At 60.9% G+C, this 56,416-nt stretch carries 54 protein-coding genes, 1 tRNA gene and 1 riboswitch (1 of these 56 cut by a window edge); of the genes, 19 read left to right on the top strand and 36 right to left on the bottom strand.

Annotation, left to right across the window (positions count from 1 at the left end; translation table 11 throughout):
- Nucleotides 1-409, bottom strand: the 5' portion of a protein-coding gene (locus ACE3PP_RS12605; protein WP_374382776.1) for a MarR family winged helix-turn-helix transcriptional regulator. Its footprint begins 113 nt before the window's first position; the window shows 409 of its 522 coding nt (coding positions 1-409); its start codon is at nt 407-409; its stop codon lies off the left edge, out of view.
- 142 nt (nt 410-551) lie between these two features.
- A complete protein-coding gene (locus tag ACE3PP_RS12600) occupies nt 552-1,259 on the bottom strand; it encodes an HAD family hydrolase (RefSeq protein ID WP_374382774.1) in 708 nt (235 codons plus the stop codon).
- A 115-nt stretch (nt 1,260-1,374) separates the two neighbouring features.
- A riboswitch (cobalamin riboswitch) is annotated at nt 1,375-1,600 on the top strand.
- Nucleotides 1,601-1,710: 110 nt separating this feature from the next.
- Between ACE3PP_RS12600 and ACE3PP_RS12595 the strand changes: the two genes are divergently transcribed.
- The 4 genes from ACE3PP_RS12595 to ACE3PP_RS12580 are packed head-to-tail and all read left to right on the top strand — an operon-like array spanning nt 1,711 to nt 4,271.
- Nucleotides 1,711-2,382, top strand: coding sequence for an energy-coupling factor ABC transporter permease (locus ACE3PP_RS12595; protein WP_374382772.1), 672 nt, complete (start codon nt 1,711-1,713; stop codon nt 2,380-2,382).
- Entirely contained in the window at nt 2,382-2,690 is a 309-nt protein-coding gene (locus tag ACE3PP_RS12590; RefSeq protein WP_374382770.1) for an energy-coupling factor ABC transporter substrate-binding protein, read from the top strand. Before ACE3PP_RS12595 ends, ACE3PP_RS12590 begins: the two co-directional genes overlap by 1 nt.
- Complete coding sequence (locus ACE3PP_RS12585; protein WP_374382768.1) at nt 2,677-3,420, top strand: energy-coupling factor transporter transmembrane protein EcfT; 744 nt, start codon at nt 2,677-2,679, stop codon at nt 3,418-3,420. Before ACE3PP_RS12590 ends, ACE3PP_RS12585 begins: the two co-directional genes overlap by 14 nt.
- Nucleotides 3,420-4,271 carry an energy-coupling factor ABC transporter ATP-binding protein gene (locus tag ACE3PP_RS12580; RefSeq protein ID WP_374382766.1) on the top strand — a complete coding sequence of 284 codons (852 nt, stop codon included), beginning with the start codon at nt 3,420-3,422 and terminating at the stop codon, nt 4,269-4,271. The genes ACE3PP_RS12585 and ACE3PP_RS12580 overlap by 1 nt, the downstream gene beginning before the upstream one ends.
- A gap of 4 nt (nt 4,272-4,275) precedes the next feature.
- Here the strand turns inward: ACE3PP_RS12580 and ACE3PP_RS12575 are convergent, their stop codons facing one another.
- The 14 genes from ACE3PP_RS12575 to ccsA form a co-directional block, all read right to left on the bottom strand.
- Nucleotides 4,276-4,758 (bottom strand): heme-degrading domain-containing protein, encoded by a 483-nt coding sequence (locus tag ACE3PP_RS12575; protein ID WP_374382764.1) that lies wholly within the window; start codon nt 4,756-4,758, stop codon nt 4,276-4,278.
- Nucleotides 4,759-4,773: 15 nt separating this feature from the next.
- Nucleotides 4,774-5,640 (bottom strand): NAD(P)-dependent oxidoreductase, encoded by an 867-nt coding sequence (locus ACE3PP_RS12570; protein ID WP_374382762.1) that lies wholly within the window; start codon nt 5,638-5,640, stop codon nt 4,774-4,776.
- A 23-nt stretch (nt 5,641-5,663) separates the two neighbouring features.
- On the bottom strand, nt 5,664-6,488 hold the full coding sequence (locus ACE3PP_RS12565) for an inositol monophosphatase (RefSeq protein ID WP_374382760.1): 825 nt from the start codon (nt 6,486-6,488) through the stop codon (nt 5,664-5,666).
- A complete protein-coding gene (locus ACE3PP_RS12560) occupies nt 6,485-6,742 on the bottom strand; it encodes a hypothetical protein (RefSeq protein WP_374382758.1) in 258 nt (85 codons plus the stop codon). Before ACE3PP_RS12560 ends, ACE3PP_RS12565 begins: the two co-directional genes overlap by 4 nt.
- Nucleotides 6,739-8,034: a GTPase HflX gene (gene hflX, locus ACE3PP_RS12555; protein ID WP_374382786.1), complete on the bottom strand. Its 1,296-nt coding sequence runs from the start codon at nt 8,032-8,034 to the stop codon at nt 6,739-6,741. The genes ACE3PP_RS12560 and hflX overlap by 4 nt, the downstream gene beginning before the upstream one ends.
- 99 nt (nt 8,035-8,133) lie before the next feature.
- The gene (gene hfq, locus ACE3PP_RS12550) at nt 8,134-8,385 is read right to left on the bottom strand and encodes an RNA chaperone Hfq (protein WP_320502709.1); all 252 of its coding nucleotides are present in this window, start codon (nt 8,383-8,385) and stop codon (nt 8,134-8,136) included.
- A gap of 166 nt (nt 8,386-8,551) precedes the next feature.
- Nucleotides 8,552-9,202: an HAD family hydrolase gene (locus ACE3PP_RS12545; RefSeq protein WP_374382756.1), complete on the bottom strand. Its 651-nt coding sequence runs from the start codon at nt 9,200-9,202 to the stop codon at nt 8,552-8,554.
- Nucleotides 9,199-10,062 carry a D-amino-acid transaminase gene (locus ACE3PP_RS12540; protein ID WP_374382754.1) on the bottom strand — a complete coding sequence of 288 codons (864 nt, stop codon included), beginning with the start codon at nt 10,060-10,062 and terminating at the stop codon, nt 9,199-9,201. The genes ACE3PP_RS12545 and ACE3PP_RS12540 overlap by 4 nt, the downstream gene beginning before the upstream one ends.
- Before the next feature lie 28 nt (nt 10,063-10,090).
- Nucleotides 10,091-11,500, bottom strand: a complete 1,410-nt coding sequence (locus ACE3PP_RS12535) for a sigma-54-dependent transcriptional regulator (protein WP_374382753.1) — start codon at nt 11,498-11,500, stop codon at nt 10,091-10,093.
- 30 nt (nt 11,501-11,530) lie between these two features.
- The gene (locus ACE3PP_RS12530) at nt 11,531-13,720 is read right to left on the bottom strand and encodes an ATP-binding protein (RefSeq protein WP_374382751.1); all 2,190 of its coding nucleotides are present in this window, start codon (nt 13,718-13,720) and stop codon (nt 11,531-11,533) included.
- 116 nt (nt 13,721-13,836) lie between these two features.
- A complete protein-coding gene (ntrC, locus tag ACE3PP_RS12525) occupies nt 13,837-15,279 on the bottom strand; it encodes a nitrogen regulation protein NR(I) (protein ID WP_374382749.1) in 1,443 nt (480 codons plus the stop codon).
- Nucleotides 15,280-15,283: 4 nt separating this feature from the next.
- Nucleotides 15,284-16,429 (bottom strand): nitrogen regulation protein NR(II), encoded by a 1,146-nt coding sequence (locus tag ACE3PP_RS12520; RefSeq protein WP_374382747.1) that lies wholly within the window; start codon nt 16,427-16,429, stop codon nt 15,284-15,286.
- Nucleotides 16,426-17,415 (bottom strand): tRNA dihydrouridine synthase DusB, encoded by a 990-nt coding sequence (gene dusB, locus ACE3PP_RS12515; protein WP_374382745.1) that lies wholly within the window; start codon nt 17,413-17,415, stop codon nt 16,426-16,428. The genes ACE3PP_RS12520 and dusB overlap by 4 nt, the downstream gene beginning before the upstream one ends.
- A gap of 104 nt (nt 17,416-17,519) precedes the next feature.
- Nucleotides 17,520-18,320, bottom strand: coding sequence for a cytochrome c biogenesis protein CcsA (gene ccsA, locus ACE3PP_RS12510; protein WP_374382743.1), 801 nt, complete (start codon nt 18,318-18,320; stop codon nt 17,520-17,522).
- A gap of 64 nt (nt 18,321-18,384) precedes the next feature.
- Between ccsA and ACE3PP_RS12505 the strand changes: the two genes are divergently transcribed.
- Together ACE3PP_RS12505 and ACE3PP_RS12500 are read left to right on the top strand one after the other, a co-directional pair.
- Nucleotides 18,385-19,581 (top strand): bifunctional 2-C-methyl-D-erythritol 4-phosphate cytidylyltransferase/2-C-methyl-D-erythritol 2,4-cyclodiphosphate synthase, encoded by a 1,197-nt coding sequence (locus tag ACE3PP_RS12505; protein WP_374382741.1) that lies wholly within the window; start codon nt 18,385-18,387, stop codon nt 19,579-19,581.
- Nucleotides 19,582-19,590: 9 nt separating this feature from the next.
- Nucleotides 19,591-20,064 carry a CinA family protein gene (locus ACE3PP_RS12500; RefSeq protein WP_374382739.1) on the top strand — a complete coding sequence of 158 codons (474 nt, stop codon included), beginning with the start codon at nt 19,591-19,593 and terminating at the stop codon, nt 20,062-20,064.
- A gap of 781 nt (nt 20,065-20,845) precedes the next feature.
- On the opposite strand, the gene ACE3PP_RS12495 is transcribed toward ACE3PP_RS12500, so the two are convergent.
- Nucleotides 20,846-21,247, bottom strand: a complete 402-nt coding sequence (locus tag ACE3PP_RS12495; RefSeq protein ID WP_374382737.1) for a Rid family hydrolase — start codon at nt 21,245-21,247, stop codon at nt 20,846-20,848.
- 157 nt (nt 21,248-21,404) lie between these two features.
- On the opposite strand from ACE3PP_RS12495, the gene gfa reads away from it, so the two are divergent.
- The 3 genes from gfa to ACE3PP_RS12480 are packed head-to-tail and all read left to right on the top strand — an operon-like array spanning nt 21,405 to nt 24,230.
- Complete coding sequence (gfa, locus tag ACE3PP_RS12490; RefSeq protein ID WP_374382735.1) at nt 21,405-21,974, top strand: S-(hydroxymethyl)glutathione synthase; 570 nt, start codon at nt 21,405-21,407, stop codon at nt 21,972-21,974.
- A gap of 58 nt (nt 21,975-22,032) precedes the next feature.
- On the top strand, nt 22,033-23,235 hold the full coding sequence (locus ACE3PP_RS12485; protein WP_374382734.1) for a patatin-like phospholipase family protein: 1,203 nt from the start codon (nt 22,033-22,035) through the stop codon (nt 23,233-23,235).
- Nucleotides 23,235-24,230, top strand: coding sequence for a DUF4105 domain-containing protein (locus ACE3PP_RS12480; protein WP_374382784.1), 996 nt, complete (start codon nt 23,235-23,237; stop codon nt 24,228-24,230). The genes ACE3PP_RS12485 and ACE3PP_RS12480 overlap by 1 nt, the downstream gene beginning before the upstream one ends.
- Here the strand turns inward: ACE3PP_RS12480 and ACE3PP_RS12475 are convergent.
- From ACE3PP_RS12475 to ACE3PP_RS12425, 11 genes are all read right to left on the bottom strand, one after another.
- The gene (locus tag ACE3PP_RS12475; RefSeq protein WP_374382732.1) at nt 24,227-25,036 is read right to left on the bottom strand and encodes an MBL fold metallo-hydrolase; all 810 of its coding nucleotides are present in this window, start codon (nt 25,034-25,036) and stop codon (nt 24,227-24,229) included. The genes ACE3PP_RS12480 and ACE3PP_RS12475 overlap by 4 nt on opposite strands.
- Nucleotides 25,033-25,818: a TatD family hydrolase gene (locus ACE3PP_RS12470; protein WP_374382730.1), complete on the bottom strand. Its 786-nt coding sequence runs from the start codon at nt 25,816-25,818 to the stop codon at nt 25,033-25,035. Before ACE3PP_RS12470 ends, ACE3PP_RS12475 begins: the two co-directional genes overlap by 4 nt.
- On the bottom strand, nt 25,815-27,368 hold the full coding sequence (gene metG, locus ACE3PP_RS12465; protein WP_374382728.1) for a methionine--tRNA ligase: 1,554 nt from the start codon (nt 27,366-27,368) through the stop codon (nt 25,815-25,817). The genes ACE3PP_RS12470 and metG overlap by 4 nt, the downstream gene beginning before the upstream one ends.
- 110 nt (nt 27,369-27,478) lie before the next feature.
- Nucleotides 27,479-28,612 carry a DNA polymerase III subunit delta' gene (locus ACE3PP_RS12460; RefSeq protein WP_374382727.1) on the bottom strand — a complete coding sequence of 378 codons (1,134 nt, stop codon included), beginning with the start codon at nt 28,610-28,612 and terminating at the stop codon, nt 27,479-27,481.
- A 4-nt stretch (nt 28,613-28,616) separates the two neighbouring features.
- Nucleotides 28,617-29,246: a dTMP kinase gene (gene tmk, locus ACE3PP_RS12455; protein WP_374382725.1), complete on the bottom strand. Its 630-nt coding sequence runs from the start codon at nt 29,244-29,246 to the stop codon at nt 28,617-28,619.
- A gap of 7 nt (nt 29,247-29,253) precedes the next feature.
- Nucleotides 29,254-30,399: a D-alanyl-D-alanine carboxypeptidase family protein gene (locus ACE3PP_RS12450; RefSeq protein ID WP_374382723.1), complete on the bottom strand. Its 1,146-nt coding sequence runs from the start codon at nt 30,397-30,399 to the stop codon at nt 29,254-29,256.
- 91 nt (nt 30,400-30,490) lie between these two features.
- Nucleotides 30,491-31,447, bottom strand: a complete 957-nt coding sequence (locus ACE3PP_RS12445; RefSeq protein WP_374382721.1) for a septal ring lytic transglycosylase RlpA family protein — start codon at nt 31,445-31,447, stop codon at nt 30,491-30,493.
- 256 nt (nt 31,448-31,703) lie between these two features.
- Nucleotides 31,704-33,275 carry a GMC family oxidoreductase gene (locus ACE3PP_RS12440; RefSeq protein WP_374382719.1) on the bottom strand — a complete coding sequence of 524 codons (1,572 nt, stop codon included), beginning with the start codon at nt 33,273-33,275 and terminating at the stop codon, nt 31,704-31,706.
- Nucleotides 33,276-33,292: 17 nt separating this feature from the next.
- Nucleotides 33,293-33,814, bottom strand: coding sequence for a hypothetical protein (locus tag ACE3PP_RS12435; RefSeq protein ID WP_374382717.1), 522 nt, complete (start codon nt 33,812-33,814; stop codon nt 33,293-33,295).
- An 86-nt stretch (nt 33,815-33,900) separates the two neighbouring features.
- Complete coding sequence (locus tag ACE3PP_RS12430) at nt 33,901-34,296, bottom strand: VOC family protein (protein ID WP_374382715.1); 396 nt, start codon at nt 34,294-34,296, stop codon at nt 33,901-33,903.
- A gap of 160 nt (nt 34,297-34,456) precedes the next feature.
- Nucleotides 34,457-34,813, bottom strand: coding sequence for a ribbon-helix-helix domain-containing protein (locus ACE3PP_RS12425; RefSeq protein WP_374382713.1), 357 nt, complete (start codon nt 34,811-34,813; stop codon nt 34,457-34,459).
- A gap of 259 nt (nt 34,814-35,072) precedes the next feature.
- Between ACE3PP_RS12425 and ACE3PP_RS12420 the strand changes: the two genes are divergently transcribed.
- Nucleotides 35,073-35,162, top strand: a tRNA-Ser gene (locus ACE3PP_RS12420).
- 167 nt (nt 35,163-35,329) lie between these two features.
- Here ACE3PP_RS12420 and ACE3PP_RS12415 read toward each other — a convergent pair.
- The 4 genes from ACE3PP_RS12415 to ACE3PP_RS12400 all read right to left on the bottom strand — a co-directional run bounded on the left by ACE3PP_RS12415 (nt 35,330) and on the right by ACE3PP_RS12400 (nt 40,374).
- Complete coding sequence (locus tag ACE3PP_RS12415) at nt 35,330-36,250, bottom strand: hypothetical protein (protein ID WP_374382711.1); 921 nt, start codon at nt 36,248-36,250, stop codon at nt 35,330-35,332.
- A gap of 237 nt (nt 36,251-36,487) precedes the next feature.
- A complete protein-coding gene (locus ACE3PP_RS12410) occupies nt 36,488-38,440 on the bottom strand; it encodes a methyl-accepting chemotaxis protein (protein ID WP_374382709.1) in 1,953 nt (650 codons plus the stop codon).
- Between the two features lie 498 nt (nt 38,441-38,938).
- On the bottom strand, nt 38,939-39,433 hold the full coding sequence (locus ACE3PP_RS12405; RefSeq protein ID WP_374382707.1) for a GNAT family N-acetyltransferase: 495 nt from the start codon (nt 39,431-39,433) through the stop codon (nt 38,939-38,941).
- Nucleotides 39,434-39,441: 8 nt separating this feature from the next.
- A complete protein-coding gene (locus ACE3PP_RS12400) occupies nt 39,442-40,374 on the bottom strand; it encodes an OmpA family protein (protein ID WP_374382782.1) in 933 nt (310 codons plus the stop codon).
- Between the two features lie 274 nt (nt 40,375-40,648).
- Between ACE3PP_RS12400 and ACE3PP_RS12395 the strand changes: the two genes are divergently transcribed.
- The 3 genes from ACE3PP_RS12395 to ACE3PP_RS12385 all read left to right on the top strand — a co-directional run bounded on the left by ACE3PP_RS12395 (nt 40,649) and on the right by ACE3PP_RS12385 (nt 42,539).
- A complete protein-coding gene (locus tag ACE3PP_RS12395) occupies nt 40,649-41,113 on the top strand; it encodes a hypothetical protein (protein ID WP_374382705.1) in 465 nt (154 codons plus the stop codon).
- Nucleotides 41,114-41,237: 124 nt separating this feature from the next.
- Nucleotides 41,238-41,732 (top strand): bacteriohemerythrin, encoded by a 495-nt coding sequence (locus ACE3PP_RS12390; RefSeq protein WP_374382703.1) that lies wholly within the window; start codon nt 41,238-41,240, stop codon nt 41,730-41,732.
- Between the two features lie 192 nt (nt 41,733-41,924).
- On the top strand, nt 41,925-42,539 hold the full coding sequence (locus ACE3PP_RS12385; RefSeq protein ID WP_374382701.1) for a PAS domain-containing protein: 615 nt from the start codon (nt 41,925-41,927) through the stop codon (nt 42,537-42,539).
- A gap of 9 nt (nt 42,540-42,548) precedes the next feature.
- Here the strand turns inward: ACE3PP_RS12385 and ACE3PP_RS12380 are convergent, their stop codons facing one another.
- A complete protein-coding gene (locus ACE3PP_RS12380; RefSeq protein ID WP_374382700.1) occupies nt 42,549-43,097 on the bottom strand; it encodes a PAS domain-containing protein in 549 nt (182 codons plus the stop codon).
- Between the two features lie 123 nt (nt 43,098-43,220).
- Nucleotides 43,221-44,102 (bottom strand): sulfite oxidase heme-binding subunit YedZ, encoded by an 882-nt coding sequence (locus ACE3PP_RS12375; protein ID WP_374382698.1) that lies wholly within the window; start codon nt 44,100-44,102, stop codon nt 43,221-43,223.
- Nucleotides 44,103-44,253: 151 nt separating this feature from the next.
- On the opposite strand from ACE3PP_RS12375, the gene ACE3PP_RS12370 reads away from it, so the two are divergent.
- The 5 genes from ACE3PP_RS12370 (at nt 44,254) to ACE3PP_RS12350 (ending at nt 51,150) form a co-directional block, all read left to right on the top strand.
- Nucleotides 44,254-45,402 carry an aminotransferase gene (locus ACE3PP_RS12370; RefSeq protein WP_374382697.1) on the top strand — a complete coding sequence of 383 codons (1,149 nt, stop codon included), beginning with the start codon at nt 44,254-44,256 and terminating at the stop codon, nt 45,400-45,402.
- 11 nt (nt 45,403-45,413) lie between these two features.
- On the top strand, nt 45,414-45,716 hold the full coding sequence (locus tag ACE3PP_RS12365; RefSeq protein ID WP_374382695.1) for a hypothetical protein: 303 nt from the start codon (nt 45,414-45,416) through the stop codon (nt 45,714-45,716).
- Between the two features lie 7 nt (nt 45,717-45,723).
- Nucleotides 45,724-47,943, top strand: a complete 2,220-nt coding sequence (locus tag ACE3PP_RS12360) for a N,N-dimethylformamidase beta subunit family domain-containing protein (RefSeq protein WP_374382693.1) — start codon at nt 45,724-45,726, stop codon at nt 47,941-47,943.
- A gap of 183 nt (nt 47,944-48,126) precedes the next feature.
- Nucleotides 48,127-48,774, top strand: a complete 648-nt coding sequence (locus ACE3PP_RS12355; RefSeq protein ID WP_374382691.1) for a DsbA family oxidoreductase — start codon at nt 48,127-48,129, stop codon at nt 48,772-48,774.
- Between the two features lie 324 nt (nt 48,775-49,098).
- On the top strand, nt 49,099-51,150 hold the full coding sequence (locus ACE3PP_RS12350) for a hypothetical protein (RefSeq protein ID WP_374382689.1): 2,052 nt from the start codon (nt 49,099-49,101) through the stop codon (nt 51,148-51,150).
- A 111-nt stretch (nt 51,151-51,261) separates the two neighbouring features.
- On the opposite strand, the gene mfd is transcribed toward ACE3PP_RS12350, so the two are convergent.
- Both mfd and ACE3PP_RS12340 read right to left on the bottom strand, forming a co-directional pair.
- Nucleotides 51,262-54,741, bottom strand: coding sequence for a transcription-repair coupling factor (gene mfd / locus ACE3PP_RS12345; protein ID WP_374382687.1), 3,480 nt, complete (start codon nt 54,739-54,741; stop codon nt 51,262-51,264).
- Nucleotides 54,741-55,028 carry a succinate dehydrogenase assembly factor 2 gene (locus ACE3PP_RS12340; protein WP_374382685.1) on the bottom strand — a complete coding sequence of 96 codons (288 nt, stop codon included), beginning with the start codon at nt 55,026-55,028 and terminating at the stop codon, nt 54,741-54,743. The genes mfd and ACE3PP_RS12340 overlap by 1 nt, the downstream gene beginning before the upstream one ends.
- Nucleotides 55,029-55,105: 77 nt before the next feature.
- Between ACE3PP_RS12340 and ACE3PP_RS12335 the strand changes: the two genes are divergently transcribed.
- Nucleotides 55,106-56,416, top strand: a 1,311-nt coding sequence (locus ACE3PP_RS12335) for an ATP-dependent DNA helicase RecG (protein ID WP_374382683.1), incomplete at its 3' end; no start/stop codon positions are given.

Genomic DNA, 56,416 nt, shown 5'->3' with positions numbered 1-56,416 from the left:
GCAGCATCTTTTCAACGAGACCTGTGAACGTGGCCCGTTCGTCGGCCGACAGCGCGTCGAGCGGTTCGCGCAGGACTTTTTCCCGGCCCAACAACATGGCACGCACCATGCGTTGGCCCTCGGCGGTCAGGGCCAAAGGCCGGGCCCGGCGATCGGCACCCTGCTGACGCTCGACCCGCCCCTCTTCCACCAAGCGGTTGATCATCCGGACGGCGCCAGGCTGGGACAGCCGGACGATCCGCGCGAGCCGGTCGACCGTGATGCCTGGATTCTGCTCGATGACGATGAGCGCCGCCCAATCGCTGTCGCAGATATCAGTTAGGGCACCCAGTTCCTTGCTCATGGCGTCCGTCATCATCAATGACAGGGCACCCAGCAAGTTGGCAGTACGGGAATCGGCCTTGTTCATCGGTGGCATCCTCAACATGGCTCGTCATGAGTCATTTATATGCATGACGCATGCATTCGTCAAGCGAATAAAAAACCAATATATTGATTTCTATTGTCATATATTTATCAATATGTTCTTTAACATACTTCATGTAATGCCTTCATATTTCCTCAATTTCCATAAGCAAAGCATGAAGCTGACTGAGATCATTCACCACGCGGAACCGCGGCGAAACCGTCGGTGCCTCGTGATGCTCCAGTGCCCAGGTCAGGGCATGGGGGACATGGACGCCCCAGCTGCCGGCCGCGATGGCTGGAACCACATCCGACTTCAGCGAATTGCCCACCATCATCGCCCGCTCCGCCCCGTGGCCGTGGCGAGCAAAGGCCTGCGCATAGGTCGCCGCGGTCTTTTCAGAGACAATCTCGACGCCGTTGAAGAAGTCCCCAAGCCCAGATTGAGCAAGCTTGCGCTCCTGGTCGAACAGATCCCCCTTGGTGATGAGAACCAGCCGATAGTCGCCGGAAAGGCGCTCCAGCGTGTCCCTGACATAGGGCAACGTCTCGACGGGATGGGTGAGCATCTCGCGGCCCGCCGCGAGGATTTCGGCAATGGCCGTCGTTGGCACCTTGCCGCCGGTGAGGGTCAGGGCCGTTTCGACCATCGACAGGGTAAAGCCCTTTATGCCGTAGCCATAGAATTGAAGGTTGCGCCGCTCAACCTCCAGCAGGTGGCTGGAGATGGCCTCTGGGCTTGCATGGTCGGCCAAAAGGGCAGCAAAGCGTTGCTCGGTCAGGCGGAAGAACTGCTCGTTCTGCCACAGCGTATCGTCGGCATCGAAACCGATCGTGGTGAGATTGCGCCCCATAGCCCCCTGCTCCCACTTGCCTCCCCCGTTTAGGCCAGCCACACCGCCAACCGCAACGACAATCGGGCGCACCCCAAAGCCCCTCCAGACGAATTGACGCCGCCCGCTCAGACGCTATATTTCGCCCGCCGACGGTTCCCCGACGGATGGAGTCCAGGGGAATAATAGGGAACACGGTGCGGACGACCCAAAAGGGGCCAATGCCGTGACTGCCCCCGCAACTGTAAGCGGATAGCGAAGCCCGGCTCTTCTTCAGAGCCAGCACCACTGGGAAACCGGGAAGGTGGGCCAATCGCAGCAACCCGCGAGCCAGGAAACCTGCCTTCGGCCGTGTCAGTGTCTGTTTCCGCGGGCGGGGTGCCCCAATGGAAATTGTCCACCGGAATTCGGTGGCCGGCCTCCATTCGAACAGCATCGACGCGTGTTCTGTCGATTTGAATCGGAGGGATTCATGCACATTATGGAAGGTTTTCTGCCGGCGACGCATTGCATCGCCTGGGGGGTTGCTTCGGCCCCGTTCCTGGCAGCGGGTGCCATCAAGATCCGACGCGTGGTCCGCACGCACCCGGAAATCAAGCTTCTGCTCGCCGCATCCGGCGCTTATGTCTTCATCCTGTCGGCGCTGAAACTGCCCTCGGTCACGGGGAGCTGCTCGCACCCGACCGGGACGGGCCTGGCCGCATCCCTGTTCGGGCCGAGCGTCACAGCAATCCTCGGTGCCATCGTTCTCCTCTTCCAGGCGTTGCTATTGGCGCATGGTGGCCTGACGACCCTGGGTGCCAACATCTTCTCGATGGGCATCGTCGGGCCAATGGTCGCCTATTGGCTGTTTCGCAGCCTGAAATCGGCAGGGGCCAGTCCAGCCATTGCCGTCTTCTTCGCGGCTGCGCTCGGCGATCTCTCGACGTATGTCACGACCGCGTTCCAGCTCGCCCTCGCCTTTCCAGACCCGGCTGGCGGCGTCCTGCGGTCAGCAGAGAAGTTCCTGGGCATTTTCGCGATCACGCAAGTGCCGCTGGCCATCAGCGAGGGCCTGCTCACCGTCGTCGTCATGAATTTGCTCGGCAAGTACTCCAGCAGCGAGTTGAAGCTGCTCGGCTCGCTTGGTCGGAGGGTCGCCTGATGTTGAAGCGCAATCTTCTCCTCATCGCGGCCGTCATTGCCCTGGCCATCCTGCCGCTGGCAATGCACGGCACCAGCGCGACATTCTCCGGTTCCGACGGACAGGCGGAAACAGCGATCGGTGAGATCGCTCCTGGCTACACGGCCTGGGCGCAGCCCATCTGGGAACCGCCGAGCGGTGAAATTGAAAGCCTGCTCTTTGCCTTGCAGGCCGCCATCGGCGCCGGGCTGCTCGGCTACTATTTCGGCCGCAAGCGCGGTCTCAGCGAAGCCAAAGGCGAGGTTGGCCGGCACAATGTATCTCATTGACCGGTACGCACAGACCAACCGGTTCCGTCGCATTCCTGCTGTCGAGAAGCTGGCATTGGCGCTGGGGGCGATGATTGTCGCCCTCAGCACCGACAGTCATGCCGCCTTGTCGGTCATTCTGTTGAGCGCGATCAGTGTCATTCTGCCGGTCATCGGCGTGCGCAGCATCGACCTGGTGCGGGCCGCCAGCGTGCCGATGGGCTTCATCCTGGTATCGACCGCTGCCCAGGCGACGAGCTTAAATCCAGCAGCCCCCTTCCCTTACCTCTCTTGGACGGAGGCCACATTCCTGCCAGCCATTCTGGTCGCCTTGCGCAGCATCTCCTGCGTGTTCGTTCTTCTTGCCCTCGCCTTCTCGACACCGCTCAACGATATCATCCGGCTGCTGAGACGCTCGGCAATCGGCCGCGATATCGGTGATATTGCCCTCGCCATGTGGCAGTTCATCTGGATCACCTTGCACAGCCTCGAGACTGGTATTGCGGCACAAACCAACCGGCTCGGTTTCATCGGCTATCGCCGGTCACTGCGTTCCATGGGTCAATTGCTCGCGGCTCTGTTGCCGCGCAGCCTGGCCCGGGCCCGGCGCCTGGAAATCGGCCTGTCTGCGCGCGGCTTCGACGGTGAATTGAGGTTCCTCACCCCGACCGCGCCGGTCTCTCCCGCTCGCTGCCTCACCTACGGGGTCGTGCTGATGGGCATTTGGACGCTGGGGCGGGTTCTCGTCTGATGCTCGGCGCCAGCAACATCGATTACACCTATCCTGGCGGCATCAGCGCACTGCGCAATGCGAGCCTTGCGATCGAGGCCGGGGAGAAATTGGCGATCCTTGGCCCCAATGGCGCCGGCAAAAGCACGCTGCTGCAGGTCCTGAACGGCACGCTGCGCCCGGACAAAGGGACAGTTCGGCTGCATGGAACAGAAATGCGCCACGACAAGGCGACGCTGAAGGCTTGGCGGCAGGCGGTGGGCCTCGTCCTCCAAGACCCAGACGACCAGCTCTTTGCGGCCACGGTTTTTGAGGATGTCTCGTTCGGCCCGCTCAATCTCGGCCTCGGCGAAACAGAAGCCAGGACCCGCGTCGACGAAGCCCTGGCGACGATGGATCTGGCCGACTTGGCCGATCGACCGACGCATATGCTGAGCTTCGGTCAACGCAAGCGCGTCGTGCTGGCCGGTATCGTCGCGATGCGACCGCGCATCCTGCTGCTCGATGAACCAAGTGCCGGGCTGGACCCGCTGGGCGTTACGCATCTGATGTCGGCACTGGAACGTATCGCTGCCGCCGGCACCACGATCGTCCTTACCACCCACGACGTCGATCTTGCCTATGCCTGGGCAAGCCGCATTGCCCTTTTCGGCGACCGGCATGTCGTCGCAACCGGCGCACCGGACATCATCTTCGCCGATGACGCGATGATAGAGACGCTGCATCTGCGTCGACCGATCGTGTGGGAGATGGCGCGGCACTTGCGGGACCGTGGTCTCATCGACCCGGCGCTCCCTGCCCCACGCAGCCAGTCCGAACTGATCGCGCAGCTGGATGGCGGGCAGACCGTGCTGCACCGCGCGACGTCTTGAGCGTCTAGCGACGGCCTTCCAGGAATTTCGACAAGGCGGCGACCACGAGCGCATGATCCTCGGCCTGCGGCAAGCCGGAGACAGTCACAGTACCGACATGGCCGGTGCCAACGATGATGATCGGAAAGCCGCCACCCTGTGGGGCATAGCGCATCGGGTCGAGATAGTAGCGTTCAGTGAAGACAACGCCCTTTGCCAGACAAGACCGGCCCATATAGTAGGAGGAGTGGCCGAAGCGCATGACGGTTGCGATCTTCCGCTTGATCCATTCATCATTGTCGGCCGAAGAGCCCGGCATGGCGACATGAAAGAGCTGCTGGCCAGAGCGTGTGATGTCGATGACCACGGGCAGGGATTTCTCCCGCGCCATCTCGACCATCAACAGGCCGAGCGCCAGGGCCGTTTCATTGCCGAACTCAGTGAAGACCAGACGCTTTTCCTGCTCTAGCAGTTCAGCGAGAAATTCGGGGCCCGTATCCTGTTCCATGTCGTTTCCTGCCGCTTAAGGTTCGGCAAGCGGTTGCATCAGTGACGACGTATCCCACCGGCCGCCGCCGCGCTTCTGGACGCGGGCATAGAATTGATCAACCAATGCTGTCACGGGCAATTGGGCGCCATTGCGCTTCGCCTCGTTGAGGCAGATGCCGAGATCCTTGCGCATCCAATCGACAGCGAAGCCGAAATCAAATTTGCCTTCGAGCATGGTGCGGCCGCGGTTTTCCATCTGCCACGATTGCGCGGCGCCCTTGGAAATAACATCGAGCAGCTTGTTGCCGTCGAGCCCCGCCTTCTGAGCGAAATGCATACCTTCGGCAAGCGCCTGGACGAGACCTGCGATGCAGATCTGATTGACCATCTTGGCGAGTTGCCCGGAACCCGCCGGTCCCATCAGCTCGCACGCACGCGCATATGAGTCGATCACCGGACGGGCGCGGTCAAAATCCTTTTGCGCACCGCCGACCATGACGGTGAGCTTGCCGTTTTCCGCACCGGCCTGGCCACCGGAAACGGGTGCGTCGAGAAACCCGAGCCCAGCCTCGCGGGCAGCAGCGTCAATCTCGCGCGCCACCTCGGCCGATGCCGTCGTATGATCGACGAAGAGTGCCCCCATGCTCATACCGGCGAAGGCACCGTCATCGCCGAAGACAATTGAACGCAGATCGTCATCGTTGCCGATGCAGGCAAAGACAATCTCTGCACCATTGGCAGCGGCTGCTGGGGTTGGCGCAGAAGTGCCACCATGCGTTTCCACCCATTTCGCCGCTTTGGCGCTCGACCGGTTGTAGACCGTGACGTCATGCCCATTGCGCTTCAAATGACCCGCCATGGGAAAACCCATCACACCGAGGCCGAGAAAAGTGACTTTCATCTAACTGTCTCCCGAATCTTCTTTTATGCGTCGCCGAACAGCGTTTCGTGAACGTTGCGCCATGTGGCATGGCTGGTGGCGGAGAGAATGCCGGCGGCGGCCAGTGCCTGGCTCGGGCGATAGGTTTCATCGCCCTTGATATAGGCGATATGCCCACCGAGTTCGCGGATGATCATGGCACCGGGCGCGTGATCCCAGGGCATGATGCCGCTGAAGAAAGTGAAATCGATCTCGCCCTTGGCCATTCGCACATAGTCGATGCCGGCCGCGCGCGCGCTCTTCACCTGGTGGAGGCGGTCGCGCCGCTTGTCGACCTGGGCTGCAATGCCAGGGGCACCGCGCACGCCATAAGCCAGAATACCCTTGGGCGTCTCGGTCGGTGCGAAGGGTACAATCCGGCGGTCATCGATGGTGACGCCGCCGCCCTTTTCAGCAATGGTCATCTCGCCGGTTACCGGATGATAAATCCAGCTGGCAAGGATATCGTCCGCCTGGATGAGTGCCAGCATGGAGACAAAGCCCTCGCGGCCGGCCGCGAAATTGCCGGTGCCGTCGATCGGGTCGACGACCCAGACGGGTGCCGCACCAGCCAATGCCTGCATCACCGCCGGGTCCTTGGCGGTTGCTTCCTCGCCCACCACAACCGAACCCGGCAGCAGATCGAGCAACAGTGGCGTCAGTGCGATTTCGGCCGACTCATCGGCGATGGTCACGAAGTCGCCCGGCGATTTCTGTCGCGTGTCGCCCTCTTTCAGATTGCGGAAACGCGGTAAAATCTCGACCGACGCCACCTCACGGATGAGATCGGCGACTTTGACCGGATCTACATGCGGCAACGATGCGCTCACTTGCGGCCCTCGATCCATTCGCGGATATCGTTGTCACTGTGCAGATAGGCTTCACCCGATTGCACGTCGAGCGACGCGGTGAGGCGCAGCAGGTGCCACATGTCCGGGTCCACAGCTTCCGGGTCTTCGCTTTCGATATTCTCCTGGACCTCGGCAGCCCACTCGGCCGCGGCCAGGCGGCTGCTGGTTCCATCCAGCACCGCCTCGAGGACATTGACGACTTCCTGACGCGTCGGAACCGGCACTGCGCTCATCGACGCTCTCCTTCTTGCTTTACTGATCCACTGAATTGCCGCTCGAAACGCTGGATATCCTCCGGCGCCAGGCGGACCGTCATTTCGGTACACGTCTCGCCATCGGTGCGTTCCATGACTTCGCCATGCGCATAGAGCCACGCCATCGCGGCGCCGTCTTCGTGCCGCAAGCGATATTCGGCCACTTGCCGTTGAGCCGACAGGCGCTGGTCGACGGCGGCAAGGAGTTCGTCAAGGCCAGCACCGGTGATCGCCGAAATCGGCTTCAGCCGCGGATCGCGCGCAGCCTGGGCCGACAAGGTTTCGCGGGCCGGTTCGTCCAGCAGGTCGGTCTTGTTGAGCACTTCGAACATCGTGTCGCTGACTTCGTGGCTGATGCCCAAACCGGCCAGCACCGCCTCGACATCCGCCTTTTGCCCATCCGTCTCGGGATGCGCCACGTCGCGCACGTGAAGGATGATGTCCGCCTCCAGCACTTCTTCGAGTGTTGCGCGAAAGGCCGCAACGAGCTCCGTCGGCAGGTCCGAGATGAAACCCACCGTGTCGGACAGAATGATCTCCCGCCCAGACGGCAGATGGACGCGCCGCATGGTGGGATCGAGTGTTGCGAAAAGAAGATCGGCTGCCATCACGGTCGCGCGCGTCAGACGGTTGAAGAGCGTCGACTTGCCTGCGTTAGTATAGCCGACAAGGGCCACGACCGGGTACGGGACGCGCTTTCTCGCTTGGCGATGGAGGGCGCGGGTCCGCTTCACATCCTCCAGATCCTTCTTGATCCTGACGATGCGCTCGTCGATCAAGCGACGGTCCATTTCGATCTGGCTTTCGCCAGGACCACCGATGAAGCCGAAGCCGCCGCGCTGGCGCTCAAGGTGGGTCCATGACCGCACCAGGCGTGAGCGCTGGTAAGAAAGCGCCGCGAGTTCGACCTGCATCTGGCCTTCCCGCGTGCGGGCGCGTTCGCCGAAGATTTCAAGGATGAGGCCCGTGCGGTCGATGACCTTCACCTTCCACTCGGTTTCGAGATTGCGCTGCTGGACCGGTGTCAGGGCAGCATCAAAAACGATGAGGCCTACCTCTTCCGCATCGACGATAGCCTTCAGGCGCTCGACATTGCCCATGCCGAGCAAGGTGTTGGGCTTGGGATCGCCGACGCGTACGACCTCCGCCGCCACGACATTGAGGTCGATGGCGCGGGCGAGACCGCAGGCTTCTTCGAGACGCGTTTCCGGCGACCGGCCGCCGCTATATTGCGCACGGGGGCCGGTCTTGAAGGCCGGATGAATGACCAAGGCGCGGTCGCCGTGGCGGATTCCGTCGACGTCGGTGTGTGCGCCGCCGGTCTGATCAATTGTTGCAGTCAAATTCCAACTTTCGCGGCTTTCGCCCGATCAAGCCTCGTCGCCCTCTTTCTGGGGCTCGAACAGCTGGATGGGGGTACCCGGCATGATGGTCGAGATCGCGTGCTTGTAGACCAGCTGCACATGAGAGTCGCGGCGCAGCAGCACTGAGAAATTGTCGAACCATGTGACGATGCCCTGGAGCTTGACGCCATTGACCAGGAAGATCGTGACCGGGATCTTGTTCTTGCGGATATTGTTGAGGAAGACGTCCTGGACGCTTTGTGATTTTTCGTTTGCCATCGTCCTATCCTTTTCTCGTTGGGCCCGTTTCGAGCCGTTTCATTGTTGGTTGCCTGCCGATGTCCGGGCAACATCGCCCGGCCCATGACCCTGACCAGTCCAATTGGTTAACACAGAACTTGACAGAATGAAATCTCTGTCGACAGAAATTGCGCGAGAATCACTCTCAGAGCGCAGCCAAGGTGGCTTTCAGGTCCGCAAGCCCAGGAAAATAGTGCTGTGGCGCCGCTTCACCGAACTCCCCGGCCAGTGGCGGCTGGGGCCGAACAAGAACCGGTATGCAGCCGTTTGTATGGCCGCAGATCAAATCGATATCGGTGTCGCCGATGAACCAGACATGGCGCCCTGGCTGCAATCCGCCTGGATCCAGGGCCAGTTGCACGTGCTCGCGGGCGGGTTTGTCCCGGGCTGAATCGCCGGCACCGGCGAGGGCCGCGAAATACTTGTCCCAACCCAGATGCGCCGCCTCTTTGCGCAGATACGGTCCGCGCTTGTTGCTGACGACGCCCATATAGAAACCGGCCGCCGCCGCCCAGGCGACGAGATCGCCGGCCCCCGGCAGCGGTTTCAGTTCGAGAAGGTGCAGCTTCTCGAAAGCACCGTAGAAGACCTTCTCCGCCTCCTTCCAGCGCTCACCGAAGAGCCCGGGGAAAGAATCCCGCAAGCTGGCGCGGATGCGGGTCTCGGCCTCGGTACGCGACCAACGCGGATGCCCCATCGCCTCCAGCGTCTCATTCATGGCGGCATGGATGACCGCCCATGAATCGACCAGCGTATTGTCCCAATCGAAAAGGAGCGCAACCGGTCGAGCGGTCATTTCGCGGCTCCGATCTGGCGCGCGACATTCTCCAGATAGATGGCCCGCAGCTTCTCCGAAATCGGACCCGGCTTCCCGTTGCCGATGTTCTGCCCGTCGATGCTGGTGACCGGCAGCAGGAAGGCCGAGGACGAAGTCAGGAAGGCCTCGTCAGCCTCCAGCGCTTCCTTGAGGGTAAACCCGCGCTCGACCAAGGTGACGCCGGTTTTCTGTACCAGCTCCAGCAACGACAGGCGTGTGATCCCGCCCAGAATGTCGTGGCTTTTCGGATAGGTGATCACCGCACCGTTCTTGACGATCCAGGCATTGGTGGACGAGCCCTCGGTGACCGTCCCGTCCGGCCCGACCAGCCAGGCCTCGAACGCCTTCGCCTCGGTCGCCGCCTGCTTGGCCAGGATGTTCGGCAGCAGCGACAAGGATTTGATATCGCGGCGGGTCCACCGGATATCGGGCTGGCTGGAAACGGCAACGCCATCCCGCAGCATCGCTTCGCTTGGTGGATTCATACGCTTGGTCGTCACCACCAGGGCGCTTTTTACCTTGGCCGGGAATTTGTGGTCGCGCGGTGCAACACCCCGCGTCACCTGGAAATAGACGATCCCGCGACGCAGACCGTTACGCCGCACCAACTCCCGCAGGATGAGCTTCAGAACATTGCGGCTGACGGGCCAGGCGATGCGCAATTCGCCCAGGGAATAACCGAGACGATCGAGATGCGGCTCCTCATCGATGAGCACGCCGTCAATGACCGGCACGACCTCATAGACACCGTCGGCGAATTGATAGCCCCGATCCTCGACATGCACCATCGCCTGGGCATGCGGCACATAACGGCCGTTCACATAGGCTAACCGGCCCATTTTTCAGAAATCCCCCAATTGCGGTCGATCAGGCCCCTTCCGGCTTAAGTCCGTCGGGCCTTTCATTCGTGTTGATTCCGAGAGAGCGCAGCTTGCGATGCAGCGCCGAGCGCTCCATGCCAACGAAATGCGCCGTTCGCGAGATATTGCCACCGAACCGCGCCACCTGACTTTCCAAATAGCGACGTTCGAAGATCTCCCGCGCCTCACGCAGGGGCAGCGACATGACTTCTGTGCCCTCACCGAGGGAGCTTGGCGCGATTGAAACCGAACCGATATCCGGCGGTAACATATCGGCCCGGATCGGCTCATCAGCAGCCCCACCGCTCATGATGAGCAACCAATCGATGACATTTCGCAGCTGGCGGACATTGCCCGGCCATTCATAGGCCTGCAGAACGGCAACGGCGTCTTCGGCGAGGCGCCGCGCTGGCAATCCGGTCTGTTCGGAAGCGCGCGCCATGAAGAATTCCAGCAGATCACCGATGTCGTCGCGGCGTTCTTTCAGCGGAGGCAGACGCATTGGCACGACATTCAGGCGATAGAACAGATCCTGGCGAAAACGGCCGGCATTCATTTCAGCCTGCAAATCACGGGCAGTCGAGGCGATGACACGAACGTCGACCTCGACGCGTGTCTTGCCGCCGACGCGTTCAAAGGTCTGCTCCTGCAGAACGCGCAAGATCTTGCCCTGCGTCTCCAGCGGCATATCCGCCACTTCATCGAGCAGCAGCGTCCCACCATGCGCCTGTTCGAGAAAGCCGATTTTGACCGATCCGCCCTCCCCATCCCGCTCAACGCCGAAAAGCTCGCTCTCCAACCGGTCCGGGTGCATCGTGGCACAGTTGAGCACTACAAAGGGGCCGCTGGCGCGTTTCGAGCGGCGATGGAGCAAGCGGGCCGCGACCTCCTTGCCGCTGCCTGGCGGGCCGGAAAACAGTACCCGACTGCCGGTCGGGGCGACGCGTTCAATGGCCATGCGCAGTTGCAATATCGCCTGGGACGACCCGATCAGCTCACCTTCGCCACCTGCGCGGTGTTTCAGTTCCTCGACTTCGCGCCGGAGACGCGCAGCTTCCAAGGCTCGCTCAATCGTCAGAAGCAGGCGATCGGATTTGAATGGCTTTTCGATGAAATCATAAGCACCGTTCTTGATGGCCGTGACCGCCGTCTCGATATTGCCGTGGCCACTGATCATGATGACCGGGATATCGGGAAACTCGACCTTCAGCACCTCAAGCAGACCCATGCCGTCGAGGGTCGAGTTGTTCAGCCAAATATCAAGGATGATCAGGTTGGGTCGACGGTTCCGCAACTGGGCAAGTGCCGCATCGCTGTCTGCTGCCTCGCGGGTCTGAAAGCCCTCATCGCCGAGAATGCCACTGATCAGCAGGCGAATGTCCGCTTCGTCATCGACGATCAGAATGTCGCGCGCCATACGTCACTGTCCCATTCTATTCACGCTTGCTCACCGGCTGGCAATCTGAAGTCCCGGCGCCGTGCCGGACGGCGTTGGGTCACCTGATTGACGCGCGGCATCGAGTGGAAAGGTCAAGGTTACGATCGCTCCGCCACCAGGTCGGTCCGTCATCGACAGCCGCCCCCCGTGGTCTTCCATGATCTTCTTGACGATCGCCAGCCCGAGACCGGTACCCTTGCTGCGGGTCGTCACATAAGGTTCAGTGAGTCGCTCGCGACCTTCCTTCGGCAGGCCCTTGCCATTGTCGGCCACGCTGAGAAGAAGCGCTTCGTCCTCGCGCCTTATCCATAAATGGATATGCCCCGGCGTCAAGAGTTCTTCGCTCTGCCGGGACCGCCCCTCATCAAGCCTTCCTTCGATGGCATCTGCGGCATTCTGCAACAGGTTGGTCAAGGCGCGGTTGAACTGACTCGAGTCGCATTGAATCGTGACAGGTACCTCGGGAATATCCAGCGTATAGCTGATGGCCGGGTGCGCGCTTTGTTGAAGAAACAGGAGCTCCTTGGCAAGCGCCACGGGACTTTCGGTATTAAGGACCGGTGCCGGCATCCGCGCGAAGGCGGAGAATTCGTCGACCATGCGACCGATATCGCCAACCTGCCGAATGATCGTGTCGGTACAGACTGTAAACGTATCTGGGTCTTCGGAAATCTGCTTCAGGTAGCGACGCTTGAGCCGCTCCGCGGAAAGCTGGATCGGGGTCAGCGGATTCTTGATTTCGTGGGCGATGCGTCTTGCAATGTCTGACCAGGCGGCTTTCCGCTGTGCCGACAACAACTCGGTCACGTCGTCGAAAGTAATGACGAAACGCATATGGTCGCCTTCGCTCCGCTCGGAAACGACGCGGACGTGAAACGTGCTGGTTGAACCATTTCGGCTGAGCGAGATTTGCCCATCGGCCGTACCAGTGGCACGGGACTGGGCCTGCGCCAGCAATTCGGCCATTTCGGGAACCAGTTGCTCAATCGGCCGGCCGATACCCTGATCCAGCTCCTGCCCCAAAAGCAGCGCTGCCGAGCGGTTGGCAAAATCGACGATGCCCGTCTCGGTGACGCCGATAACCCCTGCCGAGACGCCGGAGAGGATGAGACCGGTGAGCCTCGACCGGTCGTTGAGATCGCGGTTTGCAGCGATAAGGGCTGCCTGCTGGCTCTGCAACTGCGACACCATGACGTTGAATGTCCGGCTTAGGACCGCGATTTCGTCATTGCGCGCACCGACCTTGACCCGCGCCGACAGGTCGCCGTCACCGACCTTTTGCGCCGCACTAGCCAATCGAGACAAAGGTTTGACAAGTTTGCTCGCCGAAACAATGGCGTACCATACTGCCCCCAGCAGCATAAGAAGGGCGAGCACGGCATAGATGAGACCGATTGTTATCTGCAACGTCGAGCGATCGCGTTCCAGATACCGATAGAGACGCACCGCGTCTTCGTTCCCGCGCACGGCCGTCAGCACCCGATCGTCAATCAGGCGGCCCGTATAGAGGTAGAAGCCTGCCAATGGATCGAGCAGCACCAGCGCTCGCACGCGGTCGCCGGTCGGCATCAACATGATAGCGGTCTGACCGGCATCCGCCTTTTCGAAGGCGTCATCCGGAATATTCAGGCTGAATTCCATCGTCAGACTGAAGCTCGACCGCGCGACGACCTTCAAACGACGATCGATCACGATCCCTTCGCTAAGACCACGAAGATTTAGCTGTCTATCCAAAATAGCCTGAAAGTAAGGAGCGTTGCCGATATCAGCCAGACCATTGAATTGCAGTTCCGACGCAATGGCGGACGTATCGTCGCCAATGCGCTGCTGGGATTCGAGGAGATAGGAATGCGCCACATTGAGCGAGCTTTCGACCGCATCCTTAATCCGGTCGGAAAACCAGGAATTGAGACCATAGTTAAGGAACACCACGGAAAAGATTGAAACGACGATCGCAGGCAGAACAGCGATGAGCGCGAACATCACCACCATGCGCGCATGCAATTTCGCGCCGGCCAAGCCTTTGCGCCGTCCGATCCAGAGCAGTACTGCGCGCCGGGCGATAATTGTGGCAAGCGCCAGAGCAACGACCAAGTCGCCGGTCAGCAGCCAAGTGATGGTTCTGACCGGTTCTTCGGTGTCCCAAACGTCCGTGAGAGCGAAATAGGTGAGCAAGCCGAGGATGGCGCCCACCATCATCAACGAAATCGCCAGCAACCGCTCAAAGCCAATGTCCAATAGCCAGCGTGTCAGCGCCCCACGATGCACCGCGCTGTCAGCTGTCGCCCCGGACCCTTGCTCGGGCGAAGACAAGATTAGCGACTCCCCCGCATGGGCTGGAGTTCCAACTCTTTCAGCTTCTTGCGTAACGTATTTCTGTTAAGGCCGAGAAGGTCTGCCGCACGAATTTGATTGCCACGGGTTGCCTCCATCGAAATGGACAGTAGCGGACGTTCGATTTCATGGAGAATTCGATCATAGAGCCCCCGTGCGGGCAAAGCCCCTTCATGGGCATCGAAATAGGCGCGCAGATGCCGCTCAACCGATTGTCCCAATGTTTCGTCGTTGGCACGGGCGCCGACATTCGAAGCCTGCTCCTGCGCCTTCAACTGCTCGGCGACGATACGTCCGTCGATCGTCGGTTCGCTATAGAGAACAGCAATGCGGCGCATCAGATTCTCAAGCTCACGCACGTTGCCGGGCCAGCGATGGCGCTTCAACGCATTCTGAGCATCGAGATCCAGGGTCTTCAGCGGCAACCCCTCCAGAGCAATCTGCTCCAGGAAATGACGCGCCAGATCCGGAATATCCTCAACCCGTTCACGCAGTGGCGGCAGCGTGATGGGCACCACATTCAGACGGTAATAGAGATCTTCTCGGAAACGACCTTGCAGAATGAGCTGGCGGAGATCGCGGTGCGTTGCCGCCACGATACGTACATCGGCCTTGATTGGCGTCCGGCCGCCAACAGGTGTGAATTCACCGGATTGCAGTACGCGTAAAAGCCGTGTCTGCGCCTCCAGCGGCATGTCGCCGATTTCATCCAGAAACAACGTCCCACCCGACGCCGCCTCGAACTTGCCGATACCGCGCTGAATGGCGCCGGTAAAGGCCCCCTTCTCATGGCCGAACAGTTCGCTTTCGATGAGTTCCCTCGGAATGGCAGCCATGTTGACTGCCACGAAGGGGCGTTCGCGCCGGCGCCCGAAATCATGCAGGGCACGCGCGACAAGCTCCTTGCCGGTGCCGGATTCCCCGTGGATCAACGCCGTCATGTCAGTGCCGACCAACCGCGCGACGACACGATAGATTTCCTGCATCGCCGCCGAGCGACCGATGATCGGCAGCTTGTCTTCCTTAACGGCTGTTGGCGCCGTGCTGGCGCCTTCATTGCGCGGTCGCGTCAAAGCACGGTCGACGGCAGCAGTCAGGGCGCCGAGGTCGAATGGCTTCGGCAGATATTCGAATGCGCCTCTCTCCGTCGCTTTGATGGCAGTCAGAATGGTGTTCTGTGCGCTCATCACAATGATCGGAATATCCGGCCGTTCGGCCTTGATCCGCGGCACCAAGTCAAGGCCGTCGCCATCCGGCATCATCACGTCGGTGATGATGACATCGCCTTCCCCACCCTTGACCCATTGCCACAGGGTAGCCGCATTGGCTGCGGTTTTGACTTGATGGCCGCGCTCGGCAAGGGCTTGACTCAAGACCATGCGAATGGCGCGGTCGTCGTCGGCTACGAGAACGGTCTTGCTCATGGGATCATGCGTCTCCACGGCCATCGGCAATCGGCAGAATGACTGAAAAAGTGGTGCGGCCAGGCTGGCTGTCGCAATCGATCATGCCACCGTGATCATTGACGATCTTCGCCACCAAAGCGAGGCCGAGCCCCTTCCCTCCCGCCTTGCCACTGACGAAAGGCTCGAACAATTGCGCCTTCAGCGCCTCCGGTACACCGGAGCCGTTATCCTGGATCGTCACCACCAACCCCAAACGGCGTCTAGACGCCGAACCAGGCTCGCTGACCGTAAGACCCGGCCTGTAGCGCGTTCCAAGAACGATCTGCGCCCCCCTTGCGGGGGCTGCTTCGGCAGCGTTCTTGAAAAGATTGAGGAAGACCTGGATCAGTTGGTCGCGGTTGCCAAGAACCGCCGGCAGGGATGGGTCATATTCCTCCCGGAAAGCGACGTCGCGGGCAAATCCCGCCTGCGCCAATCGCCGCACATGCTCCAGGACTTCATGAATGTTGACCGGCTGCATGGCCGACGGGCGAGAATCGGTAAAGACTTCAAGACCGTTCACCATTCCGACGATCCGGTCCGTCTCTTCGCAGATAAGCTGTGTCAGCTGCCGGTCGGAAGGCTGTACTTTGGATTCCAACAATTGCGCAGCGCCGCGGATGCCGGACAACGGATTCTTGACCTCGTGCGCCAGCATTCCCGCAATCGCCTTGGCAGAACGTGCCGCATCCTTGCTCACGGCCTGCTGGGCCAAACGCCATTCCAACCCACGATCCTGGATCAACAGCGCCACGTGACCGACTGGATGGCTCAGCATCGCGACATCGACGGCGGCGTGCTCGATCGTCAGCCGCGGTCCGGAGAGCGACATGTCGGACTCGCCGACGGCGCTGGCCCCGGCACGTGCAGCATCAATGAGCGCAAAGAGTGGTGAATCGGCGGCAATGTGATCGTGGAGCGGCTTGGCAATGAGCTGCGCGCGGCTGATGCCCAACAGCGATTCCGCAGCAGCATTGACGGTGCTGACCCGGTTGTCGGCATCAAGCCCGACGATCGCCAGCGGCACCGCTTCAAGGAGCGTCAGTGCATCGGGCATCAAAGGCAGATTGCGCGTTCCCGGCGCCAGCGCCAGTTTCGGGATGGCGACAGCGGGATTGGGCCGGCTCATGCGGCCGCCTGCTGATCGAGCTGGGGTTCGTAAAACTCGCGGATAGCGGCCTTGGCCCCTTCCGGCGTGTCGATCGTGTTGATACGGACGCGGAATTCGGCCGAACCGGCCAGCCCTTTCGAATACCAGGCGACATGCTTGCGAGCGATCTTCAACCCGGTATCGCGGCCGTAATGTTCGATCATCGCTTCGTAATGGCCGAGGAGAAGCTGATACTGACGCCACAGCGGCGGGTCCGGCAGGATTTCGCCGTCGCGCAAATAGCGGATAACCTGATTGGGAAACCAGGGCCGGCCATAGGCACCACGCCCGATCATGACACCGTCGGCACCACTGAGATCGAGTGCCTCACGCGCCTTTTCAATCGTCGTAATATCACCGTTGACGATGACGGGCAGCGACACGGCCTGCTTCACATTTCGAATGAACGCCCAATCCGCCTCACCGGCATACATCTGGCAGCGCGTGCGACCGTGCACGGTGATCATCTTGATGCCGCTCGCCTCGGCGATGCGCGCCAGGCTCGGCGCATTGAGATTGGTGGAATCCCAGCCCATCCGCATCTTCAGCGTAACCGGCAATTTCACCGCCCTGACGGTTGCCTCCAGGATTTTTCCCGCATGGACCTCATCTCGCATCAAGGCCGAACCGGCATGACCGTTGACGACTTTCTTCACCGGACAGCCGAAATTGATGTCGATGATGGCAGCACCCCGATCCTCGTTGAGCTTCGCCGCCTCGCCCATGACCGTGGGTTCACATCCGGCGAGCTGCACCGACATCGGCGCCTCTTCCGCACAATTGGTCACCATCTTCATGGTCTGCCGGGTCTGCCGGATCATCGCCTCGCTGGCGATCATCTCGGAAACCACAAGCCCCGCCCCCTCCTGCTTCACCAAGCGGCGGAACGGCATGTCGGTCACGCCGGACATGGGCGCGAGGATCACGGGATCCTTAATTTCGATCGGACCAATATGAATGCTCATTTTTCGGGCAGCCAAACTCAATGCCTATTTCTTAGGCGATTTCTACCCGTCTCCCTCGCAAATGCAACAAGAAAGGCCCCAAAGGATCAAAAATCGACCTGGAATCAGCCGATCAGCACATCCTTGACGAATTTCACGCCCGGATAGCCCAGCGTAAGGAGCAAATACCCAGCAAGGACCCAACGGGCCGCTCGGCGGCCGCGCAACCCAGTCACCCTGTGTGCGACCAGCAGGATCACAAGGACGACGAACGCAAGAATCGATAACAGGACCTTGTGGGTTAGGGCAGGCCAGGCGCCGGTCTCCATAAAGGTATTCGCAAAGCCGCTGGCGAGTGCGGCCGCCATGAAGATTGCCGCCCACAGCAACAGTTTGATCTGCAACTCCTCGGCAACCAGCAAGGGCGGCAGCGCCACCTCAGCCCAGCTCGCCGACTGGCGCTTTTTCAACACCCGTTCCTGGAGAAGTACGGCAAGACCCGAGATCGCGCCCAACGTCAGCACCGCATAGCTCGCCACCGCCAGAACGACATGGGCGCGAAACCAGCCGGCCGAGGCGATGACCGGCGTTGGTTCGCTGAAGGACGCAAAAAGGAGCGCCAGCAGCGCCAACAGCAGCAAATAAGGGAGTAGCAGGGCCGCCAACTTATAGGCCTCGGTATTTACCAGACTGAGGGCCGCAAAGGCGATCAGAGACACAGCACAGCTGGCCCACAGATTGGCCGAAAGGCCGGCTTCCCAGCCATTGCTGATAGTCTGCGCAAAAATGCCCGAGGCGCCCGCGATGGCGGCGGCCAGAAACAGCCAGAACTGGAGGTTTCGCTGCAGCTTTGCGGTAATGGCAAGGACGGCCAGTGGAAACAGGGTCAGCAGGCCGGCGATCTGCAAATTCAATGGGCTCGACATGGCGCGCATTATGGTGACGCGCCGCCCCCTTGGCAAACCAGATCGGATAGCCTAGAGAGCCATCATGTCAAAGCCTGAAAATCCCCGAAATCCCAAGGTGATTGCCCTCGTCGTCGCTGCTGGCAGCGGCAGCCGCATGGGCAAGGACCTGCCCAAGCAATACCTGCCTCTCGGTGGCCGCACCGTGCTCCGGCATTGCCTCGAAACCTTTGGCCGGCACCCATCGATTGCAGCTGTGCGCGTCGTCATCAATGGCGCCCTGCGCGATCTCTATGATGCCGCCGTCCATGGCCTGGATCTGCTGCCGCCGGTCAATGGCGGCGCGCGCCGTCAGGATTCGGTCAGGCTGGGGCTTGAAAGCCTTGCGGCCGAACGGCCGGATCTGGTCCTGATCCACGACGCGGCGCGCCCCTTCATCGACGCTGGAACGATCGATCGGACTATATCTACGCTGGCGCATCATGATGGTGCCTTGGTCGCAGTTCCGGTGGTCGACACTTTGAAACGCGGCCAAAATGAGGGCGACACGGTTTTCAGCGGTGCCACCGTCGACCGCACCGGCTTGTGGCGCGCACAGACACCTCAAGGCTTCCACTTTGAAAAATTGCTGGCTGCGCATCGCCGCGCTGCCGACGGCCCGGAAATGACGGACGATGCTGCCGTCGCCGAAGCCGCCGGCATGCGGGTTGCGCTAGTCCTGGGACATGAAGACAATTTCAAGATCACGGCGCCGGCCGATCTGGAACGTGCGGAGCGAATGATGAGCGAACAGATGGAATACCGGACCGGCAATGGCTTCGACGTGCATCGCCTCATTCCGGGTGATGGCGTCATCATGTGCGGGGTGACGATCCCCTATCATCAGAAGCTCGAGGGCCATTCCGACGCAGATGTCGGCATGCATGCGCTGACAGATGCCATCCTGGGCGCCATCGGTGCCGGCGATATCGGCCAGCACTTTCCGCCATCTGATCCGCAATGGCGGGGCGCCGCCTCGTGGAAATTCCTGGACCATGCTGCCAAGCTGGTCGCGGGCAAGGGTGGACGCATCGCCCATTGCGACATCACGCTCATCTGCGAAAAGCCTAAGGTCGGTCCCCATCGCGCCGCGATGCAGGCGAGGCTTGCCGAAATACTCAACGTCGCGCCCGACCGGGTCAGTGTGAAGGCCACCACCACCGAGCAATTGGGTTTCACGGGGCGCGGCGAAGGGATCGCCGCCCAGGCGACAGCAACGGTCGCCCTTCCTCTCGGGCGATGAGGGTACGCGATGGATGTCGCCAGCCTCCTCGACCTCTATCGCCAGCAAGGCCTCAGGATCGCGACGGCGGAAAGCTGTACGGGTGGGCTGGTCGCCGGGACTCTGACGGCTGTTGCCGGTTCGTCTGACGTCTTCGAACGCGGTTGGGTCACTTACTCAAACCAAGCCAAAAGCGAGTGCCTCGGGGTGCCGCCGGAACTCATCGTTGAGAAAGGTGCCGTCAGCCGCGAGGTCGCCGAAGCCATGGCGCGTGGCGCGTTGAGGCACTCGGAGGCGGATGTCGCGATCTCCATCACCGGCATAGCCGGTCCGGGCGGCGGGTCGACCGAGAAGCCCGTGGGCCTCGTCTTCATCGGCCTCGCGCGCAAGGATGGCTGGTCGCAGGTTGAGCGCTGTGTCTTTCCAGGCAACAGGGATTCGGTACGGGCCCATTCCGTGTCCCGTGCGCTCGCGCATCTGGCGACTGCCCTGACCGCCACTTGACCCGGCTCCTCGGCATCGATTTCAGCGGCGCCCAGGATGCCGGCCGGAAGATCTGGGTCGCTTCCGCGCACCGCACCGATGGCGCTGTGACGATCGAGGATTGCCGGCCGGCAGTCGATCTGCCGGGCGGTAGCAGACAGCCGGAAGCGGCCATCGCCGCCCTCGCGCGCCTGATTGTCGCCGAACCCGATACGATCGCCGGGTGCGATTTTCCGTTCGGCCTGCCCCTCCCCCTAGTTCATGAAGAAAGCTGGCGCGATTTCGCCCTTGGCTTTCGCCGACGTTTCGTCGATCCGCAGCATTTCCATGATTTGTGTCACGCCGAAACGAACGGCATTGAACTGAAGCGCCGTACAGATCAGGAAGATCGCACACCGTTCAATTCCTTCAACTTGCGCCTCTTCCGTCAGACCTGGTGGGGCATCGGCCACTTGCTGGCACCGCTTGTCGCCGGCGACGCGGCCCGCGTCTGGCCGCAGATGGAACCAGCCCCCGGCAAGCCGCTGATTGTCGAGGTTTGTGCCGCCTGCACTCTTATCAAGCTGGATGTCTATCCTTCCTACAAGGGCCCGACGAAGGCTCACCGCGCGGCGCGGCGCCGGATCCTCGACTACCTGATCGCGCATGCGTTCCTGTCGCCGCCCAAGCGCCGGCTGCTCAGCCTCCTGCTGGACAATCAGGGCGGTGACGCGCTCGACGCCGTCATTGGCGCCATTACGGTCAATCGCTGTCACTTCGATCATCCGCGCGACCGGGTCGACCGCCTCGAAGGCCGCGTCTATTACGATCTCGGCCCGTCATCCACCCAGGCCACACAATCGAGCTCGATCCTGGCCCCCAAGGCAAGCCCGGCGACGGCGACGCCTGTCCGCGCCGGTCGATGCGCGCCGAAGAAATCGGCGTAGACGGCATTGAAAGCCTGAAAGTCGTTGATGTCGGCAAAATAGACCGTGCATTTAACGACCTGCTCAAGGCGCGACCCAGCAGCGAGCAGCGCCTCGCGCAGATACGTTAGTGCCTGACGCGCTTCCGGGACCAAACCACCCGGCACCAATTCCAGCTTCCCTGGCAGATGACCTATCTGGCCGGAGACATGGACCATGTTGCCGACCCGTGCCGCCGAACTGAAGGGCAACACCGCCGGTAATGAATCCAGGCGATAGGTCTCCAATCTTGTATTCATTGCTGTAGCCTCCCTCAACGACGCTTGGCTGCCAGACTGGCGACACCGCAGTGCAAAAGATACCTGCAGATCGTTCGGCGCCCTCGACCAATCGTCCGCAACATGCATAGAATTCACCAATTCTCATAGAATGCGCAAAGCACTTAGGGAGGAAAAAATGGCCATATCGATCCATCCATCCGTCGACAACGGTTTCAAGCCGGCCAAGCCCGGCTTCGGTGGCGGCAAACTGCACTGCAAATGTGCGACCGATAAAGTGGAAGTCACCATCGCCAGCCAATCGGCCCACAATCATGTCTGCGGCTGCACCAAATGCTGGAAGCCGTCGGGCGCCCTCTTCAGCCAAATAGCCGTGGTGCCGCGCGACAAGCTCAGCGTCACCAAGCATGCCGAGAAGCTGAAGATCGTTGACCCGAATGCGCCCCTGCAGCGCTACGCCTGCACCGGCTGCGGCGTCCACATGTATTCCCGCATCGAGAACAAGAACCATCCCCTCTATGGGCTGGACTTCATCCACACCGAACTCTCAGACGAGGATGGCTGGTCGCCGCCGGAATTTGCCGCTTTCGTCTCCTCCATCATCGAGAGTGGCGCGGATCCCGCCAACATGTCTGCCGTGCGCACGCGGCTGCGGGAGCTGAAGCTTGAACCCTATGACTGCCTGTCGCCGCCGATCATGGATCTCATCGCGACGCATACGGCCCGGCAGAAAGGTATTCTGAAGTAAAATCACCGGTGTCGCTGAAGGGGCCGCGACACCGATATCAGGTGACATGGGGGCGTGAATGACTTGGATCGTTCGACTAGCGACAGCATCATTGCTGGCGGTAACGCTGGCTGCCTGCTCGGCCATACCCCGTCAGGCTGAACCGCCAGGGTCCGCTGGTCGCGCCAGTTTCTCCGGCTTCGACACCATCCGCTATTTGCCCTTCACCGACCCGGCAGGAACCCGGGAGCTGGTCGCAACCGCGTTCGTCAATGAGTCAGCGGAATGCTATGACACGTTGCCTGACGGGACGCGCAGGTACAATTACCTCGCCGTCTCAGGTGGCGGGTCCGACGGCGCATTCGGGGCGGGTCTCCTCAACGGCTGGACCAAGTCAGGAGAAAGGCCCACCTTCAAGTTCGTTACCGGTGTCAGTACGGGGGCGCTCATCGCTCCCTTTGCCTTCCTCGGGCCGAAATATGATGACGTCTTGAAGAAGTCCTATACGACGGTCGGTGCCGATCACATTTTCATCGCGCACTCCCTGCTGTCGATATTGTGGTCGGAATCGCTCACCGACACCGGCCCTTTGCGCGAAATGGTGGCTTCCTATATCGACGACAAAGTCCTCGCCGACATTGCGATCGAACACGCTAAGGGCCGGCGCCTGCTGGTCGCCACCACCAATCTGGATGCCGAGCAACCCGTCATTTGGGATCTCGGCGCCATCGCCTCCAGCAAGAGCAAGGACAAGCTCAAGCTGTTTCGCGAAATCCTGGTCGCGTCGGCTGCGATTCCCGCCGTATTCCCACCCGTGATGCTCGACGTTGAGGTCGATGGCAAGAAATACGATGAAATGCATGTCGATGGCGGCGTCTTCTTTCAATCCTTCTCGATGGCATCTGCAGCCAACCTCCCCGAGGTTATTGCCGCCGCGCATCCGGATTTTGCCGGCAAGGTGAACCAGAGACTCTTCATCATTCGAAATGGCCGCGTGACGCCAGATCCGAAGCAAGTACCCCGCGGCCTCGGCGGCATTGCCGTCCGCGCCATTGGATCAATGTTCAAAGTCTCCGGCATCAATGATCTGTGGCGCCTCTATCTCAGCACCATCCACGACAATATCGAATTTCGCTATGTCTCCATCCCCATCGAATACAAGGGCACCACGGAAGAGCAATTCAACGAGGCCGAGATGATCAATCAGTACAAGTTCGGCGAGAACATGGGCCGCACGGGTATCCCCTGGCAGCAGACACCACCCGGCTACTCCCCCAAGTGATGGGAGTCCGCCTTGCTGCGACCATCGTGCGCTGCCTGTTCTGGATTCTCCTGGCGGGGCTTTCGGCTTGGTGCATCGCTGCCCTGGCAATAGACGGCCCAGGCGCTTGGCGCTGGTTGCTGCTCGGTCTTTATCTTCTCGCCTTGTTCTGCATCCTGTGGCGGGGCCGTGCATGGGCGCGCCGCCTCCTTTCCATTGCCTTGTGCGGAATCGTCTTGATTTGGTGGCTTTCGCTCCGTCCATCCGACGCAAGAATTTGGCAGAAGGACGTTGACCGCACGGCCTGGGCGGACATCGCAGGAGACGCGATCACCCTCCACAACGTCCGGAACTTCGATTATCACAGCGAATTCGATTACACACCTCGATGGGAAGAGCGCTCTTACCTCTTGTCGGATATCACCGGGCTCGATGTGTCGATCACGTACTGGGGGTCGCCCTGGATCGCGCACCCGATCCTCAGTTTCGCCTTTCGCAATGGCGACCGCCTCGCCTTCTCCGTCGAGACACGCAAGGAGCTAGGTGAGGAATATTCAGCCCTACGCGGTTTCTTCCGGCGGTACGAACTGATCTATATCGTCGCCGACGAGCGTGATGTCATTCGGCTGCGGACGAACTACCGCCAGGGGGAAGAAGTCTATCTTTATCACACGACGGCAAGTGCCGCCGATGCCCGCGCTATCTTCCTCGACTATCTCGGCAGCCTCAACCAGTTGCATGAACGACCGCGATTCTACAATGCGCTGACATCCAACTGCACCAGCAACATTCGCATCCACACGGCCGCTGCTGCCGGTCCCACGTTGCCGCCTTGGGATTGGCGCCTGTTGCTCAACGGCAAATCGGACGAATTTGCCTATGAGCATGGGAGACTGGCCGGAGATCTTCCGTTCGATGCCTTGAAGGCAGCAGCGCATATCAACGATGCCGCTCGTGCAGCCGATCAGGCGGCAGATTTCTCGCAGCGCATACGCACCGGCAGGCCCGGCTTCTAGTCGCCGCGGTCGACCGCAAAGTCGGGAATCTCGACCGAAAGACCATCATAGGCCGGCTCGACGCCATCTGGGCATTTCGCCTTGATGACATCGTAGTCAACCATATGGTTCATATGGGTGAGGATGGTCCGCTTCGGTTTCAGGAGATCGACCCAACTCATCGCCTTGTCGAAATTGGCATGCGTCAAGTGCGGTTCGAAGCGCAGGCAATCGACGATGAAAAGATCGAGGCCTTCCAGCTGATCGAGACTCTCGTCCGGCAACTCCACACAATCCGTCGAATAGGCCATGTTGCCGATGCGATAGCCGGTCGACTTGCTGCCGAAACCATGATCCTGCTCATAGGCGCGAATTTCAATGCCGCCGATTGAGAAGGGCTTGTCGGATATGAGATGGGATTCGATGAACGGCTTGTAGAGGTGCCCGGATCCCTTCGTATGCTGCTTGAAGGCATAGTCAAAGCGATGCCGCAGCGTAGCCAGCGTTTCGGCCGAGCCATAGACCGGCACACGGAAGTCGATAGATTTGTCCTTACTGCGCACGAACCGCAGGTCGTCGATCCCTTGCGTGTGGTCGGCATGATCGTGGGTATAGAGCACGGCATCGAGGTGGTGGATACCGGTGCCCAGGACCTGCTCGCGGAAATCAGGACTGGTATCGCAGATGATGTTGAGATGCTGCTGCTGCACCAGGATCGAGACGCGACGGCGCCGGTTCTTCGGGTTGTCGGGATTGCATTCGCCCCAACCAGGCCCGATCAGCGGCACACCGCCCGACCCGCCGCAACCCAGGATCGTGACTTTCATACCGCCGCCTTTGCAAACAGACGGTCGAAATTGGCGGTGGTCGTTTCGGCGAGATTTTCGAGCGACACTCCCAGATAGTCCGCGACAAAGCTTGCGGTGTGCCGCACGAAGGCCGGCTCGTTCCGTTTCCCGCGCATGGGGATCGGCGCCAAATAGGGGGAATCCGTTTCGACCAGCAACCGGTCGTGCGGGATGGTCTTGGCGACATCGCGCAGCGCCTGGGCGCTCTTGAAGGTGACGATACCGGACAGTGAGATATAGAAGCCCATCTCAAGCGCGGCATCGGCCAGATATTGCGTTGACGTAAAGCAATGAATGACGCCGGTCAGGCCACCCTTCGCGGCACCCGCCTGCAGCAGGCGAACCGTATCTTCGTCGGCGTCTCGGCTATGCACGACGATCGGCAAGCCGCTCAACCGGGATGCTTCGATATGGCTCGCGAAGACATCCTGCTGCCGCTCACGCGGGCTCTTGTCATAAAAATAGTCGAGGCCCGCTTCGCCAATGCCGACCACCTTGGGGTGCCGGGCGAGCTCCGCCAAGCGCGCGGCGTCAACATCCGGCTCGTTTTCCGCTTCGTGTGGGTGAATCCCGACCGTGCAGCGGATATTGTCGTGGGCGCTGGCGATGGCCAGGACCTGATTGAACTTGCTGACGCGCGTGCAGATGGTCAGCATCCGCTCGACGCCGCTTTCGCTGGCGCGCGTCAAGACGGAGTCAAAATCGCCACCGAAATCCTCGAAATCGAGATGGCAGTGGCTGTCGACCAACCGCACACTCACGATTTGGCCTCTTCCGCCTCGACAAAGCGCGGGAAGATGGCCGTCGGAGCCGGCAGGCTCGTACCGCCCTTGATGCGTACCTTACCGCCGAGCTGCGAGAAATCGCGCTCGCCCGCCGGAATGCCAAGGATATCGAGCAGCTTGCCGCAGGAGGTCGGCATGACCGGCTGCGACAGGATGGCCACCTGACGCAGCACTTCCGCCGTAACCCACAGAACCGTGCCGAAACGTTCCGGATTCGATTTGCGCAACGCCCAGGGTTCGTTGCCGGCGAAATAGCGATTGGCTTCGGCGACCACGGACCAGGTCGAGGTCAGGATCTGATGCAGGGCATAATCGCCCATGCTCTCGCGCGCCTTGCCGATGAGGGCATCGACCTGGGCCAGCATCGCCTTGTCGTCATCGTTCAGGGCACCGGCCTCCGGCAGCTTGCCGTCGAGGTTTTTGGCGATCATCGACAGCGAGCGTTGGGCCAGGTTGCCGAGGTCGTTGGCGAGATCGGCATTCATGCGCTGCACGATCGCTTCCGGACTGTAGCTGCCGTCCTGCCCGAACGGCACCTCGCGCAGGAAGAAATAGCGCATCGCGTCGATGCCATAGACATTTGCGAGATTGAACGGGTCGATCACGTTGCCGACCGACTTCGACATCTTCTCGCCCTTGTTGAAGAGGAAGCCGTGGCAATAGACGCGCTTGGGCAGCGGCAGGCCCGCCGACATCAGGAACGCCGGCCAATAGACGGTGTGGAAGCGTACGATGTCCTTGCCGATGATATGTACGTCGGCCGGCCAAAAACCGGCGCGCGGATGCGACGCATCCGGCCAGCCGGTCGCCGTCACATAGTTCGTCAGCGCGTCCACCCACACATACATGATGTGCTTCGGGTTGCCCGGAACCGGAATGCCCCAGCTGAAGGTGGTGCGGCTGACCGACAGATCCTTGAGCCCGCCCTTGACGAAGCTCATCACCTCGTTCCGGCGCGCATCCGGTCCGATGAAATTGGGGACGCGTTCGTAAAGCTCAATGAGCTTTTCCTGGTATTTCGACAGGCGGAAGAAATAGCTCTCCTCTTCGACCCATTCGACCGGCGTGCCGGTCGGCGCCAGCCGCTTGCCGTCGGCATTCTGCGTCAGTTCGCTCTCATCATAGAAAGCCTCGTCGCGAACCGAATACCAGCCGGCATATTTGTCGAGATAGATGTCGCCGGCCGCTTCCATGCGCTCCCACAGGGCGGCGCAAGTCTTGTAATGCCGCTCTTCCGAGGTGCGAATGTAATCGTCGTTCGAGGAATTGAGCGCCGGCCCCATGTCGCGAAAGCGCGCCGTGTTGCGATCGGCCAGTTCCTTGGCGGTGATCCCTTCGCGCTCAGCCGTCTGCTGCATCTTCAGGCCGTGCTCGTCCGACCCGGTCAGAAAGAAGACGTCGCGGCCATCCAGGCGCATGAAGCGGGCGATCGCGTCCGTGGCGATCAACTCGTAGCCGTGGCCGATATGCGGCGCACCGTTGGGATAGGCAATGGCCGTGGTGATATAGAATTTCTCTTTCGACATTCTTCAACTTCCAAATAACCGGTACAGCCGCCTGCCCCCACGGCCAGCCCTTGAAAGGACATGGTGGGAACCGGTTTCCTGCTGCCGGCGAACGCGTGGAAACGGGGCTTTCAGCCTTTGGTCGAAGCCAGGACCAGCCAGGCCGTCGCCCAGGCCTGCTTGCGGTCCAGGTTGGCGCTGGCAACCCTGGCAAACAGCCGGGTCACCTTTTCCCATGATTGCAGCCAGTGATCAAGGCTGGCGGCCCCGATGAGGCGCTGCATGAGGCCTCGTTCGCCCGGGAAAACCTCAATCATTTGAATATCTTGGACAGCGGACCAGCGGATGAAGCGCGTCAGCCACCAATCCAGCAGGGTGACGGCGATTTCGAATTGCCCCTCGCCCGCCTTGCCCGCCAGCTTGTCACCGACCCGGTGGAGGACATTGGTGTCGTAGTTGGGCCAAGCGGCCAGAAGCTGCGCCACGGACTGAAAGAGATCGAGGCCCGTGCTGTCGCTGCCGAACTCGAGCGCCCTTCCCAGCGACCCTTCCGACAGGGCCGAGCAAAGCGCCATCTCGCCACTGCCGAGGTCGATCCCGTGCCGCTTCAACTCGCCCCTGATGACCGTTTCGCTCAAGGGTTCCAATGCCAGCTTGCGGCAGCGCGAGCGGATGGTGGGCAGCAGCCGACCCGGCGCGTGGGAGATAAGGAGAATGACCGTGCGCGGTCTCGGTTCCTCGAGGATCTTCAACAAGGCGTTGGCAGCATTGCGGTTGAGCTCGTCGGCACTGTCCACCACCAGGACGCGCCAATGTGACTCGCCCGGCGTCATGTGCAGGAACTCGATGGCGCCGCGCACCTCGTCGATCGTGATCTCGGCGCGGAGCTTGCCGGTCTTTTCATTGACGCTCCGCCTGAGGACGCGGAGATCGGAATGCGAGAGTTCACGCACCCGCCGGAAAATCGGATGATCGGTCGGAATATCGAGGCTGGTCAAAGCCGCAGCCGGCGCCGCTTCAGGCTCCTCGCCAAAAAGCCCCATGCCGGCGGGTTCTTCGGCTTGCGCCGGCAGCCCGTGGCTCAACAGGAAACGCGCCATGCGGAAGGCCAAGGTCGCCTTGCCGATGCCACGCGGACCGGTGATCAGCCAGGCATGCGGCATGCGCCCGGATTCATAAGCGCGCAGGAACGATGCTTCAGCCGCATCGTGGCCGATAAGATGTGCTGTCGCCTCCGGTGGCGGAAATCGCTGCTCGTCGCTCATGAGATCAGAGGCTGACGCCGAAACGCGCTTCGATCAAGCCTGCGATCTCAGCCGCGATTTCCTCGCGCGAGCGCGCGGCATCGATGATGCGACAGCGGTCGGGCTCGGCCGCCGCCAGCTGCCGGAACCCCGCACCCAGGCGCCGATGGAAATCGACGCCCATCCGCTCGTAACGCTGCTCGGTCTCGGCCCGCGCCAGGCCTTTCTCAACCGGCATGTCCATGACAAGGGTAAGGCCGGGTTCGGTTGGCCCCACAATGTGACGGCGCAAAGTCCACAGCCAGTCAAGATCGAGGCCTTGCCCGTAACCCTGATAGGCCAGCGTACTGTCGGCAAAACGGTCGCACAGTACCCATTTCCCAGCCATTAGGGCTGGCCGGATGACATGGGCCAGATGCTCGGCCCGCGCCGCGAAATGGAGCAGGGCCTCTGTCTCCGCTTGCCAGCGTCCGGCACCGCCCTCGACCAGCAGAGTGCGAATTTCTTCTGCACCCTTCGTACCGCCGGGTTCGCGCGTCACCTCGACTGCATGGCCTGCCGCGCGCAGTCGATCGGCCAGGAGCCGTATCTGGGTCGACTTGCCTGCCCCCTCGCCGCCTTCGAATGTGACGAAGCGCAACGGGCCGGTCGCCATTGCCGGATCAGTTCCCGCCGAAGACGAAATGCTGCAGGGCCTCGGCAATACGGCCGCCGAAGCCGAGATCGGCGACGTCCTTGGCTGCCACCAGTTTGGCCTTGGCCTGCGGCATTCCGGGGATGTCGATCACCAGTTCGCCGATTTCCTGGCCCTGCTTGATCGGCGCCTGGATCGGCCCCTGATAGACGGCCTTGGCCACGATCTTCTGCCGTTCGGAACGCGGCAGCGTCACCAGCAGGTCGGATTCGACGGTAAAGGGCACGGTCTTCTCCGCCCCCATCCATACCTCGGCCTCACCAAGCGCTGTTCCCGGCGAGGCGATGGTGTAATTGCCATACTCGCGGAACGCCCAATCGAGCAGGCCGCCGGCTTCATCCGCACGCTCCTGCATGCCATTGAGACCGTGCACGACCATGATGATGCGGCGCCCGTCACGGACCGCCGAGGCGGTGAGGCCAAAGCCCGCTTCTTCCGTGTGGCCGGTCTTCAGGCCATCGACGCCGGAACCCTTGCGATAGAGCAGCGGATTGCGGTTGCCCTGCTTGATCCCGTGCCAGGTGAATTCGTGCTCGGAGAAGAACTTATAATATTCGGGGAAATCGTCGATCAGGTGCCGCGCCAACGTCGCCAGATCCTTGGCGGTCATCAGATGGTTGGGGTCGGGCAGACCCGAGGCATTGACGAAATTGCTGTCGGTCAAGCCGATTTCCTTGGCCTTCTTGTTCATGCGCTCGGCAAAGGCCTCTTCCGATCCGGCCAGGCCCTCGGCCACCACCACGCAGGCGTCGTTGCCCGACTGGATGATGATGCCGCGGATCAGATCCTCGACGGCGATCGCCGAATTGATTTCGACGAACATCTTGGAGCCCTGCGTCGACCAGGCCTTTTCGCTGACGTGGAAAGTGTCGGTCAGCTTGACGTCGCCGCGCTTCAGCGCGTCGAACAGCATGTAGACCGTCATCAGCTTGCTCATCGACGCGGGATGCAGCCGCTCAGTCCCCATCTTGTCAAAGAGGACGGCGCCGGTCTGGTAATCGACGATATAGGCGTGCTGCGCGTTGGTGACGAGCGGCTCGGCCTGGGCCGCCGGCTGCACGGCAAAGAGCGCCAGGCTCGCGGCAACTAGACCCGCCCACAAGGATTTCAGCATATTCCCGACCTCAGAATGGCAATAAGACTCGGCCCAACCGGGCGCTTTAGCGCGGCAAATTGATCCCAGCCCCGAATGGCGTCAAGCAACATCAATTGACGGCGATACGGGCATCCGGATGCCCGGTCTCGATCAGCTTCTGCAGCAGGGCATCCGCTTCCTCGACCGAGCCCAGCGGCCCGAGCTGCACGCGGTAGAAACGCTGCTGGTTCAGCATGAACTGGGTAATACGGGTGGGGCGGCCCAGGCTGGTCAGCTTCATCTGCAGCTGCTGGGCATTGGCCTGACGCAGGAAGGCGCCGGCCTGGATGAAGATATTGCTGGGCTTCACCGGCATGATCGAAACCTGCCCCGTCGGCTGCGGCACCTGGACCGAGCCGATGGCCGAATTCTTCGGCGCCGGGGCGGCCGGCTGTACCGGGGCCGCACTTCCGCCGCCAACGGGGGGCAGCGCCTGCGATGTCACGGCGCCGGCAGGTGCGGCCTGCGGAGTCGGGCTGAACGTGTCGCTGCCGCCGCCCTGGGACGAGGCCTTGGCGGCGATCAGCATGCTCTCTTCCTTCATGACCTGAACGCGCACCTTGGCGGTGCCGTTCTGCTCAAAGCCCAAGAGCTGCGCGCCGCGGCGCGACATGTCGATGATGCGGTTGTTGACGAAGGGGCCGCGGTCATTGACCCGCACGACGATCGACCGGCCGTTTTCCAGGTTGGTGACACGCACCAGGGACGGCATCGGCAGGGTCTTGTGCGCCGCCGTCAGGGCGTTCTCGTCATAGGTTTCGCCGTTGGCCGTCGCCTTCTCGTGGAAGCCCGGCCCATACCAGGAAGCGATCCCCGTCTCGTCATAAGCGTAATCGGCCTGCGGATAGTACCAGACGCCCTTCACCTGATAGGGCTTGCCGACCTTGTAGGGGCCGCTGACGTCGGGCTCCTGCCGGGTGACGACCTTGGTCGTCTCGACGGCGAGGTTGGTCTCGGCGCAAGCGGCGACCAGGGTCAACAGCGACGCTGCCGCCAGCACGCGAAAGAAACCACGAAACCCCTGCATGTGGACCGCCTGGACCCCTGAATCATCAAGATATGGTGGAAATTCGGGGTCTTAACCTATCTGGCCGGCCGTCAATAGGCAAGCGCGGCGGCGGTCTGAGCGACCTAAAAGATTAGGCGCCGAGTCGCACCTGGGTCGCCCTGGATGCGGTCGCAAAAATGTACCGGCAGCTGCGGGAATTACGCAGCTGCCGGTGCCTGGGAAGTTGCAAGTTCGACAGGATAGTCCGTCAGTCCGGGGTCGAAATCCCACCCCGTCAGATATGCTTCTTCTTCATCTCGGCGGCGATGAACTCGGCCTGCCGGATCGCCAGGGCGACGATGGTCAGCGTCGGGTTCTCCGCACCGCCGCTCGTGAACTGGCTGCCGTCCGACACGAACAGGTTCTTGATGTCGTGGGTCTGGCCGTGCTTGTTGACGACACCGTCCCGCGCCTTCTTGCTCATCCGGTTGGTGCCGAGATTGTGCGTCGACGGATAAGGCGGCGTATGGAACGTGCGCTTGGCACCCACCGCCTCATAGAGCGCGCTGCCCTTGCCATAGGCATAGTCGCGCATCGCCTTGTCATTGGCATGGTCGTCGAAATGGACGTTCGGGATCGGCAGGCCGAACTGGTCCTTCTCCGTGGCATGCAGCGTCACCCGGTTCGTCTCCTGCGGCATGTCCTCGCCCACCAGCCACATGCCGGCCATGTGATCATAGCCTTCCATGGCGCTGGCAAAGCCCTTGCCCCATCCGCCGGGATCGAGGAAGGCCGCCATGAACGGGAGCCCCAGCGACAGGGTCTCCATCTCATAGCCACCGACGAAGCCGCGCTTGGTATCGAGGCGTGATTCATCGCGGATGATGCCGGCCATGGTCGTGCCGCGATACATGTGCACCGGCTTCTCGAAGATGCCGTAGACCGAACCGGTCATGTGGCGCATGTAGTTCCGCCCCACCTGGCCGGAGGAGTTCGCAAGCCCGTCCGGGAACATCGACGAGGCCGAATTGAGCAGCAGCCGCGGGCTTTCGATCGAGTTGCCGGCGACGCAGACAATGCGCGCCTTCTGCACCTGCTGCTTGCCGTCGGCATCGACATAGAGCACGCCGCTCGCCAGACCCTTCTTGTCGTGCTGGATCTGCAGCACCTGCGAGTTGGGGCGCACTTCCAGATGCCCCGTATCCTCGCCCTTCGGGATCTCGGTATAGAGCGTCGACCATTTGGCGCCGGACTTGCACCCTTGGAAGCAGAACCCGATCTGCTGGCACGAACCGCGATTGTCTCGGGGCTCGGAGTTGATCGCCATGTTCCCGGTATGGAACTCCTTGTAGCCCATCTTCTTGGCGCCGGCCGCCAGCACCTTGTAATTGTTGTTACCGGGCAGGCGCGGGATACCGTTGGTGCCGGTGACACCCATCTTGTCCTCGGCCCGGGCGTAGAAGGGTTCCATCTCCTTCAAGGTGATCGGCCAGTTCAGCAGGTTGGCGCCCTTGATCTCGCCATAGATTTCCCGCGTCCGGAATTCATGCTCCTGGAAGCGCAGCGACGCGCCGGCCCAGTGCACGGTCGAGCCGCCGACGGACTTCACGATCCAGGCCGGCAGGTTCGGGAAGTCCTTGGCGACGCGCCAGCTGCCCGATGTCGTGCGCTTGTCGAGCCACGAGATGTTGACGAAGCTCTCCCACTCATTGTTGACGAAGTCTTCCATCTCGCGCCGGCCACCCGCTTCCAGGATGACGACGTTGATGCCCTTCTGCGCGAGTTCGTTGCCAAGCGTTCCGCCGCCGGCACCCGAGCCGACGATGACGACGACGCTGGAATCGTTGAGATCGAATTTGGCTACCATTTTCTGTCCCTCCCCTCTCAGATCTCATCCGGCCAGGTGATCTCGTTGAACCCGCGGTGCAGATAGCCGCCGAGTTCCGCCGAGGCCCCCTCGTATCCATAGATCTTCCAGACATCGGGATTGTTGTAGATGCCGGTCACGCATTCGCCGCGCACGCTTTGGAAGAACGCACTCGTCTCGATCTTCTTCAGCGCCTCTTCGCGCTGGTCGGCGTTAAGGCCGCTCCAGTTCGCGGCCTGCAGATCGGCAACACCTTTCTGCAGTGACTCCTTCAACGCCGCGTCCTTGCCGGCCTTCTCATCGAGTGTCGCCACGACCTTGCCGTAGATCGCATCGTCGAGCTTCTCATGCGGATAGAGCGCCCGGGTCATTTCGACCAGGGTGGCCGCTTCAGCAGCACTGATCGTGGTGGGCGCCAGCGCCCAGGCACCGTTCGGGCCGATGACGACACCGCCCATGACGGTGAGCCACGCCGAACCGGCGATGGCTGCGGATGAGCCGGCGAGAAAGCGCCGGCGGTTCATGTTGGCTTGCCTCATATTTCCCTCCCAGGGTTGATGCCGCTTTTGTTTCGCGGTCATTCGGCATTCGGCGTGGCTACATTGGAGTTTTTTGAATTCTCTGGTCAGCGATAGCGTCCGTGGCGCTGCAACACTTCGATCTTGTATCCATCCGGATCGAGCACGAAGAAAAAGCGCGCCATCAACGCGCCGTCGCGGTGAAATTCCTTGATCGGCAGCGGATTGAGGCCGGCATCGGTAAAGCGCTTGTGCTCGGCATCGAGATTATCGATGGCAACGGCGACATGGCCGTATCCGTCGCCATGCGTATAAGGCTCCGCGCGGCCTTTGTTCCAGGTGAGCTCGATCTCGAAATCGTTCTCCGGATTGCGCAGATAGACGAGCGTGAAGTCGTCAAAATCGAAACGGTCTGCCGGGCGCAGCAGAAAGGCGCGATCATAGAAGGCAAGTGATGCCTCCAAGTCGCGCACCCGGATCATGGTGTGGATGATCTTAGCCATGGAACTCCTCGGTTGCCCCAGAAGCGTCGGGGGTACGAGGAGCCTAGGCCGAGCCTTTGCGCTCTTGGTGTTAACGGATTACTACGTCACTGATTGGGCACAGAAAATTGCGCTGCAGCGCAGCGTGGCCACTCTCGGCTCAGTGCTTCGGTCCAGGTGGTTACGACGCGACCGCCCGCAACGCGTCGGTGGTGCCGACCGGCCGCGAACGGCCACCGGTCAATTCGTGTTTGGCCTGCGCCACGGGCTGCGACCCTTGCTGCCGCTCGATATGAACTGCACAGGTCACACGCAACAACGAGGTGAAATTGCCGACTTCACCCTGCCGCTCAAGGACTTCACTGTAGAGTGTGCTCATGAAGCGCGGCGTGGTCATCCCCTCCTGCTCGGCAATCTGGTCGAGAATCGACCAAAACAAAGCCTCTAGGCGGATGCTGGTGCTGAACCCGTCCAGGCGGACGGACCGGGTGACCGTCCGATAGACATCGGGGTCCGTGCTGGCGAAGACCTGGCACATGATGTTCCTCCCGTATTGAGCCCAATCTTTTTTTAAGCCGCCCCGATCCCTCTCCAGTCCTGGCGCGGCGGGCTCCCGTCGCGGCCATCTGGCGGGCGCGTGAGGCGGAAACCATCACCCAGTCTAAACAGGTCCCGGTTCGGTGCAACGAATTCCTCGGCCCCGCGGTGTGGAAAGGAATTTATCCATCCGGTCAGTTAGATAGAGGTGGACGCTTGATTTGCACCGCACACATCGTTAAGCACCACCCCTGCGAGCTGGAAGGGTGGCCGAGTGGTTTAAGGCAGCGGTCTTGAAAACCGCCGTGGGTGCAAGCTCACCGTGGGTTCGAATCCCACCCCTTCCGCCATCCCCGCCGATTGCCCTCTATTGTGCGACATTGCAGCCGTTCACCGCACCCCTCCGGGTGAGATGATTGACTACCGCTTCTACGCTATTGCGCACCTTTCCGACGCCCGACGACTATCGCAGCTCGATCAACGGGAAGCTATTCACGATACCGCTAAATGTCTTGGCCTATTCGTCGACCTCAGTGACCACTTCGTCCTCTGCTTGAACTTGAGCCTGCTCCTGCTCGTCCGGCCTGGGCGGCCGGGTGTCGGGTGACTCTGGTAGGATAGCCAGTCGGCTGGCGATGAACGCAGCGATATTCGCCAGGCCATTGTCTGATTGAATGATCGTCCGGTTGTTATCAATAGTCACGGTGTGTTGCTCATGACTCGCTTCTACCCTGTCGATACGAGTGAGCCAGCACCAATAGACCGGACGGTGCTGAACATGCAGCGGACCTGCATGGAAATTGGTGACCTTGAGTTTCACATTGACGCCTGGAAGATCGCCGATCAACTTCTTGATCGCTGCAGGCTCGTTCTCCAATCCAGAGAAATGAATCTCCTGCTCTCCGACCGTCACCAGAGACTTGCACCAAGGGCGCCCACGAAACGTCAGGTAGAACTTCGGGTCAGCGTCATAAACATGCAGGAAATAGCGGCTGCTTTGGGTCTTGTCCCCGGCCTCTGGAATGAGCAGAGCAAGCCGTAGTAAGTCAGCCATGATCGCACCTGTAGCGGGAGATTTGTTCCCAGCATGCTGATCGCCGTTATCGCCTGCCTGGCCGCGAAGGAACTTACATTCCAGCCAGTTCTCATGCCGCCACCCATACTGGCTCAACCGCTTGTTTGCGACGCGCAGGCGGGCAACATTGGCGAAGAGGTCTGCCCGAAGGTATCGCGGACCTACCTGCCCGAACATCCCGGTGCTGCGGTATAGCTTCTCGCTTTGCAGACAGCCTATTGGATTGAGCGCATTACGCCCGTTCAATACCTGAAGTAGCGACAGGGTCAGCGCCGAGACAATCCCAGACTCATAGCTCTGCGATTGGTAGCCTGATCCGTGAAGAACTTCGGGCAAAGAAAAGAAGGACTGTTCGATGAGCACTGGCTGATTTATTCCACATTATCTGGCAGTCAATAAGATTATCTGACAGAAACGCATGATCAACTACAAGAATGCGCGGGCGGAATGCCCCCCGCTACAACTCATCGCTAACCCATTTTGGAGAACTATGGCGTAGGTGTAGTTCTCCGTTTGATCTGTTTCGGCCCGCCAATGGCCATAAGTGCCGGCGAACGCCTTCAGAAACGGTCTCGGAAGACGGCTGAGCGATAGAGGGCGCTAGAGCGCCCGCACCTCGCGCAGGAAGTCTTCCACTTCCGTCTTCAATTTGCTGCCGTTGAGAGCCAGTTCATTGGCCGCGGACAGCACCTGCGTCGAACCGGCGCTGGTCTGCCGCGATGCCTCATTGACGCCCACAATATTCGTGGTGACTTCGGCCGTGCCGGCGGCAGCCTGCTGGACGCTGCGCGAAATTTCCTGGGTCGCGGCCCCTTGCTCTTCGACGGCGGAGGCGATGGTTGTCGAAATCTCGGCCACCTTGTTGATTGTGACACCAATCCCGGAGATCGCTTTGGCGGAATCGTCGGTTGAATCCTGGATCGAGCGCACCTGAGCCGCGATCTCATCAGTCGCGCGCGCGGTCTGACTGGCGAGATTTTTGACTTCCGATGCGACGACGGCGAAACCCTTCCCGGCCTCGCCGGCGCGGGCTGCTTCGATCGTTGCATTCAGCGCCAGCAGATTAGTCTGGCTGGCGATATCATTGATCAAAGTTACGACATCGCCGATGCGCTGCGCCGCTGAGCTCAGATTGCTGACCTTTGCATTGGTTTCCTCCGCTTCCTTGACGGCGGCCGAAACGATCCTGGTTGACTCCGTGACCTGGTTTCCAATTTCACCGATGGACGAGCTCAACTCTTCCGTGGCTGCCGCCACGGTCTGGATGTTCTGCGTCATTTCCTCTGCGGCGGAGGTCACCGCGAGGGACTGCCCTGCCGCTTCTTCGGATGTATGCGCAAGGCTGCTTGCCGTGGCTTGCAGCTGGGTGGCGGCGGCACTGACAGCATGAACGATCTCGGAGATGATCTTGTCGAATTTTTGTATTGCACTCTCCATCCTCTGGCCGCGCGCGATCTGCACCTGTTGCGCTTCGGCCTGAGCATCGGACAGGCGTTTCGACTCCTGCATGGCGTTCTTGAACACCTCGACGCTCTTTGCCATTTGCCCGATCTCATTCTGATAGTCGGTTGCCGGGATGGGCGTATCCCCACGACCCGACGAGAGATCAGCCATGGCAATGGTCATTGACGAAATCGGCGCCACGATCTTCCGACCGATGAACGCCGCCACCGCGAACGAAAGCGCGCTGATGATCGCCATGGCGGAGAGAATGATGATGCGAGCGTTGTCGGAGGTTTCCGCCGCTTTCGAGTTTGCCTCAGCATAGGACGTGCCGATGCGGTCAATGAGATCAGTTTGAATCGGATCGACCGTCGCAAATGCATCCGAGAGGGCCTTTTCCAAGGCGATGATATCCAGACGCGTCTTGGCGACGGCCTGAAAATCCTTTGCATAGGAAGCGGCGAGTGTTTTCAGCTGGTCGCGGTCTGCCGGGGCGAGCCCCGCTCCATCCAGATCGGTGGCAAACGACGCCGCGAGTTTTGCATGAGCCTCGACATATTTGGGATCGAGCCTCAGCAGAAAGTCCTTTTCGGCGCGGCGCATCATCAGCATCGACACCGTCAGCTTGTCGAGATTATGCGACTTGAGCCTATCTTCCACTTCATGGACCGATTTGCGCAGGGTGCCGCGCAAGCCCAGCTCATCGGTCAGCCCGATCTCCTGCCAATGCGTCACGACTGCATCGAATGCCTTCTCGTAATTGGCGACACCTTCGCGGATGGCGGAAAGAGACTGGGTATAGGTACCGTTGCTGTCGCCGGCAGACAGTTCGGTCAGGTGTTTATCGATATCGGCCATAACTTCGCCGTGTTGTGCGATGTACTTGTCTTCAAGACGAAGCAGGAAATCCTTTTCGCGGCGACGTGCGTTGAGGAATTCATAGCGCAGATCCTGCGCCGATGCGTTCAGATCCGCTGCGTGGTTAGCAATATGCTGTTGCTGTTCACGGTTGCCGTCGACGCTCAGGTAAATGCCGGCAATCAAGACGAAGCCAGTCAACGCAACGGCACTGACAAGCAGAACTTGCCATACAATTTTAAGGCGGCGCATGAGAGTTACCTAGATCCCTTCAGGTTCATTGATAGCCACCGTACTGTCATTTATTGGTCAACATCTTCGGTGGACAAACAAAGTCGGGTACATAATTCGCCGCAATGCATTGAGAAACCCTTTAGTTATTGCGGAATATTTTACTAATTGATGACATTTGTGGTCGGCATTCGACCTCGCCCAACTCATGCACAGAATTTCTCGTTCCTTTCCGTGGCCAGAGACGCTCAATCGTTTCGACAGAGACTTAGACACGTGGCGTCGAGCTCAAGCCGCGCCGATTGCAGGAAGTTCGGACTTTCGGCCGATCCATCGCTCAATTGGCAGCTGAACTTGAGCTTTGTTCTTTTGGTTGAAGCCTTGAGCGAGATACCACCGACTGTTGTCGGCGATCCTGTGTGAAGACCTCACTCTGCTCCGTCTTCACCAGTTCAATCCGGCGGTTCTTGGTGTGGCTGGGATCTTTGTCGTTGCTGGCGACGGGCGCCGCCATGCCGACTATTGGTTCAAGCCAAAGGCCTTATGGTGAATCAGCTCCCCGGAAGGCTCCTCACCCCCGAACGGCAGGGCTTGAACGACCTCGGGTGGACAACCGGTCACGCGTAAACCGGGGAAGGCCTGGAAGCCGAAGCGCCCATAATATCCCGGGTCGCCGACCAAGGCGGCGCCGATGCATGTCTTTCGCAGCCGACCGAGCGCCTCTGTCATCAAGGCAGAGCCGATACCTTGACGATGCTTTGAAGGCAAGACGACGAGTGGACCGATCAGTCCCCAGCCGCCCTGCTTCCCGACCTGCGCCGGCGAGGCAGCCAGATAACCGACCACCTCGCCCGCTTCTTCGGCCAAAAGTGACAGAGTAAGCGCATCATCCGCCCTCAGCTTCTCAACGATGCCCGCCTCGGTCCCAGTCGATTGCGCCAGCATCCGAAGAGCTTCTGTGACCAAGCGTCCTATCGTCGGGATATCTTCACTCACTTCATCGCGGATCAGCACGACGCCCCTTACTCCATCTTCACCAGTTCGACCCGGCGGTTCTTGGCGCGGCCGGGATCGTTGTCGTTGCTGGCGACAGGCGCCGCCATGCCGACGCCAAAGGCCTTCAGCCGGTCCGCACCGATGCCGGCTTTGGTGAGAGCGGCAACAACAGCTTCGGCACGGCGCTTGGAAAGATCGAGATTGTAGTCAAACCCACCCTTCCCATCCGTATGGCCGGCGACGATCAGGCGGATCGATGGGGTGGCGTTGAGAAATTTCACAATCTCATCGAGCGTCGGTTGGGAATCCGGGCGGATTGTCGCCTTGTCGAAATCAAAAAGGATGCCGTAAAGAGCAACGCGGCCGTTGGCATCGATATCCTTCTGCATCTCGGCCGCATCGACAAAGACGATCTTGTCGGTCTCCATCGGCGCCGTCTCGATGACGTCGACCAGAATCTCAGGTTTTTTGCCCACCTCCGTCGCATAAATCGTGGCATAAACGTCGCCTTCCGGCCGGACGAGCTTTGCCGCCGTGAACACCTGCGCCCCTGGATTGGAATGAATGTCGCCTGTCCCCAGCGCACTCTCGTCATGCAGGCCGAAATAGAGCTCGGATCCGCCCAGGTCCGAGCAATCGCCGGCCTTGCAGCCGAACAGAATCTCAAAGCCCTTTGCTTTCATGCCCTGCTCAATGTTGCGGGCGACTTCGAGAGCCGAGCGCCCCTCCGGCCCCTCATAGCGGATACGGAAGGCCCGCCCCGAGACGGCAATGCTGTTGTTGGCGCTGAAGCGCTTCCCTGTGGCGCGGCGATCGGCCGAGGTGATCGGCTTGGTCAGGATCCATCCCTCGGCATAGTCGGCGCTTTTGTAGAGCGTCATCCGGGTGCCGTCATAGCGGCCGATCAATGGATAATCTTTCCCGCCGGCAACATCTTGGGCCCAGGCCGCATTTTGCACACCGCTCGCGCCGCTCCAAACCGTCAATAGAACGACAAAGGCGCACCGGCGCCACAGACTTGCAATCAAACGCGACCTCCATGATGGCTACGATTCTTGTTGCAGATGCTAGGACAAAATGGCTGCCCGGTCGATGCAAGTCTGTGATGCCGCTCACGTACCTACCTCGACGTCCCCTGCAATTGCATTCGTGCCTTGCCGAACACAATGAAATGACGTCTCGTGCGCAATTGGGCACGCGCGTTCAAACCGAGATCAAAACAAAGGCGTCATCATGAACACATCTCGCATTTTCTCAATTGCCATGACCGTGGCCCTCGTGGCTGGTCTTGCTGCTGTTCCTGCACGTGCCGACCCCGATATCGAGGATGCCGTCATGGCCAAGAAGCTGCTTGGCGCACACGCGATAACGCTGCAGTGGCTGGGTACCGGCACACTGAAGGATGCCGGCAAGGCGTTGGTCGCCGAGAAAGATGGCGAATGGCATCTCACCGGGCGCCAAGAAACGGCCGAGGGCTTTGTCGAGATCGACGGTATCGTGACGTCGGTCGGAAACGACACATTCGCCTTCAAAGGCAAGATCGTCACCCAGGTCACGCACATCAATGGTGGCAAGTCCTGCACCCGCGACGGAGACTTCACCTTTCTCAAGAAGGGTAAGCGCAAGTACTGGCGCATGCAGCAGATCGACAACCCCTGCGATCTGGCCGCCGACTATGTCGACCTATACTTGCGTTGATCGAGCCGATTGCTTCCGTCGGGCTGCTCAACCCCCCGTCAATTGATATAGATCAATTTGGCCCACACCTATCTATGTAGGACTTTCGATCCAACCAGAGTCGGGGGACGTTTGGGAATCATAGATGTATGCGTTGAATGAGAGTTTGGTCACAGGGATAGAGTCGATCGACGGTGAGCACCATGATCTCGTCGCTCTTCTCAACATCGTGGATGTAGCTGCCAATCGTGGCGAAGTGGATGAGGTGAGAGCGGCACTTGAGAACTTTCGGCGTCAATTGGGCGACCATTTTGTTGAGGAAGAGCTTTATCTATCCATCATCCGCTACCCCCAGCTCGATGCACATGCCGAACAGCACGCCGAGACCCTCAGCAGCATCGACAGGCTGATTGCTGCATTACCCAGCAGTCGCGCCGAATTGCAGGCACTGTCACGGCACTGTTTCCACGTATTGCTGCACGCCGTTCTGTCGATGGACCTGCATGTTGCGGAATGGCAGCGCAAGGCGGCCCGCATCGCCCCGCAGGATCACGGCATCCAAAATCCGGACGCACGGGACCAACCTCACAGTGCAGCCGCTGACAACATTTCGATCCCGGCCGACAAGGCCGCCGAATGACATTTATGCCGACGTATCGCATGGCGCCGAAGATGTCGTCGGTCGACTTCGCAATCCGATCCCGACAGACACATTCAGAAATCAATGGATTGGGACATCGGTCCTGAAAGGTCCCCCGCAAAGCTGCATATTGGCACGACGCGTTGCTCCGACTAATGTTCTGTCGGGGCGTGCATGGGGGATTGGGGCGGGATGAATTGGATCTCGAAGAAGCCGCTACAGGCGGGCCTGCTGGCCGACGCGCTGACAAGTTTTCGCACCCCATCCTGTCGCTCGCTTGCCGAGGGGTATCTGACACTTCTGGAACGCTCCGGCCGGGCCATTCCTCAAAAGAACGATCTCGATCTGGCCAATTTTGTGACCGCCATGCCCCATCTGGCGCTTGTCGCGATCACCAAGCCTGACAAGTGCATCTACCGCATCATCGGTCAGCGGTTGCGCGAGCGCCTCGGCGTTCCAAAGGGCAGCAACTACTACGATTTCGTGCCTATGGAACGACGCCAACATGCCGCGCGGGCCATGCATATGGTGATCGAACAGCCTTGCGCGTTCCGCGCCGAGATCAGGCAAGTGTACCAGGGCGGCAAGCATATATGGATCGAGGCAACCGGCTTTCCGCTGCGGTCCGAAGAGCCCGGGGTCGATGGATTCATCCTGTTTGCCGATCAACAGATCGAGCGGCAGACGGACTGCCATCACGACGGATCGTCATTGGAGACAGCGGATCTCGTGCACCGCGAATTGATCGATCTCGGCTTCGGCGTCGATCACAGCTTTGAAGATATGGTGCGCGCGTCCGTTGAATGAAAGGACGCTTCAGATTTCCGCCGACAGCGCGTCGGCCAATGGAAACTCTTCATGAAGCTCCTTGAAATCAGCCCAAAACGGCGCTCTGTCGCTTGAAAGATAGATCGCGCCAATGATCCCGCTGGGAGTGACACCCTGCTCGGAGATCGGCATATTGAGCCGCGCATAGCCGAGATAGTCGCGGCGATAGGAAGTCATGTGATCATGCGTATAGGCGACGATACGCTCTGTGACGATGCGATACGTTTCGGCGCTGGTCCGATCGAATTCGTCGTATCGCGATGGATCGACATGACGTGCGCGAATCTCGCGCCGGCTCCACCCGCCGGGCTCAAAGCCGAACGCTTCGACGATCAAACCGCCCGCCAGTCGATAGCGCAGATCATCCGCCGTCGGCCCGATATCCAGCAGATAGATGTGCGGCAATTGCTTGCGCAATGCTGTGGGATCGATGTCGCGGCGTCGTGGGATCCCACCATTTATCGACAAGCCGCGCCAATAGCAAAACAGCTCTCTAAGCGCTGGATGCTGAATATGGGTCAAATCGAACGCCGTCACGACAATTACGCCCGCGTCGGCTTGGATCGAAGCGCTCGTGGCAATTTCTCGTCCCCGCATTGCCGTGGCTTGACCGTATCAGCATAGCGACCTCGATGGCGAAGCGTGAAGCGCGATTTGCGTTTACGCCGCGACGGCAGCTCTCGCCGCCACGCGTCCGGCGGCCCAAAAGCGCCGCGCAATCCACGGCAAAGGAATGAATGCCGACGCCGCGCCGAGTACCCACCAGGCAGGGCGCACATGGTGGAAATCGAAGACAGCGTTGAAGATGCGTTCGGCGCCGATGCCTGTCGCGAACTGATACCAGGCAGCCTCGCCGAGCTGCGTCAGCACGGCCGCGCCGATCGCCAAGCTTGCAAGCTGCCAAGCCAGGAGCGGCTTCTCATTGTTCCAACGATGCGCCAATCGATAGAGCATCAGCCACAGGAAACAACCGCTCATGATCACGGGCTCAGTCACGTTGATCTTCGACTGCATGAAGAAGTGCGCAAGGCCCAGCATCGTCAGCGGGTAAGCAAGATAGTGCAGCCGCTGCCACTTCTTGCCGCCCAGCCGGCGCATCGCGCTGTCGGTCGATGTGATTGCCAGTGCCAGCAGACCGACGAAGGCCACGAAGCCGATCGTCAGATAGATCCGCAGCGCGATCTCGCTGGCGACGAACAACAGGCGGTAGTTCTGCTGCACGATATAGAGCACCAGATGAATCGCCACATAGGCGAAGGCGGTGACACCCAGCATGCGCCGCAAGGTGATGACGCGCGGCCACATCGCAAGCCGGCGCAGCGGTGTCACGGCCAAGGTGATGAGGAGGAAGCGCACCGACCAATCGCCGATGACATGCAGCGCATTGGTCACCGGCATGGCGCTGGTGCCGAGGCCGCTCGGCTGCGGTGCCTGGCCCATGCTCCACACGAACGCCGCCCATAGTCCTGGCAGCAGCACGCCGATGAAGGTGGCGAGCTTCAGGTAGGAGACTTTTCCAGTTCGATCGAGCCACGGGTACACGGTGTCGATACTCCTCGTTCAGCGCATGATGATCCATTCGGAACGGCGCGTCATGCCGTTACATCGCGCAAAAATTCCTCGCGGGATCAGCGGGTTGACGTGGAAGCAGCCAGCGGCGCACAAGTTTCGGCCCACTTTCACGAGCCACTCCATGAACCCGATCTATGCCGGCATCTCCACCAGCGTCTTCGAGACCATGTCCCGGCTCGCGCGCGAGCATGAGGCCGTCAATCTGGGCCAAGGTTTCCCTGACGATCCGGGGCCGCTCGACGTGCGGCAGAAGGCGGCCGAGGCCGTGGTCGAGGGGTGGAACCAATACCCGCCGATGATGGGCATCCCCGAGCTGCGCCAGTCGATCGCGCGGCATTACAAGCGCTTCCATGCCCTTGATCTCAATTGGGAATCCGAAGTGATGGTGACGTCCGGCGCCACCGAGGCGCTGGCGGCATCGCTCCTCGCCCTGATCGAACCCGGCGATGAGGTCGTCCTCTTCCAACCGATGTACGACGCCTATCTGCCGCTGGTCCGGCGGGCGGGCGGTGTGCCGCGCTTCGTCACCCTGAAGCCACCCCATTGGGGCCTCGATAAGGCGCAGTTGAAGGCCGCTTTCGGCCCCAAGACGCGGGTCGTGCTCCTCAACCACCCGCTCAATCCGAGTGGGTCGGTCTTCAGCCGTGCCGACCTCGACCTCCTCGCCCGCTACATCGTCCAGCATGATTGCATCCTGGTCTGCGACGAGGTCTGGGAACATGTCTTATTCTACAATGTAGAATATAGCCCCACCCTTTCCGTACCGGAACTGCGCCGAAAGACGGTGAAAATAGGCTCCGCGGGCAAGATTTTCTCCCTGACCGGCTGGAAGGTCGGCTTCGTCTGCGCCGCCCCGGAGATCCTCCGAGTGGTTGCAAAGGCGCACCAGTTTCTGACCTTCACCACCCCGCCCAACTTGCAGGCCGCCGTCGCCTACGGGCTCGACAAGGCGGAGGATTATTTCACCACCATGCGCGCCGGATTTGAGGCGGCACAAGACCGCTTCGCCGATGGCCTCACGAAACTTGGGTTCGATGTCATCCCGTCCCAGGCCACCTACTTCCTCAATGTCGATCTTGCGAAGGGTCCTTTCGCCGGCATGGATGACGCCAGCTTCTCGACGCACCTTGTCGAAAAAGCCAAGGTCGCCTCGATCCCGGTCAGCGCCTTCTATGCCGAGAATGCGGTGACGAGTGTCGTGCGCTTCTGCTTTGCCAAACGCTTCGAAACGCTCGACGAGGCGCTGCGCCGAATCAAATCCATCTGCTAGGCTCGCCGCCCATGTACGAGATCGATCCCGCCCGCCTGGATCTGGCCCAGGAGTTCAAGCGCAAGCCGTTCGGCCGCCACAGCGCCGAGCTGCAGCGCGTCCTCAACCGCATGCGCTCGGAACCGTTCGAAGGTCATTACGTGCTGCTGCGCGACGGTCGCTTCGGGCCGTGGAAACTCGCCGAACTCGGGCGACGCCCACAGGATCCCATGAAACTGACCGGCCTCGTCTTCGAGGATCGTGTCCAGGCCGAGTGGCAAGTCTTCAAGCTGCGCTGGAAACGTCTGACCGGCCAGGATCTTCCTTTGGAATAACGTGAACATGCTTAAGATCGTCGGCTATACGGATCGCCCCTCGGCTCGCCCCGGCGAAAGGCTCGACTTCAAGGTGAGCTGCGAGGAAGGCGCCACCCAGTTCGACGCGCGCATCGTGCGCCTCATCTGCGGCGATGACGGTCCACAGAGCCCCGGCTACAAAGTGATCCCGGTCGACGCAAAGGTGAACGGCAGCTATGCCGGCCGCCGGCAGGCGATCGACGCCGGTTCCTACATGCTGGCGCGCCAGCCGGCGACGCTGCTGGCCTCGGCCGGTTTCACGATGGCGGCGATCGTGCAGGGGCATTGGATCGACAAGGAAGCGCCGCAGACCATCATCGCCTGCCACGACCTGTCGCAGCCCGGCTCGACGCGGGGCGTCACCCTGTGCCTCGATCGATCCGGCGCCGGTGCGGTCACGGTCGGCGATGGCCGAGGGCAGATCACGCTGGGAACCGGCCGGCCTTTGGCGCCCAAGCATTGGTACCTGATCGCCGCCAGCTACGACCCCAATGACCGGCGCCTCGTGGTCATTCAGCGCCCGCTCGACCGGCAGTTCGGCGAGCCGGAACACAGCGATGGCTCTGCTGTCATCCCCTTTGCGCTGCCCGACATGACGACAGCCACCATCAGCGTCGGGGCCGCCCTGGTGCCGGGACAGGCAGAGCGGCGCCAGTCGCAGCTTCACTTCGACGGCAAGATCGAAGCCCCGGCGATCTATGCCGGTTCGCTCGACCCGCTGCGCATCCAGCACCCGAGTTGGACTTCCCTCCCCGCCATCGCACGCTGGGATTTCAGCCGCGACATGGCGGCCAAAATCATCAAGGACCAGAGCGGCAACGGGATCGACGGCGAACTGGTCAACCTGCCGACCCGCGCCGTCACCGGCTCGAACTGGCACAGCGAGACGACCAACTGGCGTGAGCGGCCGGAGCTTTACGGCGCCATCCATTTCCATTGCGACGATCTTTACGACATGGGCTGGGCAACGGATTTTGCCTGGAACCTGCCAAGCGATCTGCCGAGCGGCATCTATGGTTGCGAACTCACCACCAAGGATGGCGGCGAGGATGTCGTCCCCTTCTTCGTACTGCCGCCCAAGGGCAAGGTGACAGCGTCGGTGGCCCTCCTTGCGTCGACCTATACCTATCTCGCCTATGCCAATTCGCATCACGGCTATGAGGATGCGCTGTCCGAGGTCTGCTATGGCGCGCTGCTGGAATTGGGACCGGCGGAGCAGTTCTTGAAAGAGCGGCGCGATTTCGGCGTCTCGCTTTATGACCGGCACCGTGACGGGTCGGGCTCCAGCTATTCATCGTGGCTGCGGCCGATCCTCAACACGCGGCCCAAGCGCGCGATCTGGAATTTCAACGCCGATCTGCACATCACCGACTGGCTCCATGCGATCGGCCAGCCATACGACATCATCACCGACGATCGCATCCATGCCGAAGGCGCCGATCTGCTGAAGGGCTATCGCTGCGTCATCGCCGGCACGCACCCCGAATATCATTCGACGCAGATGCTCGACGCGTTCGAGCGCTACCAGAAGGATGGCGGGCGGCTCATCTATCTGGGTGGCAACGGCTTCTATTGGCGCATCGCCACCAACCCGGAATGGCCCGCCGCCATCGAAGTGCGGCGTGGGGAAGCCGGCACGCGCTGCTATGAATTGCCGCCGGGCGAGCGCTATCACGCCTTCACCGGCGAGTTCGGCGGCCTGTGGCGCAGCCAGGGCCGTGCCCCGCAGAAGATGTTCGGCGTCGGCTTCGTCACCGAAGGCTTCGACGCAAGTTCGTACTATGTGCGCCTGGCCGACAGCTTCGATCCTCGCGCGGCCTTCATCTTCGACGGCGTCGGGACGGAGGAGAAGATCGGCGATTTCGGCATCCTGGGCGGTGCCGCCGGGTTGGAGCTCGATGCTTCAGACCCCGAATTGGGAACGCCCGCCCATGCGCTGATCCTGGCGAAATCGGTCGAGCATTCCAACACCTTCCTGCTGACGCCGGAGGAATTGGTGGCTGGCTTCCCGGGCCTCGATGCCATCGAAAGCGACCGCTGCCGGGCGGAGATCGTCTTCTTCGAAACGCCGAGCGGCGGCGCTGTCTTCTCGACCGGCTCAATCGGCTGGTCGAGTTCGCTCGCCCACAACAAGTATGACAACAATGTTTCCCGGATCACGCTGAACGTCCTGCGGCGGTTCCTGGATCCGAAGGTGTTTGGGTAATCTCGCCTCCCCCCTTGAGGGGGAGGCCGCGCGAACGCGCGGGTGGGGGGTGTGGTTCGTTTCAGTCCCTGGCCATCGGGACACTGAGAGATACCCCCCTCCCTGACCCTCCCCCTCAAGGGGGGAGGGAAATCGGCAGAGCGCACCCTTGCCATATCGCCCGTCGGCTCCCACAATATCCTCATGTTGCTGGAAATCTTCGCCGATACGGTCTGCCCCTGGTGCTATATCGGAAAGCGCCGGTTGATGCGTGCGCTCGCCAACCGGCCGCAGGCGGATCTGGTGGTGCGGTGGCGCGCGTTCCAGCTCAATCCCGGGATGCCGATGGCCGGCATCGACCGGGCGCAATACATGACCGCAAAATTCGGCTCGCTGGAACGCGCGCAGCGCGTCTTCGACAGTGTCGCCCGGGTCGGGCGCAATGAAGGGATCGAGTTCCAGTTCGAGCGCATCAAGCGCACGCCCAACACGCTGCGGTCACACCGCCTGCTGCAGGCGGCAGCCAAGATCGGGCGCGAGGCCGCCCTCCTCGACCGGCTTTATGTCGCCTATTTCATTGAAGGCGTCGATATCGGCGACCCGGATAAGCTCGTCGCCCTGGGCGAGGAAATGGGCCTGCCCGCCGAAATGGCGCATGCCGCCGTCGAAGGCATCCCGGAAATCGATATGGCCTTGGCCGAGGATTTCCAATCGCGCCGGCTCGGCATTACCGGCGTTCCCTATCTCATCTTCAACGGCCGCTTCGGCCTCTCCGGTGCGCAGGAACCCGAAGTCCTCTATTCCATGTTCGACCTTGCCCGCGAGGACGATAAGGAGAAGTTGGCGTCATAAGTGATACGTCAGGCGTTCAAAGGCCCCGACGCCAGGATATCGCGGGGACAAGAACGCCGAGGTGCTTTCAATTTCGCGCCTCGCTCCAGGATACCAGGCACCCAGTCAAACAGCGCGGATCTCCAACGACGGATTCAGTCCAGCCCCACCTTTTGCAACGATGCCGTCCGCCGGCATTCGATGGCCGGTCTGCCCCGGCCGATCAGCGGTTCCCGGATATTCTCTGGGAGAAAACGTTATTTGATATTCTACCGAAAGTAACAATACTGAAGCTCTATCCCAGCCGGGCAGATGCATGCCCAATGCGGGAGAGCGGAGGTCAACATGAAGCGCGCGAACATCCTCAATGGCGGACTGCGCGTATCGGCTCACGGCGCCTACAATATTGGGGGCAGCGACTTCACACTGATTGCTATGATCGAAGCGACCGCACCCGGGCCGATTGTCAGCCGGTATGACGCCAAGATCGGGGGCATTGTTCTTTCACTCGGGAGCCAGGGCCAGGTCAACTTCTCCATCGCCGGAGCCCTGGTGGCGCCGGATGGCAGCGATTTCGGTATCGTCGATCAGACATACACGGCAAGCAACAGAAGCCTGATCGATGGATGCTGTCACTCCATTTCAATCATCCGATGCGGCGCGGAAATAGACCTCTATGTAGATGGCGCAACTGTTCCCCTCGCTGCAGACGGCCAATCACCCATGCCGATCAGCGTCGACAATGGGGCGCCGTTCTTGTTCGGCTATTCCGGCACCGCTGCGGGACCCGGAATGACCGGATCGTTGATGAATATCGGGTTCTGGGCCCGTGCCATCTGCGGTCACGATCTCGTCCGTGCGAACTTTGGCAATATCAACCGCGATGATCCCACCTTGCTCGGCTATTGGATGCTGGATGGTACCGGCGACGACATGTCTAAGCACGCCAACCCTGCCGTCATCGACGGGTCGGTCACTTACGCGGATTGCCAAGAATGCAAATGGACGACGGGACTGAACGGCTATTCATTTGCGACGATTGGGAACAGCGTTGACGACAGGGCTTCCGGCCCACCCATCATGCAACGCCTCGCCTTTTTCGTTCCCGAGGGTGCTGGCACCCTGGTCATGTCGCTGGTAGCCGACACTGAAATTCTTGCCTTTTCGACGGATGCATTTGCTTCGCTGGCGGATCCAGCCGGCCGGAGATATTGGAACCCCAGAAACGACAATAAGGCCTTCGTGCATGCGCCGCACGGCTATCCAGTTGCCGTGTCGATCCCAACACCAACGCCCGGCATGTGGGATGTCGCTGTTGTCGCCCCTCCTTCCGCCAAGTTCCGACTCGTCATTCATACGGTGCCGACTGCGGACGTGGTTGATACCTGTCGCCTGGCCCTGGCGCCAATTTGTCAAAGCCCAGTATCGCCATCTGCGCGCGTTCAGAAATTTGCGATGACCAGCGGCTGGACGCTTGTCGCGTTTGCCACGATCGCCGTGATTGGCGTAGTCGTTGCAGCGGCGCTAGCCCCGCCAGTCGCAGCGTTCGGGCTGATTGCCGCATATAGCCTTGCAGCCAACACGCTCACCTCCCCAAAGGAAGACCCGCTGACCATCCAGCAGGCTACAGAAAAAGTTGGAGAAGCAAGCGGGTTCAATAAGCCAGTTCGTGTTCTTCTGATGGACGCCGCAGTTGAGGGCGATGGGCCAACACAGCTTGTCGCCGAGCACCGGACGCTCCTATACGCACTTGTGGAAAAGGGTGACTATGGGAGCAGAATGCAGAAGCTGATTGGCAGAAATATGATCCGCAGCAACGTGCGTTCTGCGCTTCCCTATTTGCGTTACGCCTACATCAGCGCAGCCTCCCACGGCGAATATCTCTATCTGAAAGGTTGGTTTGACGGCGGAAAAACAGTTCGCCCGTCCGAAGAGGATGTATTAGCCACGTATGGAGATGGACGATTCCCAGCCCAATATATTAAAGGCCATATCATTCATCTCTTTGCCTGCAAATGTGGCATCGCCGAAACCTTGGACGGCAAGATTGGGCTTGGAAAATCGATGGTCAACGCTGGAGCACTCGCCTTCTTCGGCTACCAGGAAACCTATGGCATGTATGAGTCACAGGTGGATAGACTCTGCGAACCGGACATGGAAATTGACAAGGCAATCCTCTCAGGCAAGACCTGCGGCGAGGCGCTTGATCTGGCATACAGACGGTATGACAAGATCATCAAAATATACAGCGACCATGCTGGCTACACTATGGGTGGTTCCTTAGATCCACACCTGGGAACAGAGACAGCAAAAAAATGCTATGACATTGCAACTAAGAACAGGGGGCTATTAGTGTTCTATGGAGATCGGGACGCAAAATTGCAGCCCCAACCCTGATCTCATGACGAACCGTCGATAGCGCGGACCCAGGAACCCGAGCCCCTCTATTCCATGTTCGACCTCGCCCGCGAGGACGATAAGGAGAAGCTGGCATCGTAAGAGCGAAACTTACGCCGCCATCTCGGCAAGCTTGTCCATGAGCTTGCGGACGCCGTTGACGCGGGCGTCGGCGTCAAGCCAGTCCTGGCGGTAGACGAGCTTCTGGTCAGGCCGCACTGACATGATGTCCGAACGTTTCGAGATATAGTCGATGAGGCGGTCGGGCTTGGCGTAACGGTTGTTGCGGAAGCTTAAGACCGCGCCCTTGGGGCCAGCCTCGATGCGTTCGATGCCGGCTGCGCGGCAGAGGCGCTTCACGGCGACGATCTTGAGAAGGTTTTCGACCTCGTTGGGCAGCGGACCGAAACGGTCGATCATCTCGGCAGCAAAGGCTTCGGCCTCGTTGTCGTTTTCGAGCGTCGCTATCCGGCGATAGAGGCCGAGGCGGATCGAGAGGTCTGTCACGTAGCTTTCCGGGATCAGGACCGATGTGCCGAGATTGATCTGTGGCGCCCATTCCTGCTTCTGCTGCGCCTTCAGATCGCCGCGCGCTTCCGCCACGGCCTCTTCGAGCAATTGCTGGTAAAGCTCGACGCCCACCTCGCGGACCTGGCCCGATTGTTCCTCGCCCAGCAGATTGCCGGCGCCGCGAATGTCAAGATCGTGGCTGGCAAGCGTGAAGCCGGCACCGAGCTGATCCAAGGTCTGCATCACCTCGAGGCGCTTCTGCGCCGTTTCGGTCAGATTCTTGTTGGGCACCGTCGTCAGATAGCAATAGCCGCGCAGCTTTGAGCGGCCGATTCGCCCGCGCAGCTGGTAGAGCTGGGAAAGCCCCAGGATGTCGGCGCGGTGGATGATCATCGTGTTGGCGGTCGGAATGTCGAGACCGGATTCGATGATGTTGGTCGCGAGCAGCATGTCATAGGAGCGGTCGTAAAAAGCCGTCATGGCTTTTTCGAGGGCCGTTGCCGACATCTGGCCGTGCGCGGTGACGATCTTCACTTCCGGCACCAGTTTACGGATGCGCTCGGCGACCGTTTCCAAATCCTCGATGCGCGGGCAAACATAGAAGATCTGGCCACCACGGAATTGTTCGCGCAGGATCGCCTCGCGGATGACGACCGGATCGAATGGCAGCACGAAGGTGCGCACCGCCAGACGGTCGACCGGCGGCGTGGTGATGAGGCTCATTTCACGGATGCCGGTCAACGCCAGTTGCAGCGTGCGCGGGATCGGCGTCGCGGTCAGCGTCAGCACATGGATATCGCCACGCAGTTCTTTCAGGCGTTCCTTCTGGCCGACGCCGAAATGCTGTTCCTCGTCGACAATGAGGAGCCCTAGATCGGCAAACTCGATCGATTTCGAGAGTAGCGCGTGGGTCCCGATGACGATATCGACCTTCCCCTCCTTGAGGGCTTCCTTGGTCTCCTTCGTCTCCTTGGTGCCGACGAGGCGCGAAAGCTGTCGGACCTGGATGGGGAAACCCCGGAAGCGTTCGCTGAAGGTCTTGAAATGCTGACGGCAGAGCAAGGTGGTCGGCGTCACGACCGCCACCTGCTTGCCGCTCATCGCGGCGACGAAGGCGGCGCGCAAGGCGACTTCGGTCTTGCCGAAGCCGACATCGCCGCAGACCAGCCGGTCCATCGGCTTGCCGGCGGCAAGATCGGTCAACACATCGTCGATGGCGCGCTGCTGGTCCTCGGTTTCGGCATAAGCGAAGCGGGCACAGAATTCGTCGAAGAGGCCAGCCGGCGCCTGCAGCGGATCGCTTTCGCGGATGGCGCGCTGGGCCGCCACTTTCAGCAGGTGGTTGGCGATATCCTTGATGCGTTGCTTGACCCGGGCCTTGCGCGCCTGCCAGGCGGCGCCGCCCAGCTTGTCGAGTTCGACAATCGCCTCCTCCCCGCCATAGCGGGTGAGGACGTCGATGTTCTCGACCGGGACATAGAGCTTGTCGTTGCCGGCATAAATGAGGCGCAAGCAATCGTGCGGCGCGCCGCCGACATCAAGCGTTTCGAGGCCCTCATAGCGGCCGACACCGTGATCGACATGGACGATGAAATCGCCGGCCGCAAAATTGGCGAGCTCGGCAAGAAACGTCTCGGTCTTGCGCTTCCTGGCGACGGTCCGGGTCAGGCGATCGCCAAGAATGTCCTGCTCGGTGACGATGAGGAGATCGTCGGCCTTGTAGCCCTGTTCCAAGCCAAGGACGGCGCGGCCCAGCGTGTCGCGCGGCCAGGCCATGAATTCAGCAAGGTTGCCGACCGCGACCTGCTTGGCGATGCCGTGTTCGCTGAGCAAATGACCGATACGTTCGACAGCGCCCTGACTGACGGCGGTGAGGAGGATTCGCTTGCCCGCCTGCTGCTCGGCCTTGATGGCCTTGGCCGCCGCGTCATAGACGTTGATGTCCGGATTGATGCGGGCCTCAGCGAAATTGAGGCCGGGCGAACCCATCGCGCGCAGGTTCGTTTCGCTGCCGGTGCCGAAATGGTGGAAAGCAAAGACCGTGTGGCGCCGCGAAAGGTTCTTCCAGTCGGAATCGGTGAGATAGAGCTGTTCGGGCGGCAGCGGCTTGTAGACGGCGTTGCCGGCCTCTCTCTCGGCCCGATGCAGATCGCGGCGTGCGGAATAGAAATCGGCGATGGTGTCGAGCCTTGCGCGCTTGGCTTCGTCGGCCTGGTGATCGAGCGTCACCACGCATTGCGGCAGATAGGAATCGAGACTGACCAGCGGCGTGCCGAAGAGCGGCAGCCAATGTTCCATGCCGGGATAGTGCCGCCCTGCGCTGATCGCCTCGTAAAGCGGGTCGTCGGCTCCGCTGGAACCGAAGGTCTGGCGATAGCCGGTGCGGAAGGCCTCGATCGCGGCCGGCGTCAGCGTCACTTCGTTGACCGGCTTGATCTCGAACCGGTCGAGCTTTTCTTGGCTGCGCTGGGTGAGCGGGTCGAACAGGCGGATATCCTCGATCTCGTCACCGAAGAAATCGATGCGGATCGGTTGCGACGTTCCCGGCGGGAAGAGATCGGCGATACCGCCGCGCAGCGCGAACTCACCGGGTTCACTGACCGTCGCATTGCGCAGATAGCCGTTGCCGAGCAGATAGGCCGTCAGCTCGTCCTGCGACAGGGTCTTGCCCTTCTGGAGCGAGAGGCCCGCCTGGTTGAAGGCACCGGCACCCGGCACCTTTTGCAGGAGGGCGCCCACGGTCGTCACGACGATGGGGAGCGGACGGCCGCTGTTCCCGGCAGCAGCGAGCGCGCTCAAGGTTTCGATACGGGCGGCGAGAATATCCCGATGCGGCGAGGAACGGTCGTAAGGGAGACAGTCCCAGGCCGGGAAGGCAAGGACCTCGAGATCCGGCGCCACGAATTTAAGCGCCTCGACCATGCGCGTCATGCGCAGATCGTCGCGCGCCACATGAAGGACACCATTCAAGGTGCGCGTGCGCGCGATGCCCGCCACCAGCTGGGAATCGTGCCCATCGGGCACGCCGGCAACGTCGTAGCGGCCGGCTTCCGGTACGTCGAAAGGGAGTTTCTCGCGCATCAGGCAGCTCCGCCCGCGTCCAAACCGAGACGTGCCTTGCCGTAGGCCACCAACCTTTCCGTGACAGGGCTCAACAGGCGGTCCGGCAGGGGCTCGCGGCCCGAAAGCCAATCGTAGATATCGGGGTCGATTTCACTCAAGAAAGCCGTCAAAACGCGTAACTCTTCCGCCGTCATTTGCGCCAGGTGGGCATCGGCAAAGGGCCCCAGGACCAGGTCCAGCTCCTTCGTGCCGCGATGATGGCATTGGAACATCAGCTTTTTGCGCTGCCGCTCCAATTCGTCCATGTCGATACCCTTCCCTCTTTTACGTTTGGCGCATAGAATCCCATCCGGTTCCAGTATGAGCAGGATTCCGGACTCTCTTGCGCCCGCAAACCCTTTACCCGCTCTTTGCGTCCGTGACCAGCCTGCCCGGGATCGGGCCGAGGCTCGGGAAACTCTTTGAAAAGCTGACCGGGCCCAGTGTGGTCGGGCTGCTGTGGCATCTGCCGACCGGGCTTGTCGAGCGGCAGCAGGAACCGGATATCCGCGACGTGCTGGACGGCGCCACGGTGACGCTCAAGGTTCAGGTGACGGTGCATCTGGTACCGCAGCGCCCCCGGCAGCCGTACCGTGTCTCCTGCGTCAACGAGACCGGCGCCGTCGATTTGGTCTTCTTCAACCCACGCGTCGATTACCTGAAGAACCTGTTGCCGCCGGGGGAATGGCGGATCGTTTCGGGCCGGGTCGAGCGCTATGCGGGCGCGCTCAACATGGTGCATCCGGACTATATCCTGCCGCCAGAGCGGATGGTTGAGATCAAGAAGCTGGAGCCGACTTATGGCCTTACCGCCGGGCTGACCCCGCGCATGGTTCTGAAGGCGGTCGGTGCGGCAATTGAGCGGGCGCCGGACCTGCCGGAATGGATCGACACCCATGTCATGAAGCGCCACCAATGGCCGAAATGGAAACCGGCATTGGAGGCCGTGCATCACCCGCAATCGGGAACAGATCTGGGGCTCGGCACGCCGGCGCGACAACGTCTCGCTTATGACGAGGTCCTGGCGAGCCAGGTGGCCCTCGCCCTCGTGCGCCAGCACAACCGGCGCCTCGCCGGACGACCTTCCGTGGCGACCGGAGCGCTGACCTCGCGCGTCAAGGCACGGCTTCCCTATGACCTCACCGCCTCGCAGCGGCAGGCGATCGAGGAGATTGCCGCCGACATGGCCTCACCGCAGCGCATGCTGCGCCTGTTGCAGGGCGATGTCGGTAGCGGCAAGACCGTGGTGGCGCTCTTTGCCATGCTGATCGCGGCGGAGGCCGGTGGGCAAGCCGCCCTCCTCGCCCCGACCGATATCCTGGCGCGGCAGCATTTCGCGACGCTGGAGCCGCTGTTGCGGGCGGCGGGCTTGCGTCTCGAGCTTCTCACGGGACGCGACAAGGGCAAGGCGCGCGAGCGCATCACGGCGGGGCTTGCCTCGGGCGAGGTACCGCTTGTGGTGGGAACCCACGCGCTGGTGCAGGAAAGTGTTGCCTTTCACGATCTGCGCCTTGCCGTTGTCGACGAGCAGCACCGTTTCGGCGTGCAGCAGCGCGTCGCCCTTTCCGACAAGGGCAAGGGCGTCGATCTCCTGGTGATGACGGCGACCCCCATCCCGCGCACGCTGACCCTCACCGCCTATGGCGATATCGAT

Origin of the sequence: Dongia sp., from assembly GCF_041910485.1 — a bacterium.
Classification (GTDB): domain Bacteria; phylum Pseudomonadota; class Alphaproteobacteria; order Dongiales; family Dongiaceae; genus Dongia.
The sequence above is the reverse complement of the archived record's forward strand: the minus strand, read 5'-3'. Positions and strand labels throughout refer to the sequence as shown.

What these genes read in the sequence shown, in the direction of transcription:
- ACE3PP_RS12590 (WP_374382770.1), top strand. Translation starts at nt 2,382, where the DNA reads ATGTTGAAGCGCAATCTTCTCCTCATCGCGGCCGTCATTGCCCTGGCC.
- ACE3PP_RS12430 (WP_374382715.1), bottom strand. Translation starts at nt 34,296, where the DNA reads ATGGCTAAGATCATCCACACCATGATCCGGGTGCGCGACTTGGAGGCA.
- ACE3PP_RS12600 (WP_374382774.1), bottom strand. Translation starts at nt 1,259, where the DNA reads ATGGGGCGCAATCTCACCACGATCGGTTTCGATGCCGACGATACGCTG.
- ACE3PP_RS12545 (WP_374382756.1), bottom strand. Translation starts at nt 9,202, where the DNA reads ATGACCGCTCGACCGGTTGCGCTCCTTTTCGATTGGGACAATACGCTG.
- ACE3PP_RS12395 (WP_374382705.1), top strand. Translation starts at nt 40,649, where the DNA reads ATGAACACATCTCGCATTTTCTCAATTGCCATGACCGTGGCCCTCGTG.
- ACE3PP_RS12445 (WP_374382721.1), bottom strand. Translation starts at nt 31,447, where the DNA reads ATGCAGGGGTTTCGTGGTTTCTTTCGCGTGCTGGCGGCAGCGTCGCTG.
- ACE3PP_RS12585 (WP_374382768.1), top strand. Translation starts at nt 2,677, where the DNA reads ATGTATCTCATTGACCGGTACGCACAGACCAACCGGTTCCGTCGCATT.
- ACE3PP_RS12425 (WP_374382713.1), bottom strand. Translation starts at nt 34,813, where the DNA reads ATGTGCCAGGTCTTCGCCAGCACGGACCCCGATGTCTATCGGACGGTC.
- ntrC (WP_374382749.1), bottom strand. Translation starts at nt 15,279, where the DNA reads ATGAGCAAGACCGTTCTCGTAGCCGACGACGACCGCGCCATTCGCATG.
- ccsA (WP_374382743.1), bottom strand. Translation starts at nt 18,320, where the DNA reads ATGTCGAGCCCATTGAATTTGCAGATCGCCGGCCTGCTGACCCTGTTT.
- ACE3PP_RS12360 (WP_374382693.1), top strand. Translation starts at nt 45,724, where the DNA reads ATGCTTAAGATCGTCGGCTATACGGATCGCCCCTCGGCTCGCCCCGGC.
- hfq (WP_320502709.1), bottom strand. Translation starts at nt 8,385, where the DNA reads ATGGCAAACGAAAAATCACAAAGCGTCCAGGACGTCTTCCTCAACAAT.
- tmk (WP_374382725.1), bottom strand. Translation starts at nt 29,246, where the DNA reads ATGGCGACCGGCCCGTTGCGCTTCGTCACATTCGAAGGCGGCGAGGGG.
- ACE3PP_RS12450 (WP_374382723.1), bottom strand. Translation starts at nt 30,399, where the DNA reads ATGCTGAAATCCTTGTGGGCGGGTCTAGTTGCCGCGAGCCTGGCGCTC.
- ACE3PP_RS12370 (WP_374382697.1), top strand. Translation starts at nt 44,254, where the DNA reads ATGAACCCGATCTATGCCGGCATCTCCACCAGCGTCTTCGAGACCATG.
- metG (WP_374382728.1), bottom strand. Translation starts at nt 27,368, where the DNA reads ATGTCGAAAGAGAAATTCTATATCACCACGGCCATTGCCTATCCCAAC.
- ACE3PP_RS12350 (WP_374382689.1), top strand. Translation starts at nt 49,099, where the DNA reads ATGAAGCGCGCGAACATCCTCAATGGCGGACTGCGCGTATCGGCTCAC.
- ACE3PP_RS12505 (WP_374382741.1), top strand. Translation starts at nt 18,385, where the DNA reads ATGTCAAAGCCTGAAAATCCCCGAAATCCCAAGGTGATTGCCCTCGTC.
- ACE3PP_RS12560 (WP_374382758.1), bottom strand. Translation starts at nt 6,742, where the DNA reads ATGAGCGCAGTGCCGGTTCCGACGCGTCAGGAAGTCGTCAATGTCCTC.
- ACE3PP_RS12340 (WP_374382685.1), bottom strand. Translation starts at nt 55,028, where the DNA reads ATGGACGAATTGGAGCGGCAGCGCAAAAAGCTGATGTTCCAATGCCAT.
- ACE3PP_RS12540 (WP_374382754.1), bottom strand. Translation starts at nt 10,062, where the DNA reads ATGGGCCGGTTAGCCTATGTGAACGGCCGTTATGTGCCGCATGCCCAG.
- ACE3PP_RS12580 (WP_374382766.1), top strand. Translation starts at nt 3,420, where the DNA reads ATGCTCGGCGCCAGCAACATCGATTACACCTATCCTGGCGGCATCAGC.
- ACE3PP_RS12595 (WP_374382772.1), top strand. Translation starts at nt 1,711, where the DNA reads ATGCACATTATGGAAGGTTTTCTGCCGGCGACGCATTGCATCGCCTGG.
- dusB (WP_374382745.1), bottom strand. Translation starts at nt 17,415, where the DNA reads ATGAGCATTCATATTGGTCCGATCGAAATTAAGGATCCCGTGATCCTC.
- ACE3PP_RS12575 (WP_374382764.1), bottom strand. Translation starts at nt 4,758, where the DNA reads ATGGAACAGGATACGGGCCCCGAATTTCTCGCTGAACTGCTAGAGCAG.
- ACE3PP_RS12485 (WP_374382734.1), top strand. Translation starts at nt 22,033, where the DNA reads ATGACTTGGATCGTTCGACTAGCGACAGCATCATTGCTGGCGGTAACG.
- ACE3PP_RS12570 (WP_374382762.1), bottom strand. Translation starts at nt 5,640, where the DNA reads ATGAAAGTCACTTTTCTCGGCCTCGGTGTGATGGGTTTTCCCATGGCG.
- ACE3PP_RS12530 (WP_374382751.1), bottom strand. Translation starts at nt 13,720, where the DNA reads ATGATGGTGGGCGCCATCCTCGGCTTGCTCACCTATTTCGCTCTCACG.
- ACE3PP_RS12355 (WP_374382691.1), top strand. Translation starts at nt 48,127, where the DNA reads ATGTTGCTGGAAATCTTCGCCGATACGGTCTGCCCCTGGTGCTATATC.
- gfa (WP_374382735.1), top strand. Translation starts at nt 21,405, where the DNA reads ATGGCCATATCGATCCATCCATCCGTCGACAACGGTTTCAAGCCGGCC.
- ACE3PP_RS12390 (WP_374382703.1), top strand. Translation starts at nt 41,238, where the DNA reads ATGTATGCGTTGAATGAGAGTTTGGTCACAGGGATAGAGTCGATCGAC.
- ACE3PP_RS12535 (WP_374382753.1), bottom strand. Translation starts at nt 11,500, where the DNA reads ATGGCGCGCGACATTCTGATCGTCGATGACGAAGCGGACATTCGCCTG.
- ACE3PP_RS12500 (WP_374382739.1), top strand. Translation starts at nt 19,591, where the DNA reads ATGGATGTCGCCAGCCTCCTCGACCTCTATCGCCAGCAAGGCCTCAGG.
- ACE3PP_RS12410 (WP_374382709.1), bottom strand. Translation starts at nt 38,440, where the DNA reads ATGCGCCGCCTTAAAATTGTATGGCAAGTTCTGCTTGTCAGTGCCGTT.
- ACE3PP_RS12460 (WP_374382727.1), bottom strand. Translation starts at nt 28,612, where the DNA reads ATGAGCGACGAGCAGCGATTTCCGCCACCGGAGGCGACAGCACATCTT.
- ACE3PP_RS12495 (WP_374382737.1), bottom strand. Translation starts at nt 21,247, where the DNA reads ATGAATACAAGATTGGAGACCTATCGCCTGGATTCATTACCGGCGGTG.
- ACE3PP_RS12480 (WP_374382784.1), top strand. Translation starts at nt 23,235, where the DNA reads ATGGGAGTCCGCCTTGCTGCGACCATCGTGCGCTGCCTGTTCTGGATT.
- mfd (WP_374382687.1), bottom strand. Translation starts at nt 54,741, where the DNA reads ATGCGCGAGAAACTCCCTTTCGACGTACCGGAAGCCGGCCGCTACGAC.
- ACE3PP_RS12520 (WP_374382747.1), bottom strand. Translation starts at nt 16,429, where the DNA reads ATGAGCCGGCCCAATCCCGCTGTCGCCATCCCGAAACTGGCGCTGGCG.
- ACE3PP_RS12440 (WP_374382719.1), bottom strand. Translation starts at nt 33,275, where the DNA reads ATGGTAGCCAAATTCGATCTCAACGATTCCAGCGTCGTCGTCATCGTC.
- ACE3PP_RS12385 (WP_374382701.1), top strand. Translation starts at nt 41,925, where the DNA reads ATGAATTGGATCTCGAAGAAGCCGCTACAGGCGGGCCTGCTGGCCGAC.
- ACE3PP_RS12365 (WP_374382695.1), top strand. Translation starts at nt 45,414, where the DNA reads ATGTACGAGATCGATCCCGCCCGCCTGGATCTGGCCCAGGAGTTCAAG.
- ACE3PP_RS12435 (WP_374382717.1), bottom strand. Translation starts at nt 33,814, where the DNA reads ATGAGGCAAGCCAACATGAACCGCCGGCGCTTTCTCGCCGGCTCATCC.
- ACE3PP_RS12475 (WP_374382732.1), bottom strand. Translation starts at nt 25,036, where the DNA reads ATGAAAGTCACGATCCTGGGTTGCGGCGGGTCGGGCGGTGTGCCGCTG.